The sequence below is a fragment of the Nocardia sp. NPDC050630 genome (genome assembly GCF_044457245.1).
Classification (GTDB): Bacteria; Actinomycetota; Actinomycetes; order Mycobacteriales; family Mycobacteriaceae; genus Nocardia.
This window is the reverse complement of the sequence record NZ_JBITGN010000027.1, coordinates 1-57,671: the sequence shown is the minus strand read 5'-3', so window position 1 is coordinate 57,671 and position 57,671 is coordinate 1. Positions and strand designations below refer to the sequence as shown.

49 protein-coding genes and 1 riboswitch (1 of these 50 running past the window's edge) are annotated in these 57,671 nt (G+C 67.0%); of the genes, 26 read left to right on the top strand and 23 right to left on the bottom strand.

Annotated elements, in window-relative coordinates:
* From murC to ACIBG0_RS37715, 13 genes are all read right to left on the bottom strand, one after another.
* A protein-coding gene (gene murC / locus ACIBG0_RS37775) for a UDP-N-acetylmuramate--L-alanine ligase (RefSeq protein WP_397039742.1) crosses the window boundary here: on the bottom strand, positions 1-436 show its start. 1,004 nt of this gene lie to the left of the window's left edge; 436 of the gene's 1,440 nt are visible here — the first part of the coding sequence; its start codon is at positions 434-436; the stop codon falls past the left edge of the window.
* 248 nt (positions 437-684) lie between these two features.
* The gene (murG, locus tag ACIBG0_RS37770; RefSeq protein ID WP_397039696.1) at positions 685-1,812 is read right to left on the bottom strand and encodes an undecaprenyldiphospho-muramoylpentapeptide beta-N-acetylglucosaminyltransferase; all 1,128 of its coding nucleotides are present in this window, start codon (positions 1,810-1,812) and stop codon (positions 685-687) included.
* Positions 1,809-3,287 carry a putative lipid II flippase FtsW gene (gene ftsW / locus ACIBG0_RS37765; RefSeq protein WP_397039693.1) on the bottom strand — a complete coding sequence of 493 codons (1,479 nt, stop codon included), beginning with the start codon at positions 3,285-3,287 and terminating at the stop codon, positions 1,809-1,811. The genes murG and ftsW overlap by 4 nt, the downstream gene beginning before the upstream one ends.
* Positions 3,284-4,723, bottom strand: coding sequence for a UDP-N-acetylmuramoyl-L-alanine--D-glutamate ligase (gene murD, locus ACIBG0_RS37760; RefSeq protein WP_397039690.1), 1,440 nt, complete (start codon positions 4,721-4,723; stop codon positions 3,284-3,286). Before murD ends, ftsW begins: the two co-directional genes overlap by 4 nt.
* Positions 4,724-4,772: 49 nt before the next feature.
* Positions 4,773-5,849, bottom strand: coding sequence for a phospho-N-acetylmuramoyl-pentapeptide-transferase (gene mraY / locus ACIBG0_RS37755; RefSeq protein ID WP_364485278.1), 1,077 nt, complete (start codon positions 5,847-5,849; stop codon positions 4,773-4,775).
* On the bottom strand, positions 5,846-7,363 hold the full coding sequence (murF, locus tag ACIBG0_RS37750; RefSeq protein WP_397039686.1) for a UDP-N-acetylmuramoyl-tripeptide--D-alanyl-D-alanine ligase: 1,518 nt from the start codon (positions 7,361-7,363) through the stop codon (positions 5,846-5,848). The genes mraY and murF overlap by 4 nt, the downstream gene beginning before the upstream one ends.
* A complete protein-coding gene (locus ACIBG0_RS37745; RefSeq protein WP_397039683.1) occupies positions 7,360-9,099 on the bottom strand; it encodes a UDP-N-acetylmuramoyl-L-alanyl-D-glutamate--2,6-diaminopimelate ligase in 1,740 nt (579 codons plus the stop codon). Before ACIBG0_RS37745 ends, murF begins: the two co-directional genes overlap by 4 nt.
* 92 nt (positions 9,100-9,191) lie before the next feature.
* On the bottom strand, positions 9,192-11,117 hold the full coding sequence (locus ACIBG0_RS37740) for a peptidoglycan D,D-transpeptidase FtsI family protein (RefSeq protein ID WP_397039739.1): 1,926 nt from the start codon (positions 11,115-11,117) through the stop codon (positions 9,192-9,194).
* Between the two features lie 2 nt (positions 11,118-11,119).
* The gene (locus ACIBG0_RS37735; RefSeq protein WP_397039681.1) at positions 11,120-11,914 is read right to left on the bottom strand and encodes a hypothetical protein; all 795 of its coding nucleotides are present in this window, start codon (positions 11,912-11,914) and stop codon (positions 11,120-11,122) included.
* Positions 11,911-12,888 carry a 16S rRNA (cytosine(1402)-N(4))-methyltransferase RsmH gene (gene rsmH, locus ACIBG0_RS37730; protein WP_397039736.1) on the bottom strand — a complete coding sequence of 326 codons (978 nt, stop codon included), beginning with the start codon at positions 12,886-12,888 and terminating at the stop codon, positions 11,911-11,913. The genes ACIBG0_RS37735 and rsmH overlap by 4 nt, the downstream gene beginning before the upstream one ends.
* A gap of 208 nt (positions 12,889-13,096) precedes the next feature.
* Positions 13,097-13,528, bottom strand: coding sequence for a division/cell wall cluster transcriptional repressor MraZ (mraZ, locus tag ACIBG0_RS37725; protein WP_036535307.1), 432 nt, complete (start codon positions 13,526-13,528; stop codon positions 13,097-13,099).
* 448 nt (positions 13,529-13,976) lie between these two features.
* On the bottom strand, positions 13,977-14,399 hold the full coding sequence (locus ACIBG0_RS37720) for a DUF3040 domain-containing protein (protein ID WP_062988705.1): 423 nt from the start codon (positions 14,397-14,399) through the stop codon (positions 13,977-13,979).
* 122 nt (positions 14,400-14,521) lie between these two features.
* The gene (locus ACIBG0_RS37715) at positions 14,522-14,962 is read right to left on the bottom strand and encodes an SAV_6107 family HEPN domain-containing protein (protein ID WP_397039734.1); all 441 of its coding nucleotides are present in this window, start codon (positions 14,960-14,962) and stop codon (positions 14,522-14,524) included.
* Positions 14,963-15,112: 150 nt separating this feature from the next.
* On the opposite strand from ACIBG0_RS37715, the gene ACIBG0_RS37710 reads away from it, so the two are divergent.
* The 5 genes from ACIBG0_RS37710 (at position 15,113) to ACIBG0_RS37690 (ending at position 20,680) form a co-directional block, all read left to right on the top strand.
* Positions 15,113-15,730 carry a GNAT family N-acetyltransferase gene (locus ACIBG0_RS37710; RefSeq protein WP_397039678.1) on the top strand — a complete coding sequence of 206 codons (618 nt, stop codon included), beginning with the start codon at positions 15,113-15,115 and terminating at the stop codon, positions 15,728-15,730.
* A 73-nt stretch (positions 15,731-15,803) separates the two neighbouring features.
* Positions 15,804-17,372 (top strand): phytoene desaturase family protein, encoded by a 1,569-nt coding sequence (locus ACIBG0_RS37705; protein ID WP_397039676.1) that lies wholly within the window; start codon positions 15,804-15,806, stop codon positions 17,370-17,372.
* A 335-nt stretch (positions 17,373-17,707) separates the two neighbouring features.
* Positions 17,708-18,673 carry a carotenoid biosynthesis protein gene (locus ACIBG0_RS37700; RefSeq protein WP_397039732.1) on the top strand — a complete coding sequence of 322 codons (966 nt, stop codon included), beginning with the start codon at positions 17,708-17,710 and terminating at the stop codon, positions 18,671-18,673.
* A gap of 73 nt (positions 18,674-18,746) precedes the next feature.
* Positions 18,747-19,523 carry an LppM family (lipo)protein gene (locus ACIBG0_RS37695; protein ID WP_397039673.1) on the top strand — a complete coding sequence of 259 codons (777 nt, stop codon included), beginning with the start codon at positions 18,747-18,749 and terminating at the stop codon, positions 19,521-19,523.
* A gap of 26 nt (positions 19,524-19,549) precedes the next feature.
* Positions 19,550-20,680: a glycosyltransferase gene (locus ACIBG0_RS37690; protein WP_397039730.1), complete on the top strand. Its 1,131-nt coding sequence runs from the start codon at positions 19,550-19,552 to the stop codon at positions 20,678-20,680.
* Positions 20,681-21,034: 354 nt separating this feature from the next.
* On the opposite strand, the gene ACIBG0_RS37685 is transcribed toward ACIBG0_RS37690, so the two are convergent.
* Positions 21,035-21,739, bottom strand: coding sequence for a hypothetical protein (locus tag ACIBG0_RS37685; RefSeq protein WP_397039671.1), 705 nt, complete (start codon positions 21,737-21,739; stop codon positions 21,035-21,037).
* 322 nt (positions 21,740-22,061) lie between these two features.
* Positions 22,062-22,155: riboswitch (SAM riboswitch) on the top strand.
* A gap of 10 nt (positions 22,156-22,165) precedes the next feature.
* Here ACIBG0_RS37685 and ACIBG0_RS37680 point away from each other — a divergent pair.
* The 10 genes from ACIBG0_RS37680 to ACIBG0_RS37635 all read left to right on the top strand — a co-directional run bounded on the left by ACIBG0_RS37680 (position 22,166) and on the right by ACIBG0_RS37635 (position 33,396).
* Entirely contained in the window at positions 22,166-23,179 is a 1,014-nt protein-coding gene (locus ACIBG0_RS37680; protein WP_397039669.1) for an amino acid ABC transporter permease, read from the top strand.
* On the top strand, positions 23,176-23,955 hold the full coding sequence (locus ACIBG0_RS37675; RefSeq protein ID WP_397039667.1) for an amino acid ABC transporter ATP-binding protein: 780 nt from the start codon (positions 23,176-23,178) through the stop codon (positions 23,953-23,955). Before ACIBG0_RS37680 ends, ACIBG0_RS37675 begins: the two co-directional genes overlap by 4 nt.
* Positions 23,956-23,973: 18 nt before the next feature.
* Positions 23,974-24,948, top strand: a complete 975-nt coding sequence (locus ACIBG0_RS37670; protein WP_397039664.1) for an ABC transporter substrate-binding protein — start codon at positions 23,974-23,976, stop codon at positions 24,946-24,948.
* Positions 24,949-24,952: 4 nt separating this feature from the next.
* The gene (locus tag ACIBG0_RS37665; protein WP_397039661.1) at positions 24,953-26,089 is read left to right on the top strand and encodes an LLM class flavin-dependent oxidoreductase; all 1,137 of its coding nucleotides are present in this window, start codon (positions 24,953-24,955) and stop codon (positions 26,087-26,089) included.
* On the top strand, positions 26,086-27,705 hold the full coding sequence (locus ACIBG0_RS37660) for an ABC transporter substrate-binding protein (RefSeq protein ID WP_397039658.1): 1,620 nt from the start codon (positions 26,086-26,088) through the stop codon (positions 27,703-27,705). The genes ACIBG0_RS37665 and ACIBG0_RS37660 overlap by 4 nt, the downstream gene beginning before the upstream one ends.
* A gap of 2 nt (positions 27,706-27,707) precedes the next feature.
* Positions 27,708-28,712 carry an ABC transporter permease gene (locus ACIBG0_RS37655; RefSeq protein ID WP_397039655.1) on the top strand — a complete coding sequence of 335 codons (1,005 nt, stop codon included), beginning with the start codon at positions 27,708-27,710 and terminating at the stop codon, positions 28,710-28,712.
* A 104-nt stretch (positions 28,713-28,816) separates the two neighbouring features.
* On the top strand, positions 28,817-29,689 hold the full coding sequence (locus ACIBG0_RS37650; RefSeq protein ID WP_397039652.1) for an ABC transporter permease: 873 nt from the start codon (positions 28,817-28,819) through the stop codon (positions 29,687-29,689).
* Entirely contained in the window at positions 29,686-31,380 is a 1,695-nt protein-coding gene (locus ACIBG0_RS37645; RefSeq protein WP_397039650.1) for a dipeptide ABC transporter ATP-binding protein, read from the top strand. Before ACIBG0_RS37650 ends, ACIBG0_RS37645 begins: the two co-directional genes overlap by 4 nt.
* A gap of 61 nt (positions 31,381-31,441) precedes the next feature.
* Positions 31,442-32,248, top strand: coding sequence for a DUF1684 domain-containing protein (locus ACIBG0_RS37640; protein WP_397039647.1), 807 nt, complete (start codon positions 31,442-31,444; stop codon positions 32,246-32,248).
* Complete coding sequence (locus ACIBG0_RS37635; protein ID WP_397039644.1) at positions 32,245-33,396, top strand: LLM class flavin-dependent oxidoreductase; 1,152 nt, start codon at positions 32,245-32,247, stop codon at positions 33,394-33,396. Before ACIBG0_RS37640 ends, ACIBG0_RS37635 begins: the two co-directional genes overlap by 4 nt.
* 17 nt (positions 33,397-33,413) lie before the next feature.
* On the opposite strand, the gene ACIBG0_RS37630 is transcribed toward ACIBG0_RS37635, so the two are convergent.
* Positions 33,414-34,415, bottom strand: coding sequence for a methylenetetrahydrofolate reductase (locus ACIBG0_RS37630; RefSeq protein WP_397039642.1), 1,002 nt, complete (start codon positions 34,413-34,415; stop codon positions 33,414-33,416).
* Between the two features lie 175 nt (positions 34,416-34,590).
* Here ACIBG0_RS37630 and ACIBG0_RS37625 point away from each other — a divergent pair, with 175 nt between their 5' ends.
* The 4 genes from ACIBG0_RS37625 (at position 34,591) to ACIBG0_RS37610 (ending at position 40,056) form a co-directional block, all read left to right on the top strand.
* The gene (locus ACIBG0_RS37625; protein WP_397039640.1) at positions 34,591-35,739 is read left to right on the top strand and encodes a polyprenyl synthetase family protein; all 1,149 of its coding nucleotides are present in this window, start codon (positions 34,591-34,593) and stop codon (positions 35,737-35,739) included.
* Between the two features lie 15 nt (positions 35,740-35,754).
* A complete protein-coding gene (crtI, locus tag ACIBG0_RS37620) occupies positions 35,755-37,338 on the top strand; it encodes a phytoene desaturase family protein (protein WP_397039637.1) in 1,584 nt (527 codons plus the stop codon).
* A 64-nt stretch (positions 37,339-37,402) separates the two neighbouring features.
* Positions 37,403-39,121, top strand: a complete 1,719-nt coding sequence (locus ACIBG0_RS37615; protein ID WP_397039635.1) for an alpha-(1->6)-mannopyranosyltransferase A — start codon at positions 37,403-37,405, stop codon at positions 39,119-39,121.
* Entirely contained in the window at positions 39,118-40,056 is a 939-nt protein-coding gene (locus tag ACIBG0_RS37610; protein ID WP_397039633.1) for a phytoene/squalene synthase family protein, read from the top strand. Before ACIBG0_RS37615 ends, ACIBG0_RS37610 begins: the two co-directional genes overlap by 4 nt.
* Before the next feature lie 444 nt (positions 40,057-40,500).
* On the opposite strand, the gene ACIBG0_RS37605 is transcribed toward ACIBG0_RS37610, so the two are convergent.
* On the bottom strand, positions 40,501-40,869 hold the full coding sequence (locus tag ACIBG0_RS37605) for an Rv2175c family DNA-binding protein (protein ID WP_397039631.1): 369 nt from the start codon (positions 40,867-40,869) through the stop codon (positions 40,501-40,503).
* A 545-nt stretch (positions 40,870-41,414) separates the two neighbouring features.
* Here ACIBG0_RS37605 and pknB point away from each other — a divergent pair.
* On the top strand, positions 41,415-43,376 hold the full coding sequence (pknB, locus tag ACIBG0_RS37600) for a Stk1 family PASTA domain-containing Ser/Thr kinase (RefSeq protein ID WP_397039628.1): 1,962 nt from the start codon (positions 41,415-41,417) through the stop codon (positions 43,374-43,376).
* A 52-nt stretch (positions 43,377-43,428) separates the two neighbouring features.
* Here the strand turns inward: pknB and ACIBG0_RS37595 are convergent, their stop codons facing one another.
* Positions 43,429-44,814: a class II 3-deoxy-7-phosphoheptulonate synthase gene (locus ACIBG0_RS37595; RefSeq protein WP_397039626.1), complete on the bottom strand. Its 1,386-nt coding sequence runs from the start codon at positions 44,812-44,814 to the stop codon at positions 43,429-43,431.
* A gap of 122 nt (positions 44,815-44,936) precedes the next feature.
* Between ACIBG0_RS37595 and ACIBG0_RS37590 the strand changes: the two genes are divergently transcribed.
* Entirely contained in the window at positions 44,937-45,440 is a 504-nt protein-coding gene (locus ACIBG0_RS37590; protein ID WP_397039728.1) for a polyadenylate-specific 3'-exoribonuclease AS, read from the top strand.
* A gap of 47 nt (positions 45,441-45,487) precedes the next feature.
* On the opposite strand, the gene ACIBG0_RS37585 is transcribed toward ACIBG0_RS37590, so the two are convergent.
* The 4 genes from ACIBG0_RS37585 to ACIBG0_RS37570 all read right to left on the bottom strand — a co-directional run bounded on the left by ACIBG0_RS37585 (position 45,488) and on the right by ACIBG0_RS37570 (position 49,839).
* The gene (locus ACIBG0_RS37585; RefSeq protein ID WP_397039623.1) at positions 45,488-47,110 is read right to left on the bottom strand and encodes a cytochrome bc complex cytochrome b subunit; all 1,623 of its coding nucleotides are present in this window, start codon (positions 47,108-47,110) and stop codon (positions 45,488-45,490) included.
* Entirely contained in the window at positions 47,107-48,282 is a 1,176-nt protein-coding gene (locus ACIBG0_RS37580) for a ubiquinol-cytochrome c reductase iron-sulfur subunit (RefSeq protein WP_397039725.1), read from the bottom strand. Before ACIBG0_RS37580 ends, ACIBG0_RS37585 begins: the two co-directional genes overlap by 4 nt.
* Before the next feature lie 20 nt (positions 48,283-48,302).
* Entirely contained in the window at positions 48,303-49,166 is an 864-nt protein-coding gene (locus tag ACIBG0_RS37575; protein ID WP_397039622.1) for a c-type cytochrome, read from the bottom strand.
* Between the two features lie 61 nt (positions 49,167-49,227).
* A complete protein-coding gene (locus tag ACIBG0_RS37570; protein ID WP_040688563.1) occupies positions 49,228-49,839 on the bottom strand; it encodes a heme-copper oxidase subunit III in 612 nt (203 codons plus the stop codon).
* Positions 49,840-50,162: 323 nt separating this feature from the next.
* Between ACIBG0_RS37570 and ACIBG0_RS37565 the strand changes: the two genes are divergently transcribed.
* Positions 50,163-50,582, top strand: a complete 420-nt coding sequence (locus ACIBG0_RS37565) for a hypothetical protein (protein WP_397039619.1) — start codon at positions 50,163-50,165, stop codon at positions 50,580-50,582.
* A gap of 70 nt (positions 50,583-50,652) precedes the next feature.
* Complete coding sequence (gene trpD, locus ACIBG0_RS37560) at positions 50,653-51,708, top strand: anthranilate phosphoribosyltransferase (protein ID WP_397039617.1); 1,056 nt, start codon at positions 50,653-50,655, stop codon at positions 51,706-51,708.
* Between the two features lie 211 nt (positions 51,709-51,919).
* Here trpD and ACIBG0_RS37555 read toward each other — a convergent pair whose 3' ends face one another.
* A complete protein-coding gene (locus ACIBG0_RS37555; protein WP_364353340.1) occupies positions 51,920-52,195 on the bottom strand; it encodes an Lrp/AsnC ligand binding domain-containing protein in 276 nt (91 codons plus the stop codon).
* 5 nt (positions 52,196-52,200) lie between these two features.
* Positions 52,201-53,970 carry a DEDD exonuclease domain-containing protein gene (locus tag ACIBG0_RS37550; RefSeq protein ID WP_397039615.1) on the bottom strand — a complete coding sequence of 590 codons (1,770 nt, stop codon included), beginning with the start codon at positions 53,968-53,970 and terminating at the stop codon, positions 52,201-52,203.
* A 606-nt stretch (positions 53,971-54,576) separates the two neighbouring features.
* Here ACIBG0_RS37550 and ACIBG0_RS37545 point away from each other — a divergent pair.
* The 3 genes from ACIBG0_RS37545 (at position 54,577) to ACIBG0_RS37535 (ending at position 57,415) form a co-directional block, all read left to right on the top strand.
* Positions 54,577-55,146 carry a C40 family peptidase gene (locus tag ACIBG0_RS37545; protein WP_397039614.1) on the top strand — a complete coding sequence of 190 codons (570 nt, stop codon included), beginning with the start codon at positions 54,577-54,579 and terminating at the stop codon, positions 55,144-55,146.
* A 238-nt stretch (positions 55,147-55,384) separates the two neighbouring features.
* Positions 55,385-56,410, top strand: coding sequence for an NlpC/P60 family protein (locus ACIBG0_RS37540; RefSeq protein ID WP_397039611.1), 1,026 nt, complete (start codon positions 55,385-55,387; stop codon positions 56,408-56,410).
* Between the two features lie 6 nt (positions 56,411-56,416).
* On the top strand, positions 56,417-57,415 hold the full coding sequence (locus tag ACIBG0_RS37535) for a hypothetical protein (protein ID WP_397039609.1): 999 nt from the start codon (positions 56,417-56,419) through the stop codon (positions 57,413-57,415).
* The last annotated feature ends 256 nt before the right edge of the window (positions 57,416-57,671 follow it).

Sequence of the window (57,671 nt, the reverse complement as noted above, 5' to 3'; positions counted from 1 at the left end):
GGGCATTGGTGCCCGCCTCGTTGAGTTCGCCGCCGACCGCGAACGACGGGTCGAATCCGCAGTGCTGCAACGACACGATCAGCATGGAGGTGGTCGAGGTCTTGCCGTGCGTACCCGAGACCAGCAGCGTGCGATGCCCCCGCATCAGTGAGGCGAGTACGGCGGGGCGCAACAGCACCGGAATATCACGCCGATGCGCCTCGACCAGTTCGGGATTGGTCTTCGGGATGGCGGCATAGGTGGTGACCACCGCGGTCGGGCCGCCGGGCAGCAGATCGAGGGCGCTGGCATCGTGTCCGATGCGCACCTGCGCTCCGCGGGCCCGCAGCGCGAGCACACCGCGACTCTCCTTGGCGTCCGAACCGGAGACCGAGCCGCCGCGCGAGAGCAGAATGCGCGCGATACCGGACATGCCCGCCCCGCCGATCCCCACCATATGCACGCGCGCCAACTCGGGCGGCAGCGCCGAGCGCGCCTCGTCGGCGCCGGCAGTATTGGATTGGCCGCGCTCGCGGGGCCCTGCGTGCTCACGCTCGGCTACCGCCTCCGGGCCCGTCGCTCCCGCGGCAGTGTTGGATTGGCCGCGCTCACCGTGCCCTGCGTGCTCACGCTCGGCTACCGCCTCCGGGCCCGTCGCTCCCGCGGCCTCGACCACCCCGGAGTCGGTGTCATCGGCTCCCGTGGTCACCGGCCGGCCACCTCGACGACAATGCGCGCGAGCTCGTCGGCGGCATCGCGGTGTCCGGCGCCTGCGGCGGACAGGCTCATTTCGATCAGCCGGGTGCGGTCGGTCAGCAGCGGTATCACCTCGTCGATCACATATTTCGGGGTCAGCTCGGCGTCGGGGACGATTCTGCCACCACCCTGGCCGACGACCGGCCTGGCATTGAGTTCCTGCTCACCGTTGCCGTGCGGCAGCGGCACATAGAAGGCGGGCAGGCCGACCGCCGATACCTCGGCGACGGTCATCGCGCCGGAGCGGCAGACGACCGCGTCGGCGGCGGCATAGGCCAGGTCCATCCGGGAAAGATACGGCACGGCGATATACCGGGCCCCACCCTCATCCGATTCCGGGACCTCGACCGTGTTCTTGGGGCCATGCGCGTGCAGCACCGAAATACCCGCCGCGGCCAGCTGTGGCGCCGCGCCGGAGATCGCCTTGTTCAACGAGACCGCACCCTGCGAGCCGCCGAAGACCAGCAGGACCGGTCCCTCGGCGGGCAGGCCGAAATGGGCGCGGGCCTCGCCCTGCAGCGCGGCCCGATCCAGCGAGGTAATGGACCCGCGCACCGGAATGCCGATGACCTCGGCCTTGGCCAGACCCGAACCGGGTACGGCGGCAAGCACTCTGGCCGCACGCCTGGCGCCGACCTTATTGGCGATCCCCGCCTTGGCATTCGCCTCGTGCACCACCACCGGCACCGCGCGCCTGCGGCCGAGCACCCCACGGCCCGCGGCGAGATAGGCGGGCAGTGCGACATAGCCGCCGAATCCGACGATCACATCGGCCTCGACCGCATCGATGACCGCCCTGGTCTCGGCCACCGACGCACGGACACGGCCGGGCAGCCGCAGCAGATCCGCGCTCGGCTTGCGCGGCAGCGGAACCGGCGGGATCAATTCCAGCGGATAACCACGCTCGGGCACCAGTTTGGTCTCGAGTCCGCGTTCGGTACCGAGTGCGGTGACCCGGATCGAATCGTCGAGTCGCCGCAGCGCGTCGGCGACGGCCAGCGCGGGCTCGATATGTCCCGCGGTACCACCGCCCGCCACGATCACCGACAGTGGCTTGCGGGGTCGCTCCGCACTCACCTGGATCTTCCCCGATCTCTCGCATGGTTTATCGGATAGCTCGGCTCCCATGCCCTGGTCGCCCGCAGCGAACTGGTCCCTCGGCTCTCGGGCACGCGCCGTCGACCGGAATCGGACTGGCTGCGCCGCCCCTGTGGCAGTGCGGCCCGCGCCCGGTCGGCCTTGGCCCGTTCGGCTCGTGCCCGCTGTTCGGCGGCCTTGGCCTTCGCGGCGGCCGAGCGGGCACGCGCCGCATCCGCCTTCGCCGGTGAGTACACCTCCGGCTTGGGCAGTCGCAGCAGTCGGCTGAATCTGCCGTCCTGTCCGGCCTGCAGCGCCGCAATCGCTTCCGGCTCGTGCCGGGCCGCATTGGCGATGATGCCGAACATGAACAGGGTGATGGCCAGCGACGAACCGCCCGCCGAAACCAGCGGCAGCTGCAGACCGGTCACCGGGAGCAGGTTGACCACATAGCCGATATTGATCAGCGCCTGGCCGGTGATCCAGGTCGTCGCGGTGGCGGTGAGCAGCCGCAGGAACGGATCGACCGAACGGCTCGCGATGCGCAGCCCGGTGTAGACGAACAGTGCGAACAGGCCGAGAACCAGTGCGCAGCCGAGGAATCCGAGTTCCTCGCCGATGATGGCGAAGATGAAGTCGTTGTGCGCATTCGGCAGGTACTGCCATTTGGCCCGGCTCTGGCCGAGGCCGCGACCCCAGATGCCGCCGTCGGCCAGCGAGTACAGCGCCTGGCGCGCTTGGTAATTGATGCCCTGCGGATCGTCGCCCGGGTTGAAGAACGCGCGCATCCGATCCGAGCGATACCCCGCGGACACTGCGAGGACGCCCGCGGCGATCACGCCCGAAATCGCGATGGTGACGAATAACCGCACCGGCAGCCCGCCGAACCACAGCAGTGCGGCGAGCACGATGCCCAACGCGATGGTGGTCGACAGATTCGGTTCCAGCACGACGAGCAGACACACCAGCAGACCGGCGGGCACCAATGGCACCAGGATGTCCTTGAGTGCGGCCTGTTCCGAGCGACGCGAGGCGAGCAGGTGCGCACCCCACACCACCAGTGTCACTTTCACGATCTCCGATGGCTGCACCGAGATCGGCCCGATGAAGAACCAGCGCCGCGCACCCTGCACCTGGGAGCCGATGCCGGGAATCAGCACCAGCAACAGCGCCAGCACCGAGATCGCGAACAGCGGAAACGACCATTGCCGCAATCGCCGCAACGAAATCCGCAGTGCCAGATAGAACAGCACCGCACCGATCGCGGCGAACATGGCCTGCTGGATGAACAGCGAATACGCCGACCCGCCGTCGACATACGCTTCGACGCTCGATGCCGACAGCACCATGACCAGACCGAGCACCGTCAGCAGTGTCGCGATAGTGACGACGAGATGGAACGACGCGAGCGGGCGCGCCAGCCAGGCGCCGAACTTAGTGGCCGCCAGCCGATTCCGCCGTGCCGTCTCGGTCATAGATGCCGCCCGATGTCCCCGTCTTCCAGCGCGGCCACCGCGGCGGCGAAACTGCGCCCGCGGTGGGTGTAATCGGCGAACATATCCAAGGAGGCCGCGGCCGGAGCCAGCAGTACGGCGTCCCCGGGACGAGCCAGCCCGGCCGCGGCGCGCACGGCCCGCGCCATCACGGCATCGGCTGTCTCATCGGTACCGGCCTCACCCATCCCTGCATGGTCTCCCGCGCGGACCTCGACAACCGGGACCTCGGGCGCGTGTCGCGCCAATGCGGCCGCGATCACCGGCGCGTCGGCGCCGATCAGCACTGCGGCGGCGAGGCGATCGGCGATCTCCTCGACCAGATCCTCGACCGACGCGCCCTTCAGCTGGCCACCGGCGATCCAAACCACCTGCGGGTGAGCGAGTATCGATGAACGCGCGGCATGCGGATTGGTGGCCTTGGAGTCATCGATGAATTCGACACCGACCACCTCGCGCACGAAGGCGGCGCGATGCGGACCGACCTTGTGCTCGATGAGGCCTTCCCGCACGAATTGCGGTGCCACGTCGATGGCCCTGGTCAGCGCGGCGGCGGCGAGTGCGTTGGCGACACCGGCGGGTCCCTTGGGGCTGATATCGCCGACCTCGGCCAGGATGGCGGCCTTGGTGAAGGCGCGGTCGAGCAATTTGCCGTCCACGACACCGAGTTCGCCGTCGGCGGGTACGCCGATCCGGAAGCCGACCGTCCGGCGCGCCTTACTGCGGCGGGCCAGCGAGGCGGCCACCGGATCGTCGAGTCCGACGACACCGACGCGACCGTAGAGTGCCCTGGACTTAGCTGCGGCGTAGGCATCGAGGCCGCCGTGCCAATCCAGGTGATCCTCGGCCACATTCAGCACCACACCGGCCTCGGGACGCACCGAAGGCGCCCAATGCAATTGGAAGGAGGACAGCTCGACCGCGAGCACCTGCGGACCGGGATTGCGGCGCAGCGCATCCAGGATCGGCAGTCCGATATTGCCGCAGGCGACACTGGCGACACCGGCCGCACGCAAGATCGAGTGCACCATCGAGGTGGTGGTGGTCTTGCCGTTGGTGCCGGTCACCACCAGCCATTTGCGGACCGGACCATAGATCCTGGCCTGATCGACCCACCAGGCGAACTCGACATCGCCCCAGACCGGGGTGCCCTCGGTTACCGCGGCGGCGAGCACCGGCGAATCCGGCCGCCAGCCCGGACTGGTGATGACCAGCGCGAAGCGGCTCCAGTCCGCGGCTTCCAGTTCGGTACAGGTCGCGATGTCCAGACCGAGCCCGGCCGCTTCGGCCAATGCCGAGGCACCGCCGTCGGTGACCACCGGACGCGCGCCGATATCGCGCAGCGGTTCGATCAATGAGCGGCCCGAGACACCCCATCCGGCCACCAGAACGTCACGGCCACGCAGGAATTCGAGCATGGGCCCAGGTGTTCGCAGAGCCCGCGGAGAATGTTCGACCATCGCTACTTCACCCGACCGCTGAGAGATATTCGCTGTAGAACAGGCCGAGTCCGACCGCCGACGCCATCGCCGCCAACAGCCAGAACCGAATGATCACCGTAGTCTCGGCCCATTTGCTGAGTTCGAAGTGATGATGGAACGGCGCCATCTTGAATAGCCGGTTGCGTGTTGTGCGATACACCGCGACCTGCAGCACCACCGAGGCGGTTTCGGCGACGAACAGGGCACCGATCACGACCATCAGCAACTCGGTGCGGGTCGTGATGGACAGACCCGCGAGCATGCCGCCGAGAGCCAGCGAACCGGTATCGCCCATGAAGATCTTGGCGGGCGCGGCATTCCACCACAGGAATCCGACACACGCGGCGGCCGCCGAGGCGCAGACCAGCGCCAGATCCAGCGGATCGCGCACGTTGTAGCAGCCCGCCTCCGGGATCGTCGCGCAGGCGTTGCGGTACTGCCAGAACGTGATGATCACATAGGCGCCGAGCACCAGGCTCATCGACCCGGCGGCGAGACCGTCCAGGCCGTCGGTCAGATTCACCGCATTCGACCACGCCACGACCAGCAGACAGACCCAGCACAGGAAGATGATCACGCCCATCGATACCGTGGTGATATCGCGGACATAGGACAGATGCTTACTCGCCGGAGTCAAGCCATTGCCGCCGCGGAACTGCAGGGCGAGGATGCCGAAAAGTACCGCGGCGCTGATTTGACCGACGTACTTGCCCGCGGCCGACAGCCCGAGATTGCGCTGCTTGCGCAGCTTGATGAAATCGTCGAGGAAGCCGACCACACCGAGCGCGGTGGTCAGCCCGAGCACCAGAATGCCCGAGGCGGAAGGCCCGTCGGCGTCGTAGCCGATACCGATCAGATGTGAGCCGAGGTAGCCCGCCCACATGCCGACCAGGATGGCCACACCACCCATGGTCGGGGTGCCGCGCTTGGCCTGATGACTGGCCGGACCGTCGACCCGGATCTCCTGGCCGAAGCCTTGCCTGGCGAAGATACGTATCAACAGTGGCGTCAGCAGGATGGAGACCGCAAGTGCGATCCCAGCCGCGAACAGAATCTGCCTCATGACTCGAGCGCCTCCGTGCTACCCCGATTAATTCCCGCACGTTCCGCGCTGGTCAAATGTTCGGCGACCGCCCACAGTCCGACCGCCTTGGACGCCTTGACCAGCACCACATCGCCCGGCTCGACCTCGTCGTCGAGCAGCGCGATGGCCGCGCCGATATCGGGCACAAGGATGGACTCCTCGCCCCATGAGCCTTCCATTACCGCGCCCTGATGCATCGCGTGGGATGGCCTCCCGGTGCCGACCACGATCAGCCGAGAGACATCCAGGCGCACCGCGAGGCGGCCGATCCGGTCGTGCTCGATGATGGATTCCTCCCCCAGTTCACCCATTTCGCCGAGTACGGCCCAGCTGCGGCGCGGAGTGTCGCCCGCACGCGACATGGTCACCAGCGCCTTGAGCGCGGCGCGCACCGAATCCGGATTGGCGTTGTAGGAGTCGTTGACCACGGTGATGCCGTCGGCGGTGGTGCGCACATCCATGCGGCGGGCCGATGCGGCATGCGCACCGCCGAGTGCCTGCGCGACGGTGTCGAGATCCGCACCGCATTCGAGCGCGACGGCGGCAGCGGACAGCGCATTGCCGACTTGGTGTTCGCCGTGCACGGCGAGCCGCACCGGGATGCTGCCCTTACCGGTGTGCAGTGTGAAGCCCGCGCGTGCCTCGGCATCGAGATGCACATCGGTGGCGCGGATTTCGGCATTGCCCGCCTGGCCGACCGTCACCACGCGGGCCTTCGTACGCGTGGCCATCGCAGCCACTTGCGGATCGTCGGCATTGAGTACCGCCAGTCCCGTGGCGGGCAGTGCCTCTACGAGTTCGCCCTTGGTCTGTGCGATCGCCTCGCGGCTGCCGAATTCGCCGAGATGGGCGGTGCCGACATTGAGTACGACACCGATCTTCGGCGGCGCGACCTGCGCGAGCGCGGCGATATGGCCCGGTCCGCGCGCGGACAGCTCCAGAACAAGGAAGCGGGTATCGGCATCGGCGCGCAGCGCGGTCCATGGATGCCCGAGTTCGTTATTGAATGATCCGGGCGGTGCGACGACCGGACCGAGCGGTGTGAGCACGGCCGCGAGCAGATCCTTGGTCGAGGTCTTGCCCGAGGAGCCGGTCACCCCGACCACGGTGAGTCCGCCTGCCGCGGAAAGACGTTCGACGCTCACCCGGGCGAGCGTAGCGAGCGCGGCCAGCACCGCCGCCCCCGACCCATCCGAATCACCGGTGAGCGCAACGGATTTCGCGGGCACGGTACCCGGACTCGGAGCCACCACGATCGCCGGCACGCCGACCGGGCGAGCGGCGAGCACCGCGATCGCACCGGCGTCGACGGCGGCCTTCGCATAGTCGTGGCCGTCAGCGTGCTCGCCGGGCAGGGCCAGGAAAAGATCCCCGGAACCGATTCGGCGCGAATCGAATTCGACCGAACCCGTTACCGTCACCTCCGGGTCGGGGGCGTCGTGCAGCGTGCCGCCGACGACCTCCGCGATCTCCCGCAGTGTCATTTCGATCATGAAACCGTCAAGTCCTCCGCGTCCGACCCCTGCGGACTCTGCTCAGTATTGGATCGGCCGCGCTCGCGGGTCCCTGCGTGATCACGCTTCGCTACCGCCTCCTGGCCCGTCGCTCCCGCGGCCGTGTTGTCGTCCCGCGGGCCCCGCTCCCGTCGCTCCAACGCCGCCGCGAGCACCTCGCGGTCGTCGAACGGATGCTTCACACCCTGGATCTCCTGCCCGGCCTCATGTCCCTTACCCGCCACCAACACCACGTCGCCGGGACGGGCCCAGTCGACAGCGGCGGCGATGGCCGCGGCCCGGTCCCCGATTTCGCGCACCGCACCGCGTTCGGACTCCGGCACCGCCAGTGCGCCCTGACGCAGCGCGGCCCGGATGGCGGCCGGATCCTCACTGCGTGGATTGTCATCGGTGATGATCAGCAGATCGGCGCCGCGCGCACCGGCCGCGCCCATCAGCGGGCGCTTACCCGCGTCCCGGTCGCCGCCCGCTCCGACGACCACGGCCAGCCGACCAGCGGCACCGGCAGCGTCGGATTCTCCGTGGCCCTGCTCCGGGCGCGTCGCTCCCGCCGTCAGATGACCGCGCAGCGTGGCGATGACCGATTCCACCGCCGCGGGCTTGTGCGCGTAGTCGACGATGGCCAAGAAGTCCTGTCCGCGCTCGACCCGCTGCATCCGGCCCGGCACATCCACGGTGGCCAAAGCGGGTGCGGCGACGGCCGCATCCACTCCGGCGGCGGTGCACACCGCGACCGCGAGCAGTCCGTTGGCGACGTTGTAGCGGCCCGGAAGCCGTAGACGCACATCGACATTCGTCCGCGGTCCGGCGGCGGTGAACTCCTGTTCGCCGCCGTGCGCCGATACCTCGCCGGTCAGCTGCCAGGTGCCGGAACCGGTGGTGGAGACGGTAATCGGATCCGTGAGATCGCCGGCGAGGCGCTGGCCCCATACGTCATCGACGCAGATGACCGTTGTACGCGCGGCAACCGGCGACTCCGGTTCGAAAAGCCTGCGCTTGGCGGCGAAGTAATCCTCGAAGTCGGCATGGAAGTCGAGGTGGTCCTGCGAAAGATTGGTGAATGCGCCAACGGCGAAGCGCACACCGTCCACCCGGCCCAGCGCCAGCGCGTGGCTGGAAACCTCCATGACGACCGCGTCCACACCCTGCTCGACCATCAGCGCGAACATGGCGTGCAGCTGTGGCGCCTCTGGCGTGGTCAATGCGCTCGGGACTCGGCGACCGCCGATCCTGGTCTCGATGGTGCCGATCAGCGCCGTGGACAGACCGGCGGCGGCCAACCCGGCCTCCACCAGATACGCGGTGGTCGTCTTGCCCGAGGTGCCGGTAATGCCGATGATGCGCAGCCGCTCGGACGGATTGCCGTAGAGCGCGCCGGAAAGCTCGCCGAGCACCGACCTGGGCTGCTCGCGGACCAGCACCGGCACACCGAGGTCCCCCGCCAGTTCGGCGCCCGCGGGGTCGGTCAAGACCGCGACAGCGCCCCGTTCGACGGCATCGCGCGCGAAACGGGCGCCGTGCGCCTGCGCGCCCGGCAGTGCGGCGAACAGATCGCCCGGTTGCACCGCATGCGAGCGCTGCTCGATGCCGGTGACCTGGATCTGCGCGAGGTCGGCTCGGGACGAGCCGGCACCGGTCATGGCCAGTACGGTGGACAACGACGTCGACCGCGGATGGGTCGGCCGGAGCACGTGCTGGCTGGACTGCGCGGGCACAGGGCTCCTCTCGAGGGAATCGGCATGGACGGGAGTGGGTGTCGAGTCAGGTTACCGACGTCGGCTCACGGCCGGGCAACGCGGCTCCAATCTTATGAAGCTTGCAGAACGAATCGGCGCGACGGCTCGGGTGATGGCGGTATCCGGTCGCGCTGCAGCGCCCAGGAAGCGATGTTGTGGAACAGCGGGGCGACCGACCCGCCGCCGCTGCCGTCAGAGCTGCGAATCGGCGCGTCGAGCATCAGGCCGATGACATAGCGTGGGTTGTCCGCAGGGGCCATGCCAGCGAAGGTGATGTAGAACGACGAGGTCGAATAGCAGCTGCACCCCGGGTCGACCTTCTGCGCCGTGCCGGTCTTGCCCGCCACCTGATAGCCATCGATAGCCGCGGACGCACCGGTGCCCATCTGCACGCCCATCGGATCGCGCTGCACGACCGCCTGGAACATGCTGCGCAGCGTGGCCGCGGTCTGTTCGCTCACCACACGCACGCCGTCGGGCTGCGTTTCCTCGGTGCGGGTACCGTCCGGGGCGGTCTCGGCCTTGACAATGCGCGGTGGAATCCGCACGCCACCATTGGCAATGGCCTGGTACATACCGGTCATCTGCAGGGTGGTCATCGAAAGGCCCTGTCCGATCGGCAGGTTCGCGAAGGTACCGCCCGACCACTGGTCGCGCGCCGGCACCTTGCCCGGACTCTCGCCGGGCAGCCCGACACCGGTGCGCTGGCCGAGGCCGAAGCGGTTGACCATATCGGCGAACCGGTCCTCACCGACCCGCTGCGCCAGCATCAGCGTGCCGACATTGGACGACTTACCGAAGATGCCGGTGGTGGTGTAGGGCACGGTGTCATGCTCCCAGGCGTCGTGCACGGTGACGCCCGACATCCGGATCTCGCCGGGCACCTGCAGCACCTCGTCGGGATTGGTCAAGCCGTATTCGATGGCCGCGGCCGCGGTCACGATCTTGTTGACCGAACCCGGCTCGAACGGATCCTGCACCGATGGATTCTGCATTTCGGCATTGCCCCAATGCTGCGATCCCAGCGCGGGATTGAAGGTGTTGTCATTCGACATCGCCAGCACCTGACCGGTCTTGGCGTCCAGTACCACGGCCGAGGCCGCGTTCGCGCCTGACATCTCCTTGGCCTGCTGCACCTGCTGCTGCACGTAATACTGCAGATCCGAATCGAGGGTCAGCTCAACGGAGTAGCCGTTCACCGCGGGCTGCTTATCGCGCCAGCTGCCTGGAATAACGGCACCATCGGAGCCGCGGTCGTAGGTGTGCGAACCGTCGGTGCCCGCCAGCAGCGAGTCCAGCGACGACTCGAGCCCCATCTGACCGTGTCCGTCCCAGCCGGTGGTGCCGAGCACATTGGCCGCCAGCGAGCCGCCCGGATATTCGCGCACATCCTGGCGTTCGGCGCCGACCTCGGGAAATTGCACGGTGATATCGGAGGCGATGCGCGGATCCACATTGCGGGCGAGATAGACGAACGCTGTCTCACTCTTCAGCTTGTCCAGCAGCGCTGATTCGGCGGGTGCGTCCTTGCCGATCTTGTCGTGGATTGTCTTGGCGATGATTTTGAGCCGCTCATCGGGATCCGGGGCCTTGGCCGACTTCTCCTTCGCATCGGCGAGTTGTTTGCGCACGGCCACCGGCTGGAAGGTCAGCGCCTGCGCGCTCAGCGTGTACGCCAGGGACTTGCCGTACCGGTCGGTGATCGGGCCGCGGGTCGCCGTATCGATCTTGCGGGTGGTGCGCTGGCTGGCCGCCTGCGCGGACAGGCTGGGCGCGGAAATGCTCTGCACCCAGAGCAATTGGAGCGCCACGACCGCCAGTGCGACCAGCATGATCACCCGGCCGACACCGAGCCGCAGTCGCAGCGGACGGTCCTGGGCCGCCGTGCGCGGTCTGGATGCGGTAGCAGGCCTCGATGTTGTGGCGGCTCTGGCCGAGCCCGTATCGGCTGCCGACGGCCCGCGCCGCTGACGCGACACGGGCCTGGTCTGCCGCATGCTCATCGGGCGCCCTCGTCGAGGTTGGGCGCTGGTTGGGATGCATCGGGCTGCGGGACTTGGGCTTGCCCTGGGACAGGCTGCGGAGTTTCCGGTTGCGGCGTCTCCGCCGGCGCCTGAGCGAGCGGACTCGGCGTCGGCAGCGGGCTCGCCGGCGTCGGGCTAGCCTGTCCCGCAACGGTATTCGCAGGCTGACCGGTACCCGGTTGGGTGGGCGGCGCGGTCGGGGGGGTCGTCACCGGAATCAATCGTTCGCCGCGGGCCTGGGCATTGACCGTTGGTGCGACGGTCGCGGAGCTGTTCAGCGGCGGCACCGGTGCGCCCTGTGCGGGCGTCGGCTTGCCGATCACCGTTACCCCGCCATCGGGTCCGATGACCAATCGGGCCGGATCCTTGGCCGGAATCATCCCGAGTTCGCGAGCCCTGGCGGCGAGTTCGGGCGCGGAGTCGGCGGCCTCGACCTCGCGCTGCAGCGCCGCGCGTTCATCGGCCAGCTTGCGGTTGGTCGCCCTGGCATCGCCGAGCTGATAGCTGTCCTCGGCCGAACGGGTAGTGAGCAGCAGGGTGAGCGCGAGACCGCAGCCGAGCAGCGCGATGATGGCCGCCACGAACGGAATTCGCGCGGCCATCACCGACACGCGCTGTTTGGGTAGATCGTGATGGTCCCCCGACTGCTCGGCCCGCATCCGGCGCTTGGCATAGGCCCGTTGTGCGGCACCCGATTTCACCCGCTCGGCGGCCTGGACCCGGCGGGCGATCCGGCCCGGCGCCTCGACGGTACGCGTGCGCACACTCATGCTGTCCCCTCCTGGATTCTCTCCGCCGCGCGCATCCGCACGGGCGCCGCCCTCGGGTTCTCTTCGATCTCTTGTTCGGTGGCCTTCTCGGCGCCTCGCGTCAGCAACCTGAATTCCGGCCCCATACCGGGCAATTCGACCGGCAGGTCGACCGGTGTCCGAGATGTGGTGCGCGGTGCCAACTCCTGTTTGACCACCCGATCCTCGAGCGACTGATATGACATGATCACGATCCGGCCGCCGACCCGCAGCGAATCGAGGGCGGCGGGCAGGGCGGCGCGCAGCGAATCGAGCTCGCCGTTCACCTCCACCCGCAGCGCCTGAAAGGTCCGCTTGGCCGGATGACCGCCCGTCCGCCTGGCAGCGGCCGGAATGGTGGCATAAAGCAATTCGACCAATTCGGCACTAGTGCGGAACGGCTTCTGCTGCCGACGGCGCAGCACCTCGGATGCGATCTTGCCCGCGAAGCGCTCCTCACCATAGGTTTTCAGCACGCGCGCCAGATCACCGTGGCTGTAGGTATTGAGCACATCCGCGGCGGTGATGCCGGTGGTCGGATCCATCCGCATATCCAGCGGCGCGTCGACGGAGTAGGCGAAGCCGCGCTCGGCCTCGTCGAGCTGCATCGAGGAAACGCCGAGATCCATCAGGATGGCGCTCACCGAACCGGTGGTCGGCAATCCGGCCTGCTTCAGCGCGGCCCCGATGCCGTCATATCGGATGTGCACCAAGGTGATTCGATCGGCGAAAGGCGCCAATCGCTCACCCGCCAATGCCAGCGCATGGGTGTCGCGATCGAGTCCGACGAGATGGATATTCGGGTAGGTCCGCAGGAAGTGTTCGGCGTGCCCGCCCAAACCCAACGTGGCATCGACATATACCGCACCGGGTTCGGTGAGTGCCGGGCCGAGGAGCGCGTTGGCTCGTTGGAGCAGAACCGGAACATGGCGAGGACCGTCCTGTTCACGGTTCACCTCGACCTCCCGGAATCCTGCCTCGCGTCGTCGCGCATCGAGCCGTGTCAGTGGGATCACTCGCTGCGGGGTCGCCTTGTTACACAGCTACTTTCGAAAATACGAATGCCGCGGGGTCTCTGACCGGAGCCTCGGCACCTGGCGTCGGGGAAGTACGTCAGGGTCCGCGCGTCCGGGCAGAGGCCGCGTGGCACTCGTTCGCTGAGGGCTAGAAGATTCCGCCCAGCGACTCGTCTCTGGCTTGCGCGTAGTCCTCCTCGTGCTCGGCGAGGTAGGACTCCCACGCCTGCTTATCCCATATCTCGAGGAAGTCGACCGATCCGATCACCACGCAATCCCGCGAAAGGTTCGCGTAGCGACGATGATCGGCCGACAACACGATCCGGCCCTGGGCGTCCGGACGCTGTTCATCCGTACCGGCCGCAAGTGCCCGGACGAACGCGCGCGCCTGCGGATTGCTTCGAGATGCCGCCGCAGCTCGCCGTGCGAGTGCGGTGAACTCTTCCTTGGGATATACGGCAAGGCTGTGGTCCTGACCCTTCGTGACCATCAACCCTCCCGCCAGATCGTCTCGAAACTTCGCAGGCAACGTCAGTCGCCCCTTGTCATCCAACCGAGGTGTATAGGTACCGAGAAACAACCCGCTACCTCCCGGATCAACCCCGGCTTTCGGGGAGCACGATCACCTCGGATGTATGCCCTTCCTCTTGTGCGCGCTCCACATTACCCCACTTTCCCCCACTTTCAATCGAAACTCGGGGTGATCTGGCTCCCCGCGTCATCGATTACGCAGGTCATCCCAGCTATCACGGCGGTGGAGAACTTTTCCGTGTTCTGGCGACACGCGCCGCACGGCGAGACAAGCCCCCGACAACTATCAGCAAACACCCTGGTTCGCATGGTTTCGGCCGGTCACCTGGCGACGCGGAGCACAGTGGTGGGAGGTTGTGGGGGGAAGATCGTGGGGCGTTGTGGGGAACCGCGCGCGGCGCGCATTCAGCAGCCTGCTGGCACACGCATGAGAACGCGCCGCCGCACCTGTTGGGTGCGGCGGCGCGTTCGATATGTAGGTGTCGGCTACGGGCGCGCTACTCCTGATCGAAGCGGCGGCGGAACCGATCCTCCATGCGCTCGGAGAAACCACCGGACTTGCGCCCTCGCCCACGTCCGCCCGATCCGCCACTCGCGCCACCGGATTGGGCATTGCCCGACCGGTCGCCCTTGGCGATGCCCTTGGAACTGCCGAGCAGCAACAGCACGCCTGCGGCGAACATCACGATGAATCCGATCAGGCTGATGATCGGAAAGTCGCCAAGCTTGACCGGAGCGGCTATACCGGCGACAAGTAGAAACAGACCGAGGACGAACAGGGCCGCGGCCTGGAGTCTGCGACGACTCGAGGTCGAGCGAAGGCGTCCGCCGCGGACGGACGACGCGAACTTCGGATCCTCAGCATAGAGCGCGCTCTCGATCTGTTCGAGCATGCGCTGCTCGTGCTCGGAGAGTGGCACGGTACCTCCCCCGGCACTAGGACTTGGCTGTCGCCTCCGGGTAGGCGACAGATAGCCAAGGTCGGCTATCTGCCACCAATGATACGAGTTCGATCAGTGCCGTACCACCTACTCGTCGATAACTAAGCGGTCATGCCGCCGGACCAGCCCGGGGCGGGGCGCAATCGAGCCCCAGCATTCAGCAGATCTTCCACATCGTGCAGGAATGCGCCCACCCGCGAATAGAACTCGTCGGCCTGCTGATCATCTACATTGCGATCCAGCCCCGCCTCGAGCGCCGCCCTGATCTCCGAACGGGCGCTGAAGTAGTCGGCCCACATGACGAATTCGGGCGCAGCGCGCTGCATCAGCACCCAGGCATTGCGCGAGCGCGCCCGCGGCGCGGAGTCCGCCCCGGTGAACGCGAGCACCGCACCGGCGCCACGCAGCGCGGCCAGATATGCGGTCCGAAAACGTTCGCGCGGGTCGCGTTCTCCCGCAGCCTGCATCAGCAAGCCGTCCGCCCGCTGCAGCAGCTTGCCCGCCTTGCCGGGTTGCCCCGGGTGTTCGATCCGACCAGACATCAGCCGTCCCTCCGAGTCGCTCACCTGGCCTATCCTGGGCGCGAATGCCGAGTTTGCAGCACCGCGAGGATCGAACAGGTATTCGAACGTTTGAATTGAGATTGAATATAGGGACACCCACCGACAACTTTCCGCGGACCGACGAGAGCCATGACAGCCGTCAAGCCCAAACACACCCCCGCCAACGCCCCTGTGGTCATCGACGTTTCCGTCGCGGCGCTGCGCTCGCGGCTGCACGACGCACTGGCGGTGTACGTCGCGGCGATGGAATATCCGCACGGCACCGAACACCATCGCGCGCCGATGTGGACCGAACACACCACCCGCGTCGGCTGGCAGGGCGCCGCCGCCGTGATCCCGGATGATTCCGGGCAGATCGACCTGCGGACCGCGCCGATCGTGGCCATCGCCTACGGCTATCGCGGCGCCGCCCACCAGTGGTGGCACCAGCAGGTGCACAGCGGGATGCGCCGCTCGGGCTGGCCGGAACATTCTGCGCGCGAACTGCTTTCGGACTATTTCGAACTGACCGAGCTGCACGTGCATCCATCGGCACAGGGTCGCGGCATCGGCGGCGAACTGCTGACACGGCTGCTGGCCGATCGCACCGAGAGCGCGGTGCTGCTGTCCACACCGGAAGTGCGCGGCGAGGCCAACCGCGCCTGGAAGTTGTATCGGCGACTCGGATTCACCGATGTGATCCGGAATTTCGTCTTCGCCGGGGATACCAGGCCGTTCGCGATTCTGGGACGGCGGCTGCCGCTGTGAGCGGGCAGCGACAGAACCATGAACACAGCCGGCCACCCGGAACGACGGAGTTGAGCGCCAGCGAGGCGCGGGCGTGACGGTTGCGGTCGTCGGGTCGGGCCACAATGCCCTCGTCGCCGCTTGCTATCTGGCGCGTACCGGGGAGCGGGTGGAGGTGCTCGAGCGCGACGAGGTGCTCGGCGGCGCGGTGTCTACGATCGAACGGTTTCCCGGTCATCTGGTCGATCGCGGATCATCGGCGCACATCATGGTTCGCCATACCGGAATCATCGAGGAGCTGGAACTTTCGCGATTCGGCCTGCGCTACATCGATTGTGATCCTTGGGGTTTCACACCTGCGGGGCCGGACGGCAGCGCGCCGATCGTGTTCCATCGCGATCTCGATCGGACCTGTGCCGGGATCGCGGAGGTCTGCGGGATGCGGGATGCGTCGGCGTATCGGCGCTTCGTCGAGGTCTGGGGGCCGCGGTCGGCACGGGTGATGCGCGCGTTCGGCGGCGCGCCGACGCCGGGCCGACTGCTGCGTTCGTTCTGGGGGCTGGACGCGCATGAAGGCGGGAGCGCATTGTCGCGGGAGTTCCTGCAGACCGGCGACGCCCTACTGGATGGCTATTTCGACGATGAGCGGCTCAAGGCATCGCTGGCTTGGTTCGGTGCCCAGTCCGGGCCGCCGATGTCGGAACCGGGGACCGCGCCGATGGTCGGCTTCGCCGCGCTGATGCATACACTGCCGCCAGGACGGGCGGTGGGTGGCAGTGGGGCGCTGACAGCGGCGCTGGTTGCGCGGCTGCGCGCCGACGGCGGCGTGGTGTCGGCAGGTGATGCGGTCACCGAGTTACGACAGGTCGGTGCGGGCTGGCAGGTTCGCACAGCGTCGGGACGAAGCCTGCGTGCGGACACCGTAATCGCGGGCACCCACGTGCTGACGACGCTGGATCTGCTGCGCGACGGCGGATTCGACGGTGCGGTGCTCGATGATTGGCAGCGGCGGATCCGGGTGGGACCCGGCATCGGCATGGTGGTACGGCTCGCGAGCTCCGCGCTGCCGCAGTATCCGGGTAGTTCGACCGCCGAATCCGCCAATGGTCTGCAGTTTCTCGTCTCCGATCGGCGGCAGCTGCGCCGGGCGCACGGTGCGGCGCTGGCCGGAGATCTGCCACCGCGTCCGGTGGTACTGGCCATGAGTTTCAGTGCGCTGGATCCGACCATCGCCCCGCCTGGTGAACATCAGCTCTCGCTGTGGGCGCAGTGGCACCCGTACGAGCTGGCCGACGGAAGCGCCTGGGCGGCGCACGCGGAGTCGGAGGCCGATCGGATCATCGCCGAAGTCGAGTCCTATGCGCCAGGTTTCGGAACGAGTGTGCTGCGACGGCATGTGCAGACGCCGCTCGATCTCGAGCGCGAGCTCGGGTTGCGCGGCGGAAATGTGATGCATGTGGAGATGTCACTGGATCAGATGATGCTGTGGCGACCACTGCCAGAGCTGTCCGGGCAGCGGGTGCCCGGCGCGCCCGGGTTGTATCTCACCGGGGCTTCCACGCATCCGGGTGGCGGGGTGTCCGGAGCGAGCGGGCGCAGCGCGGCACAGCTGGTGCTGCGCGACCGACGGCGCAACCGGTTTGCCCTCCTGCGCAGGCGATGACAGAGCCCACCGGGCCACCCGCGCCCGAGCCGGACGAGCGCCCCAGGTCAGGGCTGGACAGCCTTGGTCAGGAAACCACCTGGCGAGCCGAGGCATCCGGCGCAGCGAACTGCGACGTCCGCGGTCCGGCAAGTCCCGAGAGCACCGAACAAACCCAGCACTCCGACACAACGAACTCCAACACCCGCAATCCAGCGAGCCCGAAGATCACCGGATGTGCGGAATCCTCCGGCGCGACTGATTTCGCGGTCCGTGATGCTGACCGGAACCCGGCAAGTCGGCGCGGCGCGGGTAGGCAGTCGCGGTCGGCGGCGAACTTTCGATGGACGCCGCGGTTGCTGGTCCCTGCGGTGACGGCGGTGCTGCTCGTGCTCGTGCAGATCAGTTATCCGCTTGCCTCTGGCGTCGCTCGCGATCGGGTGACCGTGGTGGTCGTGCTGTTATCAGCGGGGACGGCGCTGGTGCATGCCGGGGCAACGCGCGGCGTCAGGTATGCCTTCGGGTTCGTGGCGATTGTCTCCGGGCTCGGACTGCTTGCCGAAATCATCGGTACCGCAACGGGGTTCCCATTCGGCTGTTATGAGTACGCCGACGGCAGATTGGGGCCTGCGGTGGCGGGAGTGCCGTTGGTGGTCGCGCTGGCATGGACCGGTGGGCTGTATCCGGTGTGGATGGTCGCCGGATTGTTGACTCGCCGCTGGGCCACGCGAGTTGTTTCGACCGCGGTCGGGGGCGTGGGCTGGGATCTGTTCCTCGATCCGCAGATGGTGGCGGACCGGCAGTGGACTTGGTGTAGCGCCGGTCGGGGGCTGCCCGGACTCGATGAGATTCCGTACACCAACTATCTGGGGTGGTTCGCGGCGGCGCTGGTGATGGCCTTGCTGCTGACCCTCTTGGATCGCGTCGCGGGGTGGGCGAATGCGAATACGTTCGCGCCTGTGACCGAGCAACCGCTGTCGACAGCGCAGACACCGGGGGCAGCTCCCGATGCGGGGAAAGCTGGAACACCGGCGCTGAAGGTGGGAACGTCCGACTCGACCACTCCGGAGCACGGGTCCCCTCGATCTGGCTGCCATGAAGGCCGACATCGTCGAGGCAATGACCACCTCCTGGAACCGGTAGCCCCGATCTCGGCAGACACGGTGGTCCCGGTGGCGGTGTTCATGTGGACCTGGCTCGGATCGACACTCGCGCACGCGGTGTTCCTCGATCTGCCGTATTCGGCCTGGTACGGGTGTGTCGGACTGGGGGTGCTCGGCGTGCCGCTGCTGGTGCGGTCGGTCACGGCCCGGCTGGGCTGATACGACCTGGCCGATACTTCGGCGGCGCGCGTTCCGCCCGTCGCGTGGCAATTCGGGGCGAGCGCCTGGCACGATGTGTGCCGTGCAGCCGAGTCCTCTCACCGCGATGCCCGACACACCGGTTCTACCGCCGCGTTCGCCCCGGCCCGCAGCGCGGGTGGCCGCGGCGGTACTGCTGGCCGCAATGCTGGTGCCCATGCTCGCGGGCTGCCTGCGGGTGCAGGTGTCGATGGGTGTGTCGTCCAATGACCGGGTCTCCGGTCGGATCGTGGCCGCGGTGGTGCCCGCGGACGCCAATGACAAGGGCCCGCAGCTGAAGGCGCCCGATTCGCTGGCCGCGAAGGTGCGGGTCGAGCCGTACAGCCAGGACGGCTATGTCGGCAGCAAGGTCTTCTTCGAGGATCTGTCCTTCGGTGAGGTCGGCCAGCTCGGTGCGCTCTCCGATCAGACGCAGGGCATGTTCAACCTGTCGTTCCAGCGCACCGGCGATCTGGTCAGCCTCAATGGCCGGGTCGACCTGAAATCTGTTCCGCCGCATGGTTCGGATGTGCAGTTCACGGTGGCGTTCCCGGCCCGCGTCGCCAAGACCAACGGCAATCGTGAGGATGACTCCACCGTCTCCTGGAAACTGCCGCCGGGTGATGTTTCGACACTGCGCGCCGAGGTCAGCTACGCGGACCCGAATACCCGCTCCTTTGCGGGCTGGGCAGGCATCGTCGGCGGTATCACCCTCTCGGTCGCCGCCATTATCGCCGCCATCGCCTATATGGACCGCAACCCGGCACCGCCCGGCGCACCCGAGAGTGACTTTTCCCTGAGCAACCTGTGGCGTTCGCTGACCCGCCGCTGACGCGGCCCCTGCGTACCGGCGCGGCGATCGCCGCGTGGACGGGCGCGGGTATCGCGCTGCTCGGTTGTGGGACCGCGCTATTCAATCGCGCGACGGTGCGCCGGCTGTCGACCGGACCGAATACGGTGATCGAGCCGGTCACGGTATGCATCCCCGCTCGCGACGAGGCAACGCGACTGCCCGGGCTGATCGATGATCTCCGTGGCCAAGTGGGCGTGCCGCGACTGCGGGTGCTGATTCTCGACGATGCGTCGTCAGATGGGACCGAAGCGGCTGCGCTCGAAGCGATCGCGGGCGATTCGCGCTTCACCGTTTTCCGCTCCGATGCCGAACCAGCACTCGGATGGACCGGGAAGGCCGCCGCCTGCGCTCGACTCGCCGAGCTGGCCGAGGCCACGGTGCTGATCTTTCTCGACGCCGATGTGCGACTCACACCGAATGCGATCGCCGCCGCGACCACCGAATTGCGCCGCAGCCGGGCCGCATTGTTGTCACCGTGGCCGTACCAGGTGACCGAATCGCTGGCCGAGGCGCTCGTGCAGCCGCTGCTGTGCTGGTCATGGGCGTCCAGCCTGCCGATCGCGGCCGCCAACCGCAGCCTGCGCCCCTCGACGGCCGTCGCCTGCGGCCAGTTCCTGGTATTCGACGCCACCGCCTACCGCGCCATCGGCGGTCACACCACGGTCGCGGCGAGCCCCACCGAGGACTTGGACCTCGCTCGCGCACTGCGTCGTTCCGGCCGCAGAACCGCGCTAGTCGCGGCGGGTCCAACGGCGAGCACCCGAATGTACCGTGGCGCAGCCGAACTGGAGGCCGGTTACACTCGCTGGCTGTGGTCCGCTTACGGCGGAACGACAATCGGCGGTGCGGCAGTGGGAGCTGTGGCGGCACTGGCCTACTTGGTGCCCCCACTGGCCGCGATCGGTGGCCGAGGCTCGGTACGCACCGCCGGTCTCATCGGATACAGCGCCGCAGTCGCCAGCCGCCTCCTCGCCCGCTCACTGGAACGCGGCACCACCACCCGCACCGACATCATCGCGGCCCTGGCCCACCCCCTCTCCATCGACGCCTACCTCCGCCTCTGGACCCACTCCCGCCGCACCCACCACCACAACACCCTGACCTGGAAATCCCGCCCCCTCCCCCCCACCCACTAACCAACATCAGGCGACATCCATGGCGCTATCCCCCAACTGGATCTCGATGGCACCCGCCCCCCGAGTCGGACATGTGATCACGTGGAAACTGGGGCGGTATCTCCTGAGAAGCCCCGCCACCAGTGCCACTTGATCTTGATCGCGGAGTACGGACTGATGCGGTGGCTTCGCTACAGCGATGTTGCGGGGGATCTGGGTGCGTCACTCCTAGGGGCGTGCCTCGCCCCGAGGAGTTGCCGCACGCGAAGGAGCTGCCCGGGGATCCGCCCGGGGCACCCGGACGAGCGCACTTCGCGGACCGGCGGCACTCCGGGACCAGCCATGATCGCGGAGCTTCTGCCGGGGCGGATGTAGTCAGCGCACCGTAGTTAGGCCTACGGTTGGGACGACGAAGCAGGACTTGCCGCTGTTGTCCACGGTTCCGAAGACTGCGGCGAGTACCGTGCCGGATCCGGTGTCGACCGGGACCGCGCGCACCCCGCCGACCGGGAAGGCGGCGAAGAAGTCCTGGAGGGCACGTTCGGCCAGTGGCCTCATCTCGGTCGGGGTTTCTGCGGGCACCATTGTGCGGACCACATCGGAGATCGGACCCATGGCGGTGACGCCGCTGCGACCGTTGGCCAGGTTGACCCACGCGACATTCATGCCCGCGGCATTCGTGCCGTCCGGGCGCAGGCCGTAGGGGACGAAGGTGAACATGACTTGCCCGGCCTTGATGGCGGTCGGGTCGAGCCCCGGAATCGCCAGCGTGGTTTTGGGCCACGGGCCGGGCACCGCACCCGCTACGGCGGGGACCAGACCGAGTGAGCCGGTGTCGGAGCAGAACGGCGCGAGCGCCGGGTACAGGAACGGGTCGACGCCGAAGGTCCGCAACGCCTCGACGACAGCTCGGTAAGCGGCGAACAGGTCCCCGGGCGCGGACGGGGCGGTCGCGGACGGAACCGCTGGTGCGGGCATCGATGGCGGACCCGCGGCAGCGATGCCGGGGGCGGCGAGAGTCAACGCGACCGCACCGGTCGCGATGGCGGTTAGCGTGGTCAGACGGCGCAGCAGAGTCACGGCGGACCTCCTCATCGTCGGGCACGAATCGTGGACCGAGACTACTCCGGCAAACCTTCGCAACAGCGTCTATTTCCGCGAGCAACACGTTCGTGCCGCACACCGCGGCGGCAACCGCAGCTGGGCATTCCGGACGAAAAGCACGCGAAGAAACCGCGTCCGAAATGCCACCATCCACTGCACAACCGAGCCAATAGTGCCTGCTCATGGCCATACGAACAAGGTCTGCGCTCACGCTGATTCGTACCCTTGTGCCGGACTTCGCCTGCTTCGCATGATATTTCGGCTAGACCCATTGACCGACCCGTGCTCGGCGTCGGACACACCATCCAGAGCGACCGAGAGACCTGGCTCATCGACGTCGCAGCAACCCCCCGGCCACCGGGTGCGGGTGCTTCCGCCGGGAACGATGGAGGAACCGAAATCATGAGCGCGTCCGTCACATCCGATACTCCGGTATCGGATGTTCCGATACCGGGTGCACGCAGATCCGATGCCACAGCGTCGGGCGCCCCCACCGCCACCCACGCACCGGCGATCGCCAAGTCCTGGCATCCGTGGCGCTGGGTGATCAGCGCCATCGCACTCGTGCTGCTGGCCCAATTCGTCCACGGATTGGCCACCAACCCCGGCTGGGATTGGTCGACATTCGCCAAGTACTTCACCGCGAAATCGGTGCTGTCGGCGCTGAAGGTCACCTTGGAGCTGACCTTTTGGGGTACGGCACTGGGTTTCCTGATCGGTACGGTCTTGGCGATCGCCCGGCTGTCGAATAATCCCGTGCTACGGGTGATCTCGTGGGTCTATATCTGGGCGTTCCGCTCGATTCCGCTGATCGTGCAGCTGTTGTTCTGGTTCAACATCGCCTACCTCTACCACACGATCTCGCTCGGAATCCCGTTCGGTCCTTCGTATTTCACCTTCGAGGTGAACGGGGTGATCAGCGGGTTCACCGCGGCGGTCATCGGACTCGCATTGCATCAGGCGGCGTATGCGGCCGAGATCATCCGGGCCGGATACATTTCGGTCGATCCCGGGCAGCTGGAAGCGGCTGCGGCGCTGGGTATTCCTCGGGTGCGCCAGTTCCGCACGGTCATCGTCCCGCAGGCCATGCGCTCCATCCTGCCGAATGCGACCAATGAGGTGATCAGCCTGTTCAAGGGCACCTCGATCGTGTCCGTCATGGCGATCGCGGAACTCTTCTACCAGGTTCAGGTGATCTACGGTCGCAGCGGCCGGGTGGTGCCACTGCTCATGGTGGCCACCGTCTGGTACATCGTGCTGACCACGATTCTGTCGGTGGTGCAGTTCTATATCGAACGCCACTACGCCAAGGGCGCGCACCGCACGCCGCCGCCGACACCGGTACAGAAGGTGTGGCGCAGACTGCGCGACCTCGCCGAAATCGGTGCCGCCGCACCGCGCGGGGCGACTCGATGAGCGCGCCTGTGGCCCTGGTTCCTGCGGTAGAGGTGCGCGGGGTGCGTAAGTCCTACGGCAGCACCGAGGTACTCGCTGGCATCGACCTGACCGTGCGAGCCGGTGAAGTGGTCACCGTGATCGGCCCCTCCGGATCCGGCAAATCGACGTTGCTGCGGGTGATCAATCACCTGGAATCCCTGGATGCGGGCACTGTGCGCATAGACGGTGAACTGATCGGGTACCGGCTGCGCCGCAACAAATTGCACGCGCTATCGGACCGCGAAGTGCGCAAGCAGCGCTCGCATATCGGTTTCGTCTTTCAGCAGTTCAATCTCTTCCCGCATCTGACGGCGCTCGACAATGTCACGCTCGCACCGATTTCCGCGCAGGGTCGCCCGCGTGCGGAAATCGAGGCCGAGGCACGGGAATTGCTCGCGCGGGTCGGTATCGGCGAACTGAGCGACGCCTATCCCCGGCGGCTGTCCGGCGGACAACAACAGCGCGTGGCCATCGCGCGGGCATTGGCGCTGCGACCGCCGGTGATCCTCTTCGACGAACCGACCTCCGCACTGGATCCAGAACTGGTGGGCGAAGTCCTCGATGTGATCCGCGATCTCGCCGACGGCGGAACCGCCCTGGTGATCGTCACCCATGAAATCGGTTTCGCCCGTGAGGTCGCCGACACCGTCGTATTCCTCGACGGCGGCGTGATCGTCGAACAAGGTCCGCCCGCCGCTGTACTGGACAACCCACAACACCCGCGCACCCGCGCATTTCTGTCCCGAGTCCGTTGAGCGCGGTGCGCGCTCCCGATGAACAGGTATTCGATGAAGCTCTCTGCCCTGGTCGGCCTAGCCGCCACAGTCGCCATGCTGGCCACCGGCTGCGGCACCGATCCGGATGCGGAAAACTCCGCACAGCCCGCCGGTTCGATCACCTTCGATCTCTCCCCCGGCCAGTCCGGCCGGATCCACGCACCCAAGGTCGACACCATTGCCGCCGAACTGCCGCAGGCCATTCGGGATCGCGGCACACTCGTGGTCACCGGATCTGGCGGTGCCGCACCGCCACTGCGGTTCTACGCCACCGACGACAAGACCATCGTCGGGTCCGAGGTGGATTTCGCCTCGCTCATCGCCGATATCCTCGGCCTGAAGCTCGTTGCGCAGGTGGCTGATTGGTCGCAGAACTTCGTGCGGGTCGACTCCGGCGAGGCCGATGTATTCATCTCCAACGTCACCGTGACCGAGGAGCGCAAGGAGAAATACGACTTCGCCACCTACCGCAATGACACCGTCGCGCTGGAAATCCCCAAGCAGAGCACGCTGGCGTACCAGGATCGTAAGAGCCTGGCGGGCAAGCGGATCGGCGTGGGCAGCGGCACCAATCAGGAGCAGCTGCTGGTCAAGTGGAACGAGCAGAATATCGCCGAGGGCCTGCCCCCGATCGATATCGCCTACTTCCAGCAGGTCACCGACTACTACCTGGCGCTGGCCTCGCAGCGCCTCGATGGCTACCTCGGACCGAACCCGTCGGCGATCTATCACAGCACCACCGCGAACCAGACCAAGATCGTCGCGACCTTCTCCGGCGCCGGCGACGTATTGCAGGGCGAGATCGGTGTGCTCACCAAGAAGGACAACGGGCTGATCGGCCCCATCAACAAGGCCATCAACAACGCCATCCAGACCGGCACCTACCAGCAGGTCATCGATCGCTGGGGATTGCGGACCGAGACCGTGCCGAGTTCGCGGATCAATCCGCCCGGCCTACCGAAGAAGTCGTGATCGCATGAAGTTCCTGCTGTTCACCCTCGTCACCCGGGTGCCCGATCCGAATACCGGCCGGCTGCCCGAGACCAGGCAGCGACTGCTCGATGTCATCGGGCAGGCCCGCATCGCCGAAGAACTCGGCTACGACGGATTCGCCGTCGGTGAGCGGCACGAGGATCCGTTCCTCTCCGCCGCGCCGCCGGTGATCCTGTCTCATATCGCTGCGGTCACCTCGCGAATCAGCCTGTTCACGGCCGTCACCACGCTGAGCCTGTTGGATCCGGTACGCGCGTTCGAGGACTATTCGACACTGGACAATCTCTCCGGCGGCCGCCTCGAACTGATCATCGGCAAGGGCAACGGTGCGGCGCAGGCGAAGCTGTACCACGTCACGACCGAGGACCAGTGGGATCGCAATCGCGAGGGCTATGAGCTGTTCCGGGCGCTGTGGGACAGCGACACCGTGACCTGGTCGGGCCGGTTCCGGCCGGAGTTGATCGAGGCCAAGGCGCTGCCGCGGCCCTGGCAACCGCGCATCCGCATCTGGCACGGCAGCGCGACCAGCCGGGATTCGGTGGAACTGGCCGCACGCCACGGTGATCCGCTGTTCTCGGCGAATGTCACCAATCCGATCGAACCGTATGCCGAACTGGTGCGCCACTATCGGGAGCGCTGGGAGCACTACGGGCACGATCCGGCCGAGGCCCTGGTCGGCGCGGGCACCGCGGGATTTCATGTGGCGCGCACGTCACAGGAGGCTCTCGAGGTGTATCGCCCGATCTTCGAGACGCGACTGGCATTGGCCCGCAAGCTCGGCCTGCCGATCGTCTTCGAGACGCTCGGCGATTTCGCCGCGCGCAGTTCGGCGCTGGTGGGCAGCCCGGAGCAGGTGATCGACAAGGTCGGTCGCCAGCACGAGGCCTTCGGGCACGAGGTGATCCACCTGTCCGCCGAACGCGACGGGCGCACCGAATCGCAACATCGCGCCAGCCTCGAACTCTTCCAGGCCGAGGTCGCGCCCGAACTGCGCCGGCGCATTCCGAGCCGACCACTGGCCACCGCCCCCAACAGCCGCGCCACCACGCGTCCCGCCGACTACGACATCGATTCCCGCGGCGAACTCGTCCGCACCGAAACATCTGGAGTACCACAGTGATCCGTCCTCGCCACCGAATCGCGGCCGCGGCCGCCGCCGTCACCGCGGCCGCGAGTCTGGCCGCCTGCGGCACTGATTCGGCCACCGGCGGCGCCGACGCGGGTCCACCACGGCCGGGCGGCATCCTGCGCTACGGTCTCTCGCAGGCGCCGACCTGCTCGGATCCGGCGCAGTCCGGGACGAATCAGACGCTGTATGTGACCCGCCAGGTCGTGGATTCGCTGACCGACCAGGATCCCAAAACCGGTGAGGTCAAGCCGTGGCTGGCCAAGAGCTGGGAGATCTCCCCCGACGCGAAGGTGTTCACCTTCCATCTCGCCGACGGTGTCACCTTCAGCGACGGCACCCCGCTCACCGCGGATTCGGTGCGCAACACCTTCGATTCGGTGATCAAACTGGGCGGAGCAAAGGCACCGCTCGGCACCAGTTACCTCACCAACTACGTCGGCACCACCGCGGTAGACAAGCTCACCGCGCGCGTCGAATTCAGCAAGTCCAATGCCCAATTCCTGCAGGCGTCCTCGACCGCGCAACTCGGCATCCAGGGCGATGCCACCACGGCCGAGCCCGCTGATCAGCGCTGCCTGGGCGACAATGTCGGCAGCGGACCATTCACCTACGCGTCCTGGCGCCAGGATGCCTCGGCCACTCTGGCCAAACGCGCCGGATACCGCTGGGGTTCGGCGGTCTTCAGCCATCAGGGCGAGGCCTATCTGGACAAGATCGAGTTCACGGTCGTGCCCGAATCCGGTGTCCGCACGGGCAGTCTCATCTCCGGCCAGCTCGACGCCGTCAGCGACGCGCTGCCGCAGGACGCTCCGCAGATCGAGGCCGCGAACGGGCGGGTGCTGAGCACCGCGAATCCCGGTGTGCCGTTCGGCTTCCAGACCAATGTCACGCGCGGGCCGCTGCGCGATGCCGCGGTGCGCCAGGCACTGCTGCCCGCGATCGACCGCAAACAGCTGGTGGACACCGTACTCGGCCCGCAATTCAAACCCGCCACCAGCACATTGGCCAGCACTACGCCCGGCTACCAGGACCTTTCGGCCCGGCTGAGCTACGACCCGGCCAAGGCGCGCAGCATTCTGGACCAGGCGGGCTGGACACCCGGTGGTGACGGTATCCGCGCCAAAAATGGTGAGCGCCTGTCCTTCTCGGTGCTGTTCAGTCAGGCGTTCGCGGGCAATCAGGCCATCCTGGAACTGGTGCAGCAGCAGCTACGCCAGGTGGGTGTGGAGCTGAAGCTGGATCTTGTGTCGGGACCGGAGAGCACGGCTCGGCAGAACGTCAAGGATTTCGACACCACCTACTACAACACCACCCGTGCCGACGGTGACATCCTGCGCACCTCTTTCGGTGTCGACGGTCGCAATCTCAATGCCCGCGAACGCATCCCGGCATTGGATGATGTGCTCGACGGTCAGCTGAGCGCATCGGATACCGCCGCGCGCACCGCTCTGATCCGCACCGCACAGCAAGCGGTACTCGATGCGGGGCTGTGGATTCCTACGGTCGAACTGTCACAGGCAATCGGCGCGGGGCAGAACGTACAGGAGCTCGAGTTCGAGGCCTCCGCCCGGCTGCAGTTCTTCGACACGTGGTTGAGCGGGCGGTAGTCGTGACTCGGTATGTGGTTGTGCGGGTACTGCAGGCGATATGGGTGCTGTGGGCGGCCTTCACCATCTCGTTCGTGGTGCTCTACCTGCTTCCCGCCGACCCGGTTTCCATCGCGGCCGACGGTGCGGGTGCGGGCACCCCGATCGACAAGGCCGCGATCGCCGAACTGCAGGCTCGCTACGGACTGGACCGTCCACTCTGGGAACAGTATTGGACCGCGCTGACCCACGCACTGACCGGTGACCTCGGTCACTCCATTGCCACCGGCCAGCCGGTCACCACGGCGCTGGGTGATGCATTGCCCAATACGCTCGGATTGGCCGGTCTGGCACTGCTTTTCGCAGTGATCGGCGGTGTGGGTGTGGCCTTCGCGGCGACCTATGTCCGCCGCCCGTGGTTGCGTGACGCGCTCAGCTCCCTGCCCTCCCTCGGGGTCTCGGTGCCGACCTTCTGGACCGGACTGCTACTGCTGCAACTGTTCTCGTTCCACTGGCGGCTCGCCCCCGCCTTCGGCGGACACGGTTTCGCGGGCACCGTGCTGCCCGCGCTCACCCTTGCCATCCCGATCGGTGCGGTGCTGGCCCAAGTGCTCGCCGCTGGGCTGGCGTCGACTTGGCGTCAACCGTTCGTCGATGTGGCACTGGCCAAGGGCGGCTCGCGCGGATGGGTGCTGTGCAAACATGTGCTGCGTCCGGCCAGCGTGCCGACCTTCACCATTGCCGGGGTGCTGGTGGGCAATATGCTCGCCGGATCGGTGGTGGTGGAAACCGTTTTCGCCCGTCAGGGCGTGGGGCGGCTCACCCAGACCTCGGTACTGGCCCAGGACATTCCGGTCGTGCAGGGCATCGTGCTGCTGACCTCGACGGTCTTCGTCACCGTGAATTTGGCGGTTGACCTGCTGTATCCACTGCTCGACCCGCGGATCGGCGGTCGATCCCGCCGTGCGGCAACCGATTCCGAGAAATCCTCCAACGATATCGCGGAGGAGGTGGTCGTCCGTGCCTGAGCTCGGCGCGGCGCGCGATAACGCCGTACTCACGAGTCCCGGACTCCTCATCAGCGGCTGCGCCTTCGCGGCGAAGCCCGACCTTCGACAGCAGGTGACCGCTCATGGTTGAGGTCGCCGACGAGTCGCGACGGCTCGCATTACCCGGACTGCGCCGACCGGCGCTGCGATGGAAGTCGGTGTGCGGAAATGGCGTACTGATTCTGTCCGGCGCCGTCGCGGTGCTGGCGCTCGGCTGGGCGCTGTTCCCTTCGGTTTTCGCCAGCGGTGATCCGCTGACCGGAGTGCCCACGCAGAAGTTCCAGGGGCCCAGTGCCCAACACTGGTTCGGCACCGACAATCTCGGGCGCGACCTGTACACCCGGATGGTGCACGGCGCGGGACTCTCGCTCACCGCCACCCTGTCCGCCGTCGCCATCGCTTTGATCGCCGGATCGATACTCGGTCTGCTGTCCGGATCGATCGGCGGCTTGGTCGATACCGTCATTATGCGGTTCGTCGACGTGCTGCTGTCGATTCCGTCGCTGCTGCTATCACTCGCGCTGGTCACGGCGCTGGGCTTCGGCACCCGCAATGTGGCCGTAGCGGTGGGAGTTTCGCTGATCGCCAACTTCGCGCGGGTCATGCGCTCGGAGGTGCTTCGCGTTCGGCAGGCACCGTATGTGGAGGCCGCGCACGCTTGCGGGGTCCGCTGGTACACGGTGCTGGCCAGACATGTCCTGCCGAACTCGTATCAGCCGGTACTAGCCCTGGCCGCAGTCGAATTCGGTATGGCAGTGCTATCGGTTTCGGCGCTGAGCTTCCTCGGCTACGGCGCGAAACCTCCCACCCCCGAATGGGGCTCACTGATTTCAGAGGGACGCAATTTCCTCGCCACGGCATGGTGGATGACCACACTGCCCGGCCTGGTGATCATCGTCGTCGTGCTCTCGGCCCAACGCCTCGGCCGCGCCGTAGGAAGGAGTCACAGCGCATGAGTGAGCGCAGCACGTCCGCCGATCCGACGGACGGCACGCCGCGAATCCGCGACGTCACACATGGATCGAATGGGTCCGCAGCGGCACTGTTGCGCATCGAAGGCCTGCACGTGCGCTACGCCTCCGACAGTGGCGATGTCGCCGCACTCAGGGGCGTATCCCTCACGGTCGCACGCGGTGAGGTCGTCGCGCTGGTCGGCGAATCCGGTTCCGGTAAATCGACTCTGGCGCAATCGGTGATCGGATTGCTCGGTGCCAATGCCGAGATCACCAGCGGGACCGTCGCCTTCGACGGGGAGACGGTGGATACCGGATCCGAGCGGGCGCTGCGACGGATTCGCGGTGCACGGATCGGATTCGTACCGCAGGATCCCGGACTTTCGCTGAATCCGGTGCGGCGCGTGGGTGATCAGGTCGCCGAGGCGCTGCTCGTACACGGGCTCGCCGATCGCCGCGACGCGTACGCGCGGGCGATCGAATTGCTCGCCGATGCCGGACTTGACCTGCCGGAGTTGCGGGCGGCGCAATATCCGCACGAACTGTCCGGTGGCCAGCGGCAGCGGGTGCTGATCGCGGCGGCGCTCATCGCCGGACCGGAACTGGTGATCGCCGACGAGCCGACCAGCGCCCTCGACGCCACGGTGGCGCGACGCGTACTCGACAAACTCGCCGCGCAGACGGCGGCGCGCGGCACGGCCGTACTGCTCATCACCCATGATCTGGCGATCGCCGCTGAGCGGGCTGACCGGATCGTGGTGCTGAGCGGCGGGGAGATCGTCGAAACCGGTCCGACCGCGGCGGTGCTCGCCGAACCACGTCATCCGTATACGAAGCGATTGCTCGCCGCCTCGCCGAGTCTGGCCCCGTTCGACGGGTTCCGTACGCCGCGGGTGAACGCCGGTCCGGCGCTGCTCACAGTGCGGGATGTGCACAAGCGCTATCGCGCACCGGCCGGTGGTTCGATCACCGCGGTGGCGGGCGTCGGATTCGAACTCGGTCGCGGCGAAACCCTGTCGCTGGTCGGCGAATCCGGCTCCGGAAAGTCGACCACGGCGCGAATCGCCTTGCGGCTCACCGAACCGGACAGTGGCGCGATTGTGTTCGACGGGCAAGACCTGACCGCGGTGAAAGGTGGGAGGCTGCGCGACCTGCGCCAGCGCTTCCAGGTGGTTTACCAAAACCCCTATGGCTCATTGGATCCGCGCTGGCGGGTCGGCTCGATCATCGAGGAACCGCTGCGGGCCTATGCCGTCGGCGATCGCAAAGCCAGGCAGGAGCGGGTGCGGGAGCTGCTCGACCAGGTCGCGCTGCCGGAGAACTTCGCACAGCGTCGCCCGGCGGAATTGTCCGGCGGACAACGTCAACGCGTCGCCATAGCCCGCGCCCTTGCCCTGCACCCCGACCTGCTCGTACTCGACGAACCGGTCTCGGCACTGGACGCCTCCGTCCAAGCCCAGATCCTGGCACTGCTGGACCGCCTGCAAACCGAACTCGAACTGAGCTATCTGTTCATCTCCCACGACCTCGCCGTGGTCCGCCGCATCAGTGACCGTGTCGCGGTCATGCGCGACGGTCGCATTGTCGAATCCGGCTCCACGGCCGAGATTTTCGACAATCCGCAGCACGAGTACACCCGTGAACTCCTGTCGGCCATTCCCACACCGCACGTCACCGCACCGGGGGCTGCCTGATGACCGGCACCCGATTACGCCATCCCCATCGCAACCGCACACTCGAAGGAGCCAGAGCGTCATGACGACCAGCATCACCAGTCTTTTCGAAACCGAGTGGGCACATTGGCATCAGGCCAGACAAGACCAGTTTCGCGATCCGCTCGGCTTCCTGAGCCTGACCGGACTGCATTGGCTCACCGACCAACCCGAGCGCATTGCCGACATTCCCGGCACCTGGTGGGTCACCGACGACAAGGTGTTCATCACCGCCCGGCCCGCCGACCGCCTGCGATTCGAGGGCAGCGACATCGCGGGTGTCCAGATAGTCACACCGGCCGAAGGTGCGCCGGGACTCGATGTGCTGCACGAGAATCGAGTGCTCGAGGTGATTCGTCGCAGCGGCCTTTACGCCGTGCGCGTGCACGACCCGGCGGCACCCACATTGCTGAGCTTCGAGGGCATCCCGACCTATGCCCCGGACCCACGCTGGGTGGTCGACGGTCGCTTCGAGCCGTTCGACGCGCCACGCACGATCACCACCGGGGCCGTGGTCGACGGTCTCGAACATCACCACATCGCCTCGGGCACCATCGAATTCACCATCGGCGAGGTCACCGAGCGCGTCATCGCCTTCGGCGAGCCGACCAACCTGCGGGTGCTGTTCACGGACGCCACCAGCGGCGTTACCACCTACCCGGCGGCCCGCTCGCTGGCCGTCGAGGCGCCTGAAGCCGATGGCACGGTGCGCCTCGACTTCAACCGGGCGGCCAATCTGCCCTGCGCCTTCACCGATTTCGCCACCTGCCCGCTGGCACCCGCGGAAAACCGGTTGCGGGTGGCCATCGAAGCGGGCGAACAGCATCCGCGCCTAGGACGGTCCGCATGACGATCCCGCTTTCCATCCTCGATCTGGCCCCGATCAGCGCCGGATCCACCGCGCAGCAGGCCCTGCGCAACACCATCGACCTGGCCCAGCACGCCGAGCAGTGGGGTTACCGCCGCTACTGGCTTGCCGAACATCATTTCGTCTCGGTGGCGAGTTCCTCCTCGATCACACTGATCGGCCTGGTTGCCGCGGCCACCACCCGGATCCGCGTTGGCTCGGCGGCGGTTCAGGTCGGCCACCACACCTCGGCATCGATCGTGGAGGCATTCGGCACCATCGACGCGCTCTACCCGGGACGACTCGACCTCGGCCTGGGCCGATCGGGTCATCGCCGCACCCAGTTCGGCGCACAGCCGGCGCATCCCAAGGGTGGTCATCCGGTCGTCGATACCGTCACCGGGCGCACCGAGGTACGCGACGGCGTGGTGGTCCCGCCGCCCTTCGATCCCGGACGAATCACCGATCGGTCCAGGTTCATCGCCTCGCTCGGCGCACTGCAACAGCAGGGCGCGCAGGCGCCGGAATTCCCGGACCAGGTCGACGAGGTGCGCGCCCTGCTCAACGGCACCTACAAGAGCGCCGAAGGCATTGCGCTGCATGCGGTTCCGGGTGAGGGAGCACAGGTCGAGCTGTGGTTGTTCGGCAGCTCGGCCAGCGAAAGCGCTGAATTGGCAGGCGAACTCGGTCTACCCTTCGCTGCCGCCTATCACGTCTCCCCTGGCACCGCCCTGGACGCGGTCGCGGCCTATCGAGCAGCCTTCCGCCCCTCGGCCGATCTCGCCGAACCGTATGTGGTGATCTCCGCGGACGTGGTCGTCGCCCCCGATGACGCGCGTGCCCAACATCTGGCCGCCACCTACGGTCACTGGGTGCACAGCATCCGCAGCGGTGCGGGCGCCGCGGACTACCTCGATCCGGATACCGCCACCGCACTGACCCCGGAGCAGCGCCGATTGGTCGACGACCGGCTCGCCACCCAGTTCGTCGGCAGCCCACACACTGTCGTCGAACGGCTGCAGGCCCTGCAGCGCGTCACCGGCGCGAACGAACTGCTCGTCACCAGCGTCACCCACCGCCACGAGGACCGCCTCGAATCCCACCGTCTGCTCGCCGACGCCTGGGGTCTGCGCCCCGCCCGCGCCGCCTGACCCGACCGCTGCTGGGGTCAGGCGCTGATGGGGGCGGCGGTTACGCCGTAACCGAGGTTGGTGAGGACCTCACCGGTGGCCTTGGCGAAGTTCAGCGTGATGAAGTGCAGGCAGGGCGCGCCCTCAGCGATGAGGCGCTGGCCCATTTCCGTGGCGATTTCGATGCCGACCTCACGAACCGCGGCATTGTTCTCCTCGGGCCCGTCGCCGGCGGCCTTGCGGAGGCGCTCCATCACCGCGGGCGGCAGGGGACGCCCGCACAGTTCCTCGGCGCGGGCCACCGTGCGCAGCGAGGTGATGGGCATCAGCTCGGGGATGATCGGCTTCGCACCCTCGATCGGATCGAAGGCCGCGACGCGATCGCGCAGCCGCAGATAGTGCTCGACGTCGAAGAACATCTGGGTGATCGAATACTCCGCGCCCGCACGCAATTTCGCGGCCAGATACGCGGTGTCGTGCTCGAGATCCGGGGAACGGTGGTGGCCCTGCGGGAACGAGGCGACGCCGACATGGAAGTCGCCGAGGTCGCGCACGATGCGCACCAGCTCTTCGGCGTATGCCACGCCCTCGGGATGTTTGCGCCATTCACCGAGCGGATCACCGGGCGGATCGCCGCGCAGCACGAGAATATTGCGGATGCCCGAATCGGCGTACGCGCCGACCAGTGAGCGCAGTTCGGAGACGCTGTGCTCGACGGCGGTCAGATGCGCGACCGGCAGCAGCGTGGTCTCCTCGGCCAGTTCGCCGGTGATTCGCACAGTGCGGTCGCGAGTGGTACCGCCCGCGCCGTAGGTCATCGAGACGAAGGCCGGATGCATACGTTCGAAAGTGCGTGCGGCCCGCCACAGCCGCGCCTCGCCCGCGGCGTCACGCGGCGGATTGAACTCCACCGAGAAGGGCACCGAACCCCCCGAATGGGTCCGCAGACTCTGCACAACCGAGGGTGTTCCAGAGACGATCGGTGGCGTCGGGGACGGCCGGCCAGGGGTCGAACGTCCCCGCACGTTATCGAAAGTCACCGGTCCAGTGTAGTGGTGGCCCATTACCGGGCCGTCAGGTCGTCGCAACCGTACGCGTATTCTGCGAGCAGGCGACACGCTCGCAATCGCCGGAACGACACGCGCGACGGTCACCGTCCGGCGCCGAAGTACCCATAGTGCCCACGATCCACCGCGCATCAGCACCCGCACGACCTTGGAGGCTCCCCTGTCCGCCGGAACCGGTATCCAGACGCCTCAGCCCACCCCGCCCGCGAATCACACGCCGGCGCCGGGCACCCCCGGATTCGTCGCTGCGGTCGAGGACGCGCTCAAAGCCTTCTTCCAGACCCGCCGCCCCATCGTCGAGCCGCTCGGTCCGGTTTTCATCCAGGCCGCGGACGCGCTCGAACTCTTCGTGCTGCGCGGCGGAAAGCGCACCCGCCCGGCCTTCGCCTGGACCGGCTGGCTCGGCGCGGGTGGCGATCCCACCGGCCCGCACGCCGCCGCGGTCCTGAACGCCTGTGCCGCACTGGAATTGGTGCAGGCCTGCGCGCTGGTGCACGACGACATCATCGACTCCTCGCGCACGCGTCGCCGCTTTCCCACCGTGCACGTCGACTTCGAACAGCGCCACCGCGACCACGGCTGGGCCGGTGACGCCGCACAGTTCGGCACCTCGGTCGCCATCCTTGTCGGCGATCTGGCGCTGGCCTGGGCCGATGACTTGGTGCACGCCGCCGGACTCGACGCCGCCGCCCTCGGCCGCTTCGCGTCGGTCTGGGCACTGATGCGCACCGAGGTGCTCGGCGGGCAGCTGCTCGATATCCACGGTGAGTCCGCGGGTGACGAATCCGTCGCGGCGGCGCTGCGCATCAACCGCTACAAGACCGCGGCCTACACCGTGGAGCGCCCGCTGCACCTGGGCGCGGCACTGGCCGACGCCGATCCGCAGCTGATCGAGGCATACCGGACCTTCGGCACCGATATCGGCATCGCCTTCCAGCTGCGCGACGATCTACTCGGCGTCTTCGGCGATCCCGCGGTCACCGGAAAGCCTTCCGGCGACGACCTGCGCGAGGGCAAGCGCACCGTCCTGGTCGCCGAGGCGCTGCAGCGTGCCGACGCCATCGCTCCGGCCGCGGCCGATCTGCTGCGCACCAGCATCGGCACCGATCTGACCGCGGACCAGGTGGAGCGGTTGCGCGCGGTGATCATCGAACTCGGCGCGGTCGACGAGGTGGAGCGGCGCATCACCGATCTCACCGAACAGGGTCTGGCCGCGCTGGCCTCTAGTGCCGCCACGCCCGATGCCAAGGAGCGGTTGCGCGCCATGGCACTGGCCGCGACGAGTCGCACCCACTAGCCGCGAGAGATGCAGATGAAAACAGTTGCGGGACCGACCGATCGCGTCGTGGTCGTGGGCGCGGGCCTATCCGGCCTCGCCGCCGCCCTGTATCTGACCGGAGCCGGGCGCACAGTCACCCTGCTCGAACGCGCCGATCATCCCGGCGGCCGCGTCGGCCTCTACCGCGGCCCCGACTACGAAATCGACTCCGGCGCAACGGTACTTACCTTGCCGGAGCTGATAACCGACGCCCTCGCCGCCGTGGACGCAACCCCCGAAACCTGCACGCCGCCACTGCGCATCCACCAACTCGCCCCCAGCTACCACGCCCGCTTCGCCGACGACTCCACCATCCGCGTCTACGCCGATCCCGAGGCCATGGCCATCGAGGTGGCCCGCGTCTGCGGCGATGACGAGGCGCTGCGCTACCGACGGCTGCGCAACTGGCTCGCGCAGATCTACCGCGCCGAATTCACCGAGTTCATGGATACGAACTTCGATTCGCCGCTCGATATGGTCCGCTACCCGGCCAAACGTCGCGCATTGGCCACCCTCGTACGACTCGGCGGATTCGGCAGGCTCGGCCCGCGCGTCTCCCGCTTCCTGCGCGATCCTCGTCTGGCCCGACTATTCACCTTCCAAGCGTTGTACGCGGGCATGGCCCCGGCGAAAGCACTGGCCGTATACGGCGCGATTCCGCATATGGACACCTCGCTCGGCGTCTACTTCCCCGAGGGCGGTATGCGCGCAATCACCGCCGCACTCGCGGACGCCTTCACCGCGGCGGGCGGCGTACTCGCGCTGAACACCGAGGTCACCGGGATCGAGTACGCGGGCGGCCGGGCCAAGCAGGTCCGCACCGCAGACGGGCGCGGCTTCGATTGCGACGCCGTTGTCCTCACCGCCGACCTCGGCGCACTCGAGCGCTTCGGCGTGCGCCGCCGCCGTGGACTGCGCGCGGCGCCCTCCGCCGTTGTCGCACACGGCACCATCCCCGTCGCCATCGCTGAGACCTGGCCGATCCAGGCGCACCACACCATTGATTTCGGTGCGGCGTGGAACCGGACCTTCGACGAAATCGCCGCCCGCCCCGGCCGCGGCCGCCTGATGAGCGACCCGTCATTGCTGCTCACCCGACCCGCACTGACCGATCCGTCGCTCTACATCGATCGCCCCGACGGCAGACACGAACCCTTCTCACTGCTGGCCCCCTGCCCCAACCTCGACGCCGCACCGCTGGACTGGACCGAGCTCGGCCCCGCCTACCTGCGTGAACTCCTGAATGTGTTGGAGCAACGGGGATATCACGGAATCGCCGAACACTTCACCGTGGACCACCTCGACACACCAGGCACCTGGCGCGAACAAGGCATGCTCGCGGGCAGCCCCTTCTCTGCGGCCCATCTATTCCGACAAACCGGCCCATTCCGTCCGCGCAATTTTCCCGGCGGCAGCGACAACGTGGTTATCGCCGGTTGCGGCACCACTCCGGGTGTCGGCGTGCCGACCACCCTGCTATCGGGAAAACTGGCGGCAAACCGAATTATCGGCACTGTGCAAGCCACTCGGGATGAATCCCCACGCACCAGCGGGATAGTGTTCCCGGCAAGCCGATAAACTAACGGCCGACCTATTCGCCTGCGGTTACGACCGCCGACCACTCCGGGGGGACCGACACCACATGCATCCCCCTGAGACGACGGCCGCCGCGCCCACCGACAACTCGATCACCGCGACCGAAGACGAGGCGCGCCCATCGAGCGCCCCTGCGCGCCCGACCACCCCGACCGTCGCCGAACCAGGGCTACGAACCTGGCTACGAACCACCGCCGACTTCGCCCGCAGCCCCGAAGGACATTCGGCGCTGCTCGGATTCTTCGGCGCGCTGATGATCACCTTCGGCGGATTCGGCGCGGGCAGCGTGCGCAAACGCGATCCGCTGCTCGAGGCGATGCATCTGTCGTGGCTGCGGTTCGGGCACGGCTATGTGCTCTCCACCATGGTCATCTGGGTCGGTGTGCTGCTGATGATCACCGCGTGGGTGCGCTTGGGCCGCACCACGATCGGATTCGGCGACCGGCCCGACGCCGGGGTCACGCTGAACGAACTGCGCGCGATCGTCGGCATCTGGATCTTCCCGCTCTTGTTCGCGGTGCCGATGTTCAGCCGCGACGCGTATTCGTATCTGGCTCAGGGCGCGCTGCTGCGCGACGGCTTCGATCCCTACGTTTCCCCGCCGGTCGCCAATCCCGGTGTGCTGCTGGACAATGTGAGCCCGGTCTGGACCACCACCACCGCGCCATACGGTCCGATCTTCCTGCTGCTCGGCAACGCGATCACCGCGATCACCGGCGATAACGTAGTCGCGGGCACCATCGCGCTGCGGCTGGTGATGCTGCCCGGCCTGGCACTGATGATGTGGGCGGTGCCGTACCTGACAAAGCACCTGGGCGGTAAGCCGAACGTGGCACTCTGGCTGGCCGTACTCAATCCGCTGGTGCTGATCCACCTGATCGGCGGTGTGCACAACGAAATGCTGATGGTCGGGCTCATGTGTGCGGGCATCGCACTCGTGCTCGAGCGCCATCATGTGGCGGGCATCGTGGTCGTCGCGATAGGCGTCGCCATCAAGGCGACCGCCGGTGTCGCACTGCCGTTCCTGGTCTGGATCTGGATGCTGCACGAGCGCGAACGCCGAGCGCTACAACGGGCCGCGCAATCACCGGGTGCCACCCAGAGTGTCGAGACCGAGGCCGAACCCGCGCGACCGAGCGCGGAAGTACCGCATCCGGCGCTGATGTTCGCCAAGATCGCCGGACTCGGTTTGAGTGTTTTCGCGGTGGTCTTCGTGGCCGCCTCGGCCATCGCCGGAGTCGGCATCGGCTGGCTGACCGCGCTGTCGGGCTCGAAGAAGATCATCAACTGGCTCTCGCTGCCGACGATCATGGCGCATATGGTCCGCTGGGTGACGCCGTTCCCGATGGATCCGGTGCTCGCGGTGACCCGCGCACTCTGCGCGCTGGCGCTCGTCGCTGTGCTCGCGTGGACTTGGTGGCGGTTCCGGCACAGCGAACGCGAGGCGGTTTTCGGCATCCTGATCGCCTTCGTCGCCATCGTCATCCTCTCGCCCGCCGCGCTGCCCTGGTACTACTCCTGGCCGCTGGCGCTCGCCGCCGGGTTCGCGCTGTCCACCACCACGCTGATGGTGCTGGTCGGGTTGTGTACCTGGTTGATGCTGGTCTTTCAGCCGGACGGTTCGATCGGGCTCTACAGCTTCGGGCACGTCGCCGCCGCGACCTTCGCCGCCGTCGTCGCGGCACTGTCACTGCGACGGGTCGACCCACTGCGATTGCGCGCTACCCCACCGGAGAGCAATCCGGTCGCCGTCACCCGGTCATGACCGAGTTCGCTCATACCGCCCGCGGCGAGGAACTGGCCGCGGCATACCGCGTATGCCGTGCGATCGCCGCCGTGCACGGGCGCACCTACTTCCTGGCCACCCGACTGCTGTCCGCGCCACGAAGACCCGCGGTGCATGCGCTCTACGCCTTCGCGCGCATGGTCGACGACATCGTCGATCACCCCACCTACGACGCCGAACACGGTCCCGCCGGCGAACTCGATCTCGTCGAAAAGCAACTGCGCGTCGCCTTGGAGCAGGCAAAGCCTCCCGTCGACCGGCGCACCCAGGTCCTCGCCGCACTGGCCGACACCATCCAGCGCTACGACATTGCGCCCCAGCACTTCTGGACCTTCCTGGACTCCATGCGAATGGACGTGCCGGGCACCGCGCACTTCCGCGCCCACTACGCCACCATGACCGAACTGCGTGACTACATGCGCGGTTCAGCGGCCGCGATCGGTCTGCAGCTGCTGCCCGTACTCGGCACGGTCGTCCCGGTGGCCGAGGCCGAACCCGCCGCGGCCGGACTCGGCGAGGCCTTCCAGCTCACCAATTTCCTGCGTGATATAGCCGAGGACCTGGACCGTGGCAGGATCTACCTGCCCACCGACGAACTCGCGGCCTTCGGCGTCGACGCCGACCTGCTCGCCCACTGCCACCGGATCGGCCACACCGACCAGCGGGTCCGCCGCGCACTGGCCCACCTGATCGCGATCAACCGCGACCTCTATCGCTTCGCGAACCCTGGCATCGACCTACTCGCCCCCCGGGTGCGCCCCGCCATCCGCACCGCGAGCACGCTCTACGCCGGCATCCTGGATGAAATCGAACACGCCGACTACACGGTCTTCGCCCGCCGCGCCGCAGTCCCCCGCCACCGCCGCCTGCGTGTCGCGGCAATCGAGTTCACCTCTGCTGCCCTACGGCACTGAGACTCGATCGCAACTACGCCACTCACGCTTCCACCGCCGAGCAAGTCTTACGAGCGACCCATTCACGGCCCGTCTGGCGTCCGAGCCGTCGAAGCACATGCGACACCGGCCCGAGTCTCAGCACCCCGTGCACCAGGGGCGCCCCGCCAACACCAACCCCCAACAGAGCGAGTCCTACGAGCGACCGTTCGCGGCCCAGCTCGCATCGGAGCCGTCCAAGCACATGCGCCACAGGCGCGAGTCTCGACCTTCCAGCACACGTGCACGAGGCGCCGAACGCCCCGCCATCACCGACCCCAACTGAGCAAGCCTTACAAGCGGCCCATTCACGGCCCGTCTCACATCCGAGCCGTCGAAGCGCATGCGCCGCAGGCGCGAGTCTCGACGGCTCGGACGCGAGACACCAGGGGGCCGCGAACACGCCGCGGCCACGCGTCCAACAATTCAGAAGGGATCGGCTGCCGCGCGGCGCAACACCTCGCGTGCGAGCGGGCCGTGCAATGCGTCGACGGGCTTACCGGGCAGGCTCTCGTCGTCGGTGAAGATCCACTCCAGGATCTCCTCATCGGTGTACTTGGCGTCTTTCATGACGGTGATCAGGCCCGGCAGCGGTTTCACGATCGCGCCGGTATCGTCAAAGAATCGCTCGGGCACGCCGGCGACGCCATCGCGGCGCACGGCGAGCAACTGGTGGTCGCGCAGCATCTGATGCACCCGGGTCACCACGAGCCCGAGCTTGTCGGCCACCTCGGGTAGCGGGATCACCGCCTCCGACTGGGGAAGAACGTCGTCACTGCAAGGAAATGCACTCACTCGGATAACGGTAGACGCTCCCGCTCCGCGTGACTCGAGACACCCTGGACCGTGCCCCCACGATTCCACAGCGGAGCGAGTCTTTCGAGCAACCCGTTCGCAGCCCGTCTCACCTCCAAGCCAACCAAACGCATGCGCCACAGGCGCGAGTCTCGACCTTCCAGCACGCGTGCACGAGGCGCCGAATGCCCCGCCATCACCGACCACCACGGAGCGAGTCCTACGACCGACCCGTTCGCGGCCCATCCCACCTCCAAACCAACCAAACGCATGCGACACAGGCGCGAGACTCAACCACCCAGCACGCGTGCACCAAGCGCCGGACAACCCGCCACCCCCAACCCCAACGGAGCGAGTCTTACGAGCGACCGTTCGCGGCGCCGCAGGCGCCGCAATCAGACAGAGCCCGCGAACACGCCGCGCCCGCGCGGCCAAAAATCCAGCAATCGACACGGCTACGATCGTGAGCGGGCCGCGCGAGGCGGTCAATCGCTTGTCGCGTCGGAGCGAGGGGTGAGAATTTTGTGAAAGCCGGAGGACATCACTTGATCGGGCAAATCCTGGAGGGGCGCTACCGCATCGATGCGCCGATCGCGCGGGGCGGGATGTCGATGGTCTTCCGAGGCGTGGATACCCGCCTGGACCGTCCGGTCGCCATCAAGGTGATGGATCCCAAGTTCGCCGCCGATCCCCAGTTCCTGTCCCGGTTCGAATTCGAGGCGCGCGCGGTCGCCAAGCTCAAACATCCGTCCCTGGTCGCGGTCTACGACCAGGGTGTGGACGGTGAATATCCGTTCCTGATCATGGAACTGGTCGAGGGCGGTACGCTGCGCGAGCTGCTGCGTGAACGCGGTCCGATGCCGCCGCATGCGGTGCGCGCGGTCGCCGAGCCGGTTTTGGCCGCGATCGGCGTCGCGCATTCGGCGGGCCTGATCCATCGCGATATCAAACCGGAGAATGTGCTGATCTCCGACTCCGGCGAGGTGAAGATCGCCGATTTCGGTCTGGTTCGGGCAGTCGCCGCCGCGAATACCACCTCGGCGAGCGTAATCCTGGGCACCGCCGCCTACCTGTCACCCGAACAGGTGACCGCGGGCACCGCCGATTCCCGCAGCGATGTCTATTCCTTCGGCATCTTGATCTTCGAACTGCTCACCGGCCGAGTCCCGTTCACCGGCGACACTTCGCTATCGGTGGCGTATCAGCGCATCGAGAACGATGTGCCGAGCCCGAGCGAATTCATCGACGGGGTCCCGCCGGAGTTCGACGAGCTGATCGCGCGGGCCACCAATCGCGAACCCGCGCACCGCTTCGCCGATGCCAACGAGATGGCGGCCGAACTGCATTCCATCGGGGTCGCGCTGAATCTGCCGCCTTATCGGGTGCCCGCACCGCAGGAATCGGCCGAACACCTCAGCGCCAGCTACCAGTTCGCCGCTCCTACCCCACAGCAGGCCAGAGCGGCGGCACCGCAGCCGCCGTCCGCGCAGCACACCAAGGTCGTCACCGCGGCGCGGCCGCGGGTGCCCGATTACGGTCCGCCCGACAACTACGGACCGCCGGAAACCTACGGCGATCACTACCCACCATCACATTCGCCGCAGTCGTCCCCCTTCGCGGACGACCGGACCAAATCGCGTCGCACGGTACTGCTCTGGGTCACCATCGTCGCGATTCTTACCCTGCTCGTCGGGATCGGCGGCTGGTGGTTGGGCGTGGGGCGCTACTCCGCCGTCCCGTCGGTCGCCGGGAAGGATCAGGCCAGCGCGATTTCGGCGCTGTCGGACGCCGGTTTCGACACCGAGATCAGACAGAAGACTTCCGACACCATCCCGGTTGGTGGGGTGGTCGGCACCGATCCTTCGGCTGGATCCAAGGTCACCAAGGGTTCGACGGTGGCCGTGCTGATCTCCAGCGGCAAACCCCGCGTCCCGGAGCTCAAAGCGGGCGACGACATTTCAAAGGTCAACCAGCTCATCCGCGATGCCGGACTGCAACCGGTGGACGCGGGTGAAACCGGTAGCACCGCACCCAAGGGCAGCTTCGCGAAGGCGGATCCGGCTCCCGGCACCGTCCTGCCGCTGGCCGCGCAGGTAAAGGTCTACCGCAGCAAGGGATCTCAGCCGGTGAAGATGCCCGATGTGCGCGGCAAGACCACCGAGGAAGCAAATAAGGTGCTCACCGCGGCCGGAATCACGGTGCGCGAGACCAGAACTCAGTACGACCGGAGCATCGAGGCGGATAAGGTCATCGCCACCGAACCGGCCGCGGGCGCCACGATCCAGTCCGGCGACGGCGTCACCTTGATCGTCTCCAATGCCGTGAAAGTGCCCCTGCTGGTCGGTTCGAGCGTCGCCGACGCCCGCTCCAAGCTGCAGGGGCTCGGCTTGGTGGTGGCAGTGCGTCAGCTCACCCCGAACGAGAGCTCCGTGGTGATCGGCCAAGTTCCGGGCGTGGGCTCCAATGTCGAGGCGGGCAGTACCGTCTCACTGACGGCACTGCCCTGACGACAACCGCAGCGCCGCATGTCGCGCGCGGCGCTCCTGTCGAAAGCCTTGGTCAGCGAAGCATTTCGGCGACCAGGAAGGCCAGTTCCAGCGACTGCTGGGTGTTCAGCCGCGGGTCACATGCGGTCTCGTAGCGACCGGACAGATCCAGATCGGAGATGTCCTGTGCGCCGCCGAGGCATTCGGTGACATCCTCACCGGTCAGTTCGATGTGCAGCCCGCCCGGATGGGTGCCCAGTGCGTGGTGCACCTCGAAGAAGCCCTGCACCTCGTCGATGATCCGATCGAAATGCCGCGTCTTATAGCCGGTAGAGGCCTCGTGAGTGTTGCCGTGCATGGGGTCGCACTGCCAGATGACCTGGTGCCCGGTCGCCTGCACCTTCTCGATAATGGGCGGCAGCACGTCGCGCACCTTGGTATTGCCCATGCGCGAGACGATGGTCAACCGGCCCGGCTCGTTATTGGGGTCGAGCCGCTCGACGTACTCCACGGCCTGATCCGGCGTGGTGGTCGGGCCGATCTTCAGGCCGATCGGATTGGCGAGCAGTTCCGCGAAGGCGATATGCGCGCCGTCGAGCTGCCGGGTGCGCTCGCCGATCCAGAGGAAGTGCGCGGATAGGTCGTAGAGCACCGGCTCGCCCGCCGGGTTCTCGCCGAGGCGCAGCATGGCGCGCTCGTAGTCCAGCACCAGCGCCTCGTGGCTGGCGTAGATGCGGGCCGACTGCAGGCTCGGATCATTCACCCGACAGGCGGTCATGAAGGCCAAACCGCGGTCGATCTCCTCGGCCAGCGCCTCATAGCGCGCACCGGCGGGCGATTGGGCAACGAAGTCGCGGTTCCAGTCGTGCACACGGTGCAGATCCGCCATGCCCGCGCTGGTCAGGGCACGTACCAGATTCATGGCCGCGCTGGCGTTGGCGTAGGCGCGAACCAGTCGCGAGGGGTCGTGCTCACGCAGCTTCGCGTCGGCGACCAGCGAGTTCACCATGTCACCGCGGTAGGACTTGAGGCCGAGCGCATCGGTGTCCGCCGAACGCGGCTTGGCGTACTGACCCGCGATGCGCGCGACCTTGACCACCGGCAGACTCGCACCATAGGTCAGCACGACGGCCATCTGTAGCAGGGTGCGGATATTGCCGCGGATATGCGGTTCGGTGTTATCGGCGAAGGTCTCCGCGCAGTCACCGCCCTGCATCAGGAAGGCCTCGCCGCGGGCGACTTCCGCGAGCTGAGCGCGCAACTCCTCCACCTCGGCGGGCACGCAGATCGGTGGCACGCTCTCCAGCACGGTGCGCATCATTGCCGCCTGCTCCGGATCCCACGCCGGCTGCTGTAGCGCAGGACGCGCCAGTGCGTCGTCCAGCCGCCTCCGCAGCTCTGCGGGCAGCGGCGGCAGCTCCGGCAGGCGATCGATGGGTACGTCGACGGTCCAGTTCACTCGTTCAGAATACGGATACCCCAGCATGCGCAGGTACCCGGTATAAGGGGTGGATTCTATCCACCTAGGGTGGATAGCCGGGCACTATCGCCGCACCGTACCGATCTCTGGAGGACAGACCGATCTCGCTTCGATACTTTTATGACTGCGAATTCATCGAGGACGGGTCGACCATCGACCTCGTATCGATCGGTGTGGTCTGCGAAGACGGCCGCGAATACTATGCGGTGTCAACTGAATTCGATCCCGAACGCGCGGGTCCATGGGTACGCAGGTACGTGTTGCCGCAGCTCCCGTCGCCTGCCTCTCCGCTCTGGCGCAGCCGTGAACAGATCCGCAAAGACCTCTACGAATTCCTGGTTCCGCGCCCCAGCGTCACCCCTGAACTGTGGGCCTGGGTGGCCGCCTATGACCATGTCGCGCTGTGCCAGCTCTGGGGATCCATGGTCGACCTGCCCAATGCGCTGCCCCGCTACACCAACGAACTGCGTCAGCACTGGGAGGCCCACGGCCGTCCCGAATTGCCCCCGGTCCCCCCGGACGCCCACGACGCCCTCGCCGACGCCCGCCACAACCTGGCCAAATTCGAGGCCATCGAGGCCGCCCGCCGCCGAGTCTCCCTTTAAAGCGAAAGGCCCCGAGTCGAATTCGACTCGGGGCCTTTGCTTATCGGTCAGTGCGTGGACTTACCGTTGCGACCGTTCGCCTTTTCCTGGACCTTCTGCAATACGGCGAGCTGCTTGTGCTCTTCCGCGTGGTCGTCCTCGAAGGCTTGCTCGATCTCGTGCAACGGATCGGCGCGCAGGAAGCTACCGGTGCCCGGCTTACCGGCCGAACCCAGCTTGTTCATCTTCTTGGGCACCGTCGCACCCTGATACTCCAGCGGGATCGGGTGGCCGTGATCGTCGACCGGGCCGAGCGGCTGATGCACCTCGATGTACTCACCGTGCGGCAGCCGCTTGATCACACCGGTCTCGATGCCGTGCTCGAGCACCGCGCGGTCACTGCGCTGCAGACCGATGCAGAACCGGTAGGCGATGAAGTACGCCGCCGGCGGCACGACCAGCAGGCCGATGCGGCCCATCCAGGTGGTGGCGTTCAACGAGATGTCGAACTTCAGTGCCAGGATGTCGTTGACGCACGACAGGGTCAGCACCACATAGAAACCGATCGACATCGCACCGATCGCCGTGCGCACCGGCACATCGCGCGGGCGCTGCAGCAGGTTGTGGTGCACATCGTCGCCGGTGAGGCGCTTCTCGATCCACGGGTACAGAACCAGCACCGTGAACACCAGCCCCATGATCAGCGCCACCCAGAACACGGCCGGGACCGTGTAGCGACCCAGGTAGAGCTCCCACGGCGGCATCAGACGCGCCAGACCGTCGGTCCACATCATGTAGAAGTCGGGCTGCGAACCGGCCGACACCTGCGAGGGGTTGTACGGACCCATGTTCCAGATCGGGTTGATCTGCAGCACACCGGCCATGATCGCCACGATGCCGAGGGTGAAGGCGAAGAACGCGCCCTGATCCGAGGCGAACACCGGCACGATGCGCGCACCGACGACATTGTTCTCGGTGCGGCCCGGGCCGGGGAACTGCGTGTGCTTCTGGTACCAGACCAGCGCGACGTGCGCGGCGATCAGCGCCAGCATAATGCCGGGGAACAGCAGCACGTGCGCGATGAACAGGCGCGGAATGATGATGTCGCCGGGGAAGTCACCGCCGAAGATCAGCCAGTGCATCCAGGTGCCGACGATCGGGATACTCATCGTGATACCGCCGAACGCGGCCCGCAGACCGGTGCCCGAGAGCAGATCGTCGGGCAGCGAGTAACCGAAGAAGCCCTCGAACATGGCCAGGATCAGCAGCAAGCAGCCGATCACCCAGTTGGCCTCGCGTGGCTTGCGGAACGCACCGGTGAAGAAGATGCGGAACAGGTGCACGATGATCGAGGCCGCGAAAAGCAGTGCGGCCCAGTGGTGCACCTGGCGCACGAACAGACCGCCGCGCACCTCGAAGGAAATGTTCAGCGCCGTCTCGTAGGCCCGCGACATGGTCACACCACGCAGCGGCTGATAGGCGCCGTTGTAGACGACCTCGCCCATCGACGGATCGAAGAACAGGGTCAGATACACACCCGACAGCAGCAGGATGATGAAGCTGTAGAGCGCGATCTCACCGAGCAGGAACGACCAGTGGGTCGGGAAGACCTTGTTGATCGACCGCTTCACGAACGCCGCGGCGCGGTACCGCTCGTCGGCCTCGCTGGCTTGGGTTGCAACCCGACTCATGAACGACGCTCCCAGTAGGCCGGTCCGAGCGGCTCGATGAAGTCGCCCGCAGCGACCAGGTAGCCCTCGGAATTGACGGTGATCGGCAGCTGCGGCAGTGCGCGAGCGGCGGGACCGAAGACCGGCTTACCCCATTCGGTCGCCAGGAACTGCGACTGGTGGCATGGGCACAGGATCTTGTTGGTCTGCTGCTCGAACAGCGACGTCGGGCAACCGAGGTGGGTGCAGATCTTCGAGTAGGCGAAGTAGTCGCCGTAGTTGAAGCTCTCCTGCCCCTTGCGCTTGATGGCCTTCTGCGCGTCTTCGGTGCGCAACCGGATCAGCATCACGGCGTTGCGGATACCGCGCAAGGACTGCAGCGTCGCGTGCTCGTCACCGCGCCACTTCTCCTTCCACGGGAACACCGTCTCCATCGCGCCCGCGTCCAGATCCTCGGGACGCACCAGCATGACGTCCTCGGGGCGACCGGTGTCGCGACGGATGTAGATCGTCTCGCCGGGGAAGTCCGGGGTCCAGCCCGAGACCCACAGCGGCGACTTGTCGCCCTTGGCCCACGGGTTCTTGATCATGCCGCCGACGAAGACCAGCAGCGCACCGATGCCGAGTACGCCGACACCGGCGCCCGCGGTCCGGGTGATCATCTTGCGACGACCCAGGGTCGAGGTGTCCAGCGCGTCCTGCAGCTCGGCAACCAGGGTGCGGCGCTCGACCTCGGGCGAGGGTCCGTCGTGGCGGTCCTGGATGGACAGCTCGGCCGGGATGAACTTCTTGCGGATCAGCACCACCGCGACGCCGATGACCAGCACCGAGATACCGAGGCTGAGGCCGACCAGCGGGGTGAACAGCGAGTAGGCGGTGTGGCCTTCCTCGTCCTTGCCCTTGAACTCCCAAGGCCAGAACAGGTACACGCCGACCAGGACCGCGGCCGCGATACCGGAGACCGCGAACCAGAACGAGACCTGCCGCTCGGCGCGCTTCTCGGCGCGGGTGCCCGGCACGGGGAAGCGCTGGCGCCGGTAGGCGACATCGACGCCGTCACGCTCGGTACCGAGCTTGACCAGCTCGTCGCGCGACATCGCGTCGAGTTCTTCCTCGGTGGGCTCAGCCGGTGTGGTGTTCACCTGCTCGTTCGACGGCTGCGCGCCGTCGTGGCCCTCATCCGGCCGACCCATGTCAGTTGGCTCCTTGTCACTCATGAACGTGATCCGATCCACATAGCGGCACCGACGACGAGCGTGATGCCGACCACCCACATGGCCAGACCCTCGGTCGCGGGACCGAACCCACCGAGATCCCAGCCGCCGGGGCTCTTCTCTTCGGTGGCGTTCTTGACGTAGGCGACGATGTCGCGCTTCTCTTCCGGGCTCAGCTGCCGGTCGGAGAACTTCGGCATGTTCTCGGGGCCGGTGAGCATCGCGGCGTAGATCTGCTGCTCACTGGCGGGCTCCAGCGGCGGCGCGTACTTACCGGAGGACAGCGCGCCGCCACGGCCGGTGAAGTTGTGGCAGGACGCGCAATTCATCCGGAACAGCTCCGAACCACGTGCGATGTCGGGCCCGCGCAGCGATTCCTGCGCGATCTCGCCGTTGGCGTCGCGCACCACGGAGGGACCGCCCCCGTTGGCGGCGATGTACGCGCCGAGGGCGTCGGTCTGGTGGGCATCGAACTTCGGCGGCTTGCGGGTGGCCTGAGCCTGGTTGGCGGCCAGCGGCATGCGCCCCGAGGAGACCTGGAAGTAGACGGCCGCCTCACCGACGCCGATCAGGCTCGGACCGCGGTCGGGCACACCTTGCAGGTTCGCGCCGTGGCAGGTGATGCAGGAGGTCTCGTAGAGCTGCTTGCCGTCGCGGATCAGCGCGGACTGGTCCTCGTTCGCGGTCGCGACCTGCGGGTCCGGCGTGATCGCGGTGGCGAGGAATCCGGCTCCGACGAGGCCCACCAGCAGCGCGAGCCCACCCGCGATGCGACGCCGCATGCGGCGCTGCTTGCGGATCTTGCTGGCCTCGCCGTTCCCGGGGCTGGCGGGCTCTGGCGCGGACGGGGGAGATGAACTCATCTGTGTCCCTTTGGAGTAGACGGAACCGACTTGTGCAAAAGATTCGAGGTACTGGCCCGACTCAGCGGACGAAGTAGATCGTGGCGAACAGCCCGATCCAGACGATGTCGACGAAGTGCCAGTAGTAGGAGACGACGATCGCGGCGGTGGCCTGTGCCGGGGTGAACTTACTGACCTTGGTGCGGACCAGCAGGAAGACGAAGGCGATCAGACCGCCGATGACGTGCAGACCGTGGAACCCGGTGGTGATGTAGAACACCGAGCCGTAGGCACTGCTCGAGATCGAGGTGCCCTCCTTGACCAGGTTGGTGTACTCGTAGCCCTGACCGGCCACGAACAACGCACCCATGATCAGGGTGACCACGTACCAGCGGCGCAGGCCGAACACATCGCCCTTCTCAGCCGCGAACACACCCATCTGGCAGGTGAACGACGAGGCGACCAGCACGGTGGTGACCGGCACGGCAAGCTTCAGGTTCAGCTCGGTCGGTTCCGGCGGCCAGTTGCCGTGGGCCTGGGCGCGCGCGACGAAATACATCGCGAAGAGCCCGGCAAAGAACATCAGCTCGCTAGAGAGCCAGATGATGGTACCGACGCTCACCATGTTGGGCCGGTTCAGCGAATGCACACGCTGAGTAATGGCCGATCCTGGGGTCCCTACTGCGGTCGTCACGGGGGTAAGTATGACTCGTCGTAGTACGACACAAGTACCCGGGTGCGAAACTTGTCCTCCCGTGTCGGAAAACGCACGGACAGAGAGCGTTTGATAGCCGCGCCGTACCGCGGCGTGTCGGCGGCCGTCGTGGTGCCTCGCCGTCGAGACTCACGACGGCGTCGCATGCGCTTCGACGGCTCGGCCGCGAGACGGGCCGCCGACGGTCGCTCGTAAGACTCGCTCCGTTGTGGTGATGTAGGGGTGTGAAGGGCGCGGGACACGATTACAGCGTCGAATAGTGGCAGACGCGGGTAAGGAAAAGCTGAGATCAGGAGGCGGATGTGACGCGGTGGTGGCAACGACTGTTCGGCGCGATCGAACCCGAACCGCTCGATCCGACCCGTTCCGATCTAGTAGTCGTCGCGGAGTGCTTCGATGACTCCGAGGCGTGTTCGACAACACTCTCACGCGCCTCGGCTCTCAAAGCCGACGAGCCCGCACTGCTGCGCCATCACTTGCGTATTCCGCCTGACCGGATCGACGACGTATGTGCGGTTGCCGCCCAAGAGGGCTACGCTGCCGCCCCACGCAGCCAAGGTCCATACGAGCTGGAATCGCTTATTCTGCAACGGGTTCAACTACTCGATGCACTCCACTGTTCGCAGGAACGGAACAGGATGGTCGGTCTCGCCCAGCGTCACGACGGCGTCGTGGACGGCTGGGACGCCCTGCAACCCGGTTCCGCGACCACACAGCGGTAATAACGTCTCGACCACTACGCTCTATCGCGACAGACTGGTGCGCGAACCAGTGGTGACAGGAGAAGTGGACATGCGCAGCTGGCCCCAAGTGCTCGGGACCCTTGCCGACGGTGGCGATCTGGCAGCGGAGGACACGACCTGGGTGATCGACGAGATCTTCACCGACAATGCGACGCAGGCGCAGATCGCCGCCTTCGGCGTCGCGATGAAGATCAAGGGCCCGACTCCTACCGAGTTGTCCGGCATGGCCGCGGGCATGCTCGGCCACGCCCGCCTGGTGCACGTCGACGGCGATGCGGTCGACATCGTCGGGACCGGCGGTGACCGGTCCGGTTCGGTGAATATCTCGACGATGTCCTCGATCGTGGTGGCCTCCGCCGGTGTTCCGGTGGTCAAGCACGGCAATCGCGCGGCCTCCTCGAAGAGCGGCGGCGCCGATGTGCTGGAGGCATTGGGCGTGAAGCTGGCTCTCGGCCCCAATGCCGTCGCTCGCTGCGTGCGCGAGGTCGGCATCGGTTTCTGCTTCGCTCCCCTGTTCCACCCCGCATTGCGCTTCGCCGGTCCGGCCCGCAAGGAGATCGGCATCCCCACCGTTTTCAATGTGCTCGGCCCGCTCACCAACCCCGCCCAACCGCGAGCCGGGCTGGTCGGCTGCGCGTTTGCCGATCTGCTTCCGGTGATCGCGGGGGTCTTCGCCGAGCGCGGCGCCAACGCGCTCGTGGTGCGCGGCAATGACGGCTTGGACGAGATCACCACTTCCGACACCACCGACGCATGGGTGGTGTCGGGCGGGAAACTGCGGGAGACCACCATCGATCCGACCCGCCTCGGCATCGCGCGCGTCGAGCTGAACGCATTGCGCGGCGGCGACGCGGAGGTCAATGCGGGTGTCGCGCGCAGCGTATTCGCGGGCACCTCGGGCCCGGTGCGCGATGCGGTACTGCTCAATTCCGCCGCCGCCATCGTCGCCTACGACCTGTCCCAGGGTGTCGGCGATCCGGATGCCGATATCCACGACGCTATCGCCGCGGGCATCGATCGCGCGGCCGAAGCCATCGACACCGGCAAATCCGCGGCCCTGCTCGAGCGCTGGGCCAAGCTCACCAACACCCTCGGCGACAACTGACCCCCGCGTCGGGAACCATGCGCCGCATATCGGTAGACCCCTTGTGGCGGTAAAGGTGACAGTGACGCGGCATCCGGCGTCGCCCCGTTTCGCGTCGGGCCTACGCAGCCCGGCTCGATTCCTGAGGAGCACACGATGAAGCGAGGCGTTTACGCCTCGGGCGCTGCCCGAACCTGCTCCGGCTCCTCCATCCTCATTCGCTGAGTGCGGCTCACTCGCCGAGAGAGAAGCCCGCCTCGACGTCGGCGCGCGAATAGGACTTGAAGGCGATGTGTGTGGTGGTGCGGGCGACGCCGGGGGTCTTGTCGATCCGGCCGGTCACCACCTCGGCGATCTCCTCGTGGTCGCGCACCCGCACGATCGCGATCAGATCGACATCGCCCGCGCAGGAATAGACCTCGGTGACGCCCTGGGTGTCGGCCACCGCCTGCGCGGTCTCCGGAATGCGGGCGTTCTCGGCCTGGATCATCACGATCGCGGTAATCATGGCTGTCAGCCTAGGCGGTCACCGTGCTTGTACTCCGCGAGTTCGGCCTCCGGCCCGTGGCGACGGTCCCGTGCCGCCGCGGCGGCGAGATCCGCCCAACCTGCCCAGCGTCCGGCGCCGCGGATCGGTTCGCCGTATCCCTCACTCGTGCGCACGATCCGCACTCCCGGCCGTCCCAACCATCGCGTCACCAGACCGACCTCCTCCGGCGAGGCACCACGCAATGGCGGCACCGGATCCGGCAGCACGGTCTCCGATGCCGCGACGATGCGTTCGATCACCGGCATCGGCGGCACACCCCGTGCCGAGGTTCCGGCCCCCGCCAGCCGTCCATAGCGGATCACCGCGTACTCCCAACCGCCCGCACCGTCCGGATGCGCCGCGATCAGTTCGGCGATCCGCGCCACCGCGGCGAGTCGTTGGGTGCGGTGCAGTGCCCGCACCACCGCGCCGGTCCGGTCGCGCAGTCTGGCGGCCGCCTCGAAATGCTGGGCCTGCGAATGGGTTTCGATGCGGTCGAGCATGGCCCGCAGCGCCGCGTCGGAGTGGCCCGCGATCAGCGCCCGAACGGCCGCGGCAGCGGGTTCGTATTGCTCCCTATGTATAGGAGTGCCATCAATGGCCGCCGGGCAGCCGCCGACCACGGCGGGCGGACAGTCGTGGCGACCGTCGCGTGGCAGTCGCGTTGTGCAGGTGCGCAGGCCGCTGTGCTCCGCGATGGTTACCGCGATGTCGTTCGCGTCCATCCGAGAAGGGAAGGGTCCCAACGCATCCGCGGTCGGTGTGCGGGCGATCGCGAACCGCGGAAACGGTTCCTCGGTCAGCGTTATCCACCAACCGCGCTTCGGGAATTTCGAGCGCCGGTTATAGGGCGGAGTGTGCGCGACGATCAGTCGCAACTCGCGCACCCCGGCCTCGAGGCCGTGCGCGCACACCACATGGTCGACCCGGACGGCAAGGGAGACCATCTCTTTCATCCTGCCGCGGGTCTCGGATCCGGTGAAGTAATTGCGCACGCGGCGACGCAGATTCACAGCCGTCCCTATATAGAGGACTTCATCGGAGGGTCCGCGGAAGAGATAGACGCCGGGACTCGACGGCAGATCATTGGCCAGCACCCGCTTGGCGCGTTGGCGCGGTGTGACATTCGGCAGATAGTCGAGTAGTTCGGTCAGGCTGTGCACGCCGAGATTGCCGACCCGTCCGATGAGGGCATGCAGCACGTCCACGGTCGCCCTGGCATCGTCGAGGGCGCGGTGGTTCGGCTGGGTGCTCGCACCGAGCAACGGCGCGAGCACACCGAGCCGGACCGAGGGCGCTTCGTCGCGGGCGAGTACGCGCCGCGCCAGCTTCACCGTGCACACCACCGGCCCGCTCGGCCATGGCGTATCCATGCGGGCGGCGGCGGCGCGCAGGAAGGCCATATCGAAGCGGGCGTTGTGCGCGACCAGCACAGCGCCCTTGGCGAATTCGAGAAAACCCGGCAGCACCGCCTCGATCCGGGGGGCCTCGTAGACCATCGCGGTGGTGATCCCGGTGATCTGCACGATCGCGGGCGGGATGGCCCGTCCCGGATTCACCAGGGTCGCGAACTCCCCCAGCACCTCACCGCCGCGCACCTTCACCGCACCGATCTCGGTGATCGCGTCCCCTTCGGGGCTGGTGCCTGTCGTTTCCAGGTCGACGACCACGAAAGTGGTGTCGTATAGCGGCGTCTCGAGCTCGTCGAAGGCCAACTGCAGTGCGGCGGCCTGGCGCGGCGTCGGATCGGGCACGGCGTGCAGCGTAGGGCCTCGGTACGACAGGAACCGTCGGGAAAGCCACCTCGGATTTCACCAGAGAAATGTCCGAATTACACGGCGAGGATTTCGCCTTGATTCCCACGAAATGATCTAGAACACCGAAAAGTGGCGCACATCACATTATTGTCCAAATTGCATCAATAGAGCGGACACGCCCGGCAGCCCGGCCCAGCCCCCTTCGGCGTGCTGCGCAGGGCGCCAACGAGAAGACCGTTCGGTCTGAGCCGCCCGACTGAGCACGTGCCGAGATACCTTCACTACCTGGGAAAACTCCGAGAAACGCAGCGTCTGGGACACGCCGACCTCGGTCGCCCGACAGCCCGGCGACAGTGCCGCCATCCTTGGGAAATCACGCGTCGTTATCGTTTCGTGATTGGTGTGACTCAAGTCGCACATATTCGGCGGCAAATTTGTTGAGCATCGCCATTTCGGATGTCTCCGACTTTACAAAACACCGTGATGTGTTCGTAACCTTTTCGAGACCTCACGGAGTTCGGCGCACCACCCAACGGTGCTTCGACACGCAGTCCGCTGCACCACCGGGTGCGGCGTCGTGGGGCAGATTGGAAGGACCGCATCATGGCGACCAACACCGTCAAGCGACATGCCAAGCGTGCCGTCGCGGCCGGAGCCGTCGGAGCTGCCTCGCTCGGCGTCTTCCTTTTGCCCGCCGCGCCTGCCTCGGCCCAGCCGGTCACCATCCCCGGCGTCGGCACCTTCGACGTGCCCAACGAGATCCCGATCCCGCAGGGCATCCCGGGCATCGAGGTGCCCAACGCGCCGCTGCCGTTCATGGCGCCCAAGAAGACCCTTGGCGATATCGCACTCGACGCCGCGATGAGCAAGATCGGCGCGCCGTACGTCTACGGCGCCGCCGGCCCGAACGCGTTCGACTGCTCAGGTCTGGTCAAGTGGTCCTACCAGCAGGCCGGACTGGAGCTGCCGCGCACCAGCGGTGAGCAGCTGAACGCGGGCACCCCGGTCTCGCTCGACGACCTGCAGCCGGGCGATCTGGTGTCGTTCTACGGCGGCAGCCACTCCGGCTTGTACGCCGGTGACGGCAACGTCGTCCACGCTTCCACCTCGGGCACCCCGGTGAAGCTCGCATCGATCTCCTCCATGCCCGTCGCCGGCGCGCGCCGCTTCTGAGCAGATTCCCCGCCCGGCCGTACGAAGCGGCCGGGCGTCGAGACGGCATGAGTGATCGTTTTGTGGCCCACTGGACACAGACCTACGCCGTTCCGTAACCTAATCGAGACCTTCCCGGGTTGCGAAGTTTCCCGCAGGGGTTCTGCAGCTTACGGAGGCGACGAGATCGCTCCACGAGAGAAACGGGGCTTGGCGCGCTGTGACAGCACATCACCGGAGACATCGCAGGAAACGTCTGGTGGGAGGGGTATTAGCGACCGCGGTCCTGGCCGCCGCACTCTCCAGTGGTAGTCCAGCCGGAGCCGATCCGGCCGCCATCCCGACCACAGCCAGCGAGGCCGTACAGCGAATGATCGACCTGTCTCGTGAATCCGAGCAGCTCAATCAACAGGCACTCGAAGCACAGGCCGACCTCGATACCAAACTCGGCGTGCTGCACGATGCCGACGCAAAACTCGCCGCGGCCACGCAGACCGCCGATGCCGCCCGCGAGGAAGTCCGCAAGTTCCAGCCGATCATCGATCGCACCGTGATCGCCGCCTATCAGGGTGCGCGCACGAGCCGCCTCTCCGCTGTGCTGCTGAGCGATTCACCGCAGCGTCTGCTGGACCAGATGTCCACCATCGACGTGATCTCGGCCAAGAACTCCGAGCAGCTCACTCTCTACAAGCAGGCCACCGCCACCGCGACCGAGACGGAAAAGGCCGCACGTGCCGCCGCCGATATCGCCCGCGCGGCCTCCGATAAGGCCGACCAGGTGCGCGCCGACCTCGAGCGCAAGCGGGCAGGTCTGTCCGGATCCATCGCGCAGGTGGTCGAGGCGTGGGGACAGTTGTCCACCAAGGACAAATCGGCATTGGCCGGATCGCCCTTCCCGCCCGGTTTCGATACCGACACCCTGCTGCGTGGGCTGGTGCCAGGCAGCGGCACCAGCGCATTGGCCGCCGGACTCACCCGCATCGGCGACCCGTATGTCTGGGGCGCGACCGGACCCCATCAGTTCGACTGCTCCGGCCTGGTGCAGTGGGCCTTCAAACAGGTCGGCAAGGATGTGCCGCGAACCAGTTCGCAGCAGGCCACCTACGGCACCCCAGTGGACAAGGCGGATCTGCAACCCGGTGACGTCGTGTTCTTCTACTCCGATATCTCCCATGTCGGTATCTACGCGGGCAATGGATTGATGCTGCACGCCTCGACATTCGGGGTTCCGGTAGCCGTTGCGCCCATGGGGTCGACGCCGTATCACTCGGCTCGGCGATACTGATCAGCTATGAGTAGCTTTCGGCGGGCTCGCACCTGGTTGTTCGTGCGGCGCCGCTTCCAGTTCGTCGCCACCGTCGCGATGGTGACCATACTGACCGGCACCTGCGGTGCACTGCTGCTGATGCCGAATTCGGTACTGCCGAAACTGCGTGCTGCCCAGCCCACTTCGATCGGCAGCCTGCGCGCCGCCGATGACGATCCGCGGCTGGCCGCGGTGCGACGGACACTCGAACCCTTCGGACAGCTGGTAACGGAGCAGGTGCCGACCGGGAACGGCCAGGAGTCCCTGGTCGTCGGTCATCCGGCGCAGCAGGCCGAAATCCATACGCTCGCAGGTGAACTCGCGGCCGCCACCACGGTCGTCACCGGAGTATGGAGTCCGGGCTGGGCCCAGTCCGCGATGGTGGTCGTCGCATCGAATCCGTCGGAGTTCGCCGCGCTGGTGCGCTCCGGCGCGAGCATGCCCGCCGATGTCGCCGCCGCCTCGGTCGCCGACCCGTTCGTACCGGGCACACAGCCGACCGGCCAGCGCGTCGTCTTCAGCTCCGATGCCGGACGCCGCCTCGACGCCGACGGTCTGCGCACCCTGCTGCGCCATGAACTCACTCATATCGCCACCCGAGCCCAGACCGTCGACGGCGCTCCGCAGTGGATGCTCGAGGGCTTCGCCGAATTCGTGGCCCACCTCGGCACTGGGCATCATTTCGCCGATATCGCGCCGACGGTCGCCACCCGCATTCGCGCCGGAGATATCCCGCGCGATCTCCCGTCGGATGCCGACTTCGCGGGCAGCGGTGCCGTCCTCGCCTATGAGCAGGCCTGGTCGGTCTGCGCGTTCGTCGCCGACAAGTTCGACCAGCCCCGCCTGGTCGAGCTCTACCGACGCATTGCCGCAGGCAAACAGGATCCCGCGAGCGAGGACCGCATCATGCGCAATGTCCTCGGCACCAGCCGCGGCGAGTTGATCGCCGATTGGCGCGCCTGGTTGTCGGCCCGCGCCACTTGAGCCCAGCATCGACGCCTCCCCGACCACGGCGGAGCCAGTCTTACGAGCGACGAGCTCACGCCCCGTCTCGCATCCGAGCCGTCCAAGCACATGCGCCACATGCGCGAGACTCGACCATCCAGTACCCGTGCACCAGGTGCCGAACACCCCCGCCCTCACCAACCCCAACGGAGCGAGTCTTACGAGCGAGGAGTTCGCGGCCCGTCTCGCGTCCGAGCCGTCGAAGCGCATGCGACGAAGTCGCGAGTCTCGACGG

What these genes read in the sequence shown, in the direction of transcription:
- ACIBG0_RS37665 (WP_397039661.1), top strand. Translation starts at nt 24,953, where the DNA reads ATGAAGTTCCTGCTGTTCACCCTCGTCACCCGGGTGCCCGATCCGAAT.
- ACIBG0_RS37695 (WP_397039673.1), top strand. Translation starts at nt 18,747, where the DNA reads ATGTGTGCCGTGCAGCCGAGTCCTCTCACCGCGATGCCCGACACACCG.
- ACIBG0_RS37585 (WP_397039623.1), bottom strand. Translation starts at nt 47,110, where the DNA reads ATGAGTCGGGTTGCAACCCAAGCCAGCGAGGCCGACGAGCGGTACCGC.
- trpD (WP_397039617.1), top strand. Translation starts at nt 50,653, where the DNA reads ATGCGCAGCTGGCCCCAAGTGCTCGGGACCCTTGCCGACGGTGGCGAT.
- crtI (WP_397039637.1), top strand. Translation starts at nt 35,755, where the DNA reads ATGAAAACAGTTGCGGGACCGACCGATCGCGTCGTGGTCGTGGGCGCG.
- ACIBG0_RS37680 (WP_397039669.1), top strand. Translation starts at nt 22,166, where the DNA reads ATGAGCGCGTCCGTCACATCCGATACTCCGGTATCGGATGTTCCGATA.
- ACIBG0_RS37670 (WP_397039664.1), top strand. Translation starts at nt 23,974, where the DNA reads ATGAACAGGTATTCGATGAAGCTCTCTGCCCTGGTCGGCCTAGCCGCC.
- ACIBG0_RS37580 (WP_397039725.1), bottom strand. Translation starts at nt 48,282, where the DNA reads ATGGGTCGGCCGGATGAGGGCCACGACGGCGCGCAGCCGTCGAACGAG.
- ACIBG0_RS37635 (WP_397039644.1), top strand. Translation starts at nt 32,245, where the DNA reads ATGACGATCCCGCTTTCCATCCTCGATCTGGCCCCGATCAGCGCCGGA.
- ACIBG0_RS37735 (WP_397039681.1), bottom strand. Translation starts at nt 11,914, where the DNA reads ATGAGTGTGCGCACGCGTACCGTCGAGGCGCCGGGCCGGATCGCCCGC.
- ACIBG0_RS37715 (WP_397039734.1), bottom strand. Translation starts at nt 14,962, where the DNA reads ATGTCTGGTCGGATCGAACACCCGGGGCAACCCGGCAAGGCGGGCAAG.
- ACIBG0_RS37555 (WP_364353340.1), bottom strand. Translation starts at nt 52,195, where the DNA reads ATGATTACCGCGATCGTGATGATCCAGGCCGAGAACGCCCGCATTCCG.
- ACIBG0_RS37545 (WP_397039614.1), top strand. Translation starts at nt 54,577, where the DNA reads ATGGCGACCAACACCGTCAAGCGACATGCCAAGCGTGCCGTCGCGGCC.
- murF (WP_397039686.1), bottom strand. Translation starts at nt 7,363, where the DNA reads ATGATCGAAATGACACTGCGGGAGATCGCGGAGGTCGTCGGCGGCACG.
- ACIBG0_RS37740 (WP_397039739.1), bottom strand. Translation starts at nt 11,117, where the DNA reads ATGCGGCAGACCAGGCCCGTGTCGCGTCAGCGGCGCGGGCCGTCGGCA.
- murD (WP_397039690.1), bottom strand. Translation starts at nt 4,723, where the DNA reads ATGCTCGAATTCCTGCGTGGCCGTGACGTTCTGGTGGCCGGATGGGGT.
- mraY (WP_364485278.1), bottom strand. Translation starts at nt 5,849, where the DNA reads ATGAGGCAGATTCTGTTCGCGGCTGGGATCGCACTTGCGGTCTCCATC.
- ACIBG0_RS37645 (WP_397039650.1), top strand. Translation starts at nt 29,686, where the DNA reads ATGAGTGAGCGCAGCACGTCCGCCGATCCGACGGACGGCACGCCGCGA.
- ACIBG0_RS37640 (WP_397039647.1), top strand. Translation starts at nt 31,442, where the DNA reads ATGACGACCAGCATCACCAGTCTTTTCGAAACCGAGTGGGCACATTGG.
- ACIBG0_RS37710 (WP_397039678.1), top strand. Translation starts at nt 15,113, where the DNA reads ATGACAGCCGTCAAGCCCAAACACACCCCCGCCAACGCCCCTGTGGTC.
- ACIBG0_RS37575 (WP_397039622.1), bottom strand. Translation starts at nt 49,166, where the DNA reads ATGAGTTCATCTCCCCCGTCCGCGCCAGAGCCCGCCAGCCCCGGGAAC.
- ACIBG0_RS37675 (WP_397039667.1), top strand. Translation starts at nt 23,176, where the DNA reads ATGAGCGCGCCTGTGGCCCTGGTTCCTGCGGTAGAGGTGCGCGGGGTG.
- ftsW (WP_397039693.1), bottom strand. Translation starts at nt 3,287, where the DNA reads ATGACCGAGACGGCACGGCGGAATCGGCTGGCGGCCACTAAGTTCGGC.
- ACIBG0_RS37650 (WP_397039652.1), top strand. Translation starts at nt 28,817, where the DNA reads ATGGTTGAGGTCGCCGACGAGTCGCGACGGCTCGCATTACCCGGACTG.
- ACIBG0_RS37615 (WP_397039635.1), top strand. Translation starts at nt 37,403, where the DNA reads ATGCATCCCCCTGAGACGACGGCCGCCGCGCCCACCGACAACTCGATC.
- ACIBG0_RS37610 (WP_397039633.1), top strand. Translation starts at nt 39,118, where the DNA reads ATGACCGAGTTCGCTCATACCGCCCGCGGCGAGGAACTGGCCGCGGCA.
- ACIBG0_RS37535 (WP_397039609.1), top strand. Translation starts at nt 56,417, where the DNA reads ATGAGTAGCTTTCGGCGGGCTCGCACCTGGTTGTTCGTGCGGCGCCGC.